The following is a 46650-nucleotide window of genomic DNA, read 5'->3' as shown; positions in this document are numbered from 1 at the left end:
AAACGAAGCAGCAAAGATAAAGATCTTACAGAAAAAGAACAACAGCTTCTTCACGAGATGATAGAGACCTATCAAGGCTTGAAGATGATGTCACGCATCATGAAATTGATAGCCTTCATTGTCTTTATGTTTGTAATAGATTTTTCCCGTTTTGTGGACGCCATAGAGAATAGCTTCTCACACCTCAAAAAGTGGATAACAAAAAGTTAAATATCAAATTTCTCCTTTAAAAATATGATGAAACAAGAATTTACACAAACATTGTTTGCGTGGATGGGTGGTAAACACTATCTGCGTAAGAAAATTATACCGATTTTAAATAATATTGACCATGAAACCTATGTTGAACCGTTTTTAGGCTCTGGTGTTATTTTCCTAAATAAAAGACCAGCAAAATATTCCGTGATTAATGATCTGAATGGAGAGATCACGAACCTGTTTCAATGTGTTCAAAATGACTTTGATGATTTAGCCAAACGACTAGAATGGTTTGTTTGTTCAAGACAGTTGTTTTTTGAACTTGCGGCGATTGAACCAGAAAGCCTTTCCAAAGTTGAAAGAGCCGCACGTTTTTTGTTTCTCCAACGTTGTGTGATGTATGGGAAAAAAGAGTATGTCTCTTTTGGCTTTGGAAGGAAAAAGCCTATAGCATTTAATCCCGATAAGCTGCTATCAAGGATGCGACGTGTTAGACAGAAGCTTCTTGATACGACAATCTTAAATTTATCGTGGGAACGGGTTATCGAGCTATTTGATGCACCCGACAGTTTATTTTACCTAGACCCGCCTTATCTTGTGAAGAAGAAGTGTTACAGCTCTGGGAATTTTGTTGAAGATGATTTTGTGAGTATGGCAAAAGTTCTCAAAAGCATACAAGGCAAATTTGTCTTGAGTCTCAATGATTGTGATGCGGTTCGAGAGATCTTTAAGGATTTTGACTTTTTAGAATTAGAGACCCTTTGGACCTCTGGTTTTGCTAAAAAACCACCCCGAAAAGAACTCTTGATTCGTAATAATTGAAGAAAATCATAAAAAGATTTGTTAGAATCAGAAGAAAATATTTCTTCTCTAATAGGACTTTTTATATGGTTACATCTTTTGGTAAAATTTTACGGAAACTTCGCATTGATCACTCAGAACGCCTCTTAGATATGGCTAAGAAATTAGACATATCTGTAGCATTTTTATCTTCTGTCGAGATTGGCAAAAAATCTGTTCCTGTAGGACTGGAGGAAAAGATCATAGAGCTTTATGGTTTAGATAAAGAGAAGGCTTCTCTCTTAAAAAAAGAAGCCTATTCTTGTCGAAAAAGCATCATCATAAAGCCTTCTACTCCGTTGCAACGTGAAACTGTTGTTGCGTTTATGAGACTTTTAGATGGCTTACATCAAGAAGCGTTAGCAGACTTCAAAGAAACATTAGAAACATTGTGCGAAGCGTGCTTTATAGAGAAATGTTAAAAATCCTATTCCCTTAACTTTATTAAGGTATCCCTCACTTAAAAAAACATATGTAAAATCAATAAATTATTGTTGATATAAAATGCAATGGTGGGCAATACAGGACTGCAACCCAATGTCGATTTTCTAATTGAAAGCATCATGAGCAAACATCGGGCTGCTTCTGAGCTGGGATTGTTGGCTTTTTTCGTTTGTCGTATGCCAATACTTCTCGCGCACTATCAAGCGCGGTTTAGTGCTCATTCCTTCGGTTTATCATCAAAGGATTTAAGAAAAAATATAAAAAGGTCCCCCAATTATGGCTATAAAGCATCGCACAGAGCCAAATTTCTTGGGTATATGTCAGCGTATCACCTTAACCACACCGATGCGTGCTTGCGGGCAAATCGATATTTCTCATTGGAATTTAGCCCATAACTATTTGAAACAGGGCTTGTTACTCGAAGCCTTGCATCAGTTTTCAGTTCGATTCGCCACCGTGGTGACTAAAAACTCGGATCTCACTTATCGCTATCTCCCTGTTATGGTTGAACAGTTTTTCTCTACCACCCATTTTGATAACGATCGGTTACGCGTTGAAGGACATATTGAACGCATTAATGAGGCCTACCGTATTCACTGTAAGGTCAGCCCATACGGCAATGGCAGGGCCGTTATTGCGCAGGCAATCATCATGGTCAGTAAGGTCTACTTCCTTATGGTCAGTAAGGTCTGCTTCCTTGGCTCGTGTTCTGAGAAAGCCGCTCTTCCATTACTAGGCGATTTATGTAAGATTTCCTCCGTAACTGGAGATTCTTGTACTTTTTCCTTTAATGCGCATCACCCGCTTTTTGAGGAACATTTCCCCTCCCGCGCCGTATGTCCTGGTTCACTATTGATTGAGATGGTTCTGGCTTTGGCCACGCAGGGTAGGACGAAAAATATCGCATCTGTTGCGCTGAAAAAAGTAAAGTTCATTGAAGCAGTTTATCTGGGAGATACCTATCAGTTGACCATTAAACAGGATACAGAGTGTGAACCGGGTGGCGTTTTTTATATTCATACGGAAACTAAAAAACGAAGCACTTGCGGTAAGTTTTCTATCAAATATAAAAAGGGGGATGCGCCATGTTTAACATAATAATCTCTTTTATTTCGTGGAGTATTTACTCCTGGGTTATCAATGGAAACGTTTTAACTCTGGTCGAACGCTCTCTCATCTTAACTGTGATTTTATTGTTCATTATTGCTGTGAATATTATTGCTGTGAATATTAAAATTATCCGACAGGGAGACCCCGTGATGATTACGAACATTCTGGCATTTATTGTCCTGTTTGTTAATTATTTCGCTGGATGGTCTACACTTTTACTGAACTACCCCACAGTTTTTTGCTATCTGTCACTTGCTCTGGTTTCATTGATGAGCTTGCTGGTAAAGAAACCCTTTACCATTTTTTATGCTCCTGCTGGTGTTTCTGAAGAAAAACGCAAACATATCCTCTTTTATCTCATCAATAAATATATTACATGGATTTGGGTCATCATCTTTTTTGCCAATGGTCTTCTAGGGGCTTTTTTTACATGCTCCCCCCAGCTTTGGTTGATCACTATGGGTTTAATTGGGGTTGGTATTCTTTTTTCTAAATATCTTCCTAACATCATACAATATTTTTATCGCGTCAAACATCATGGAGCATAATATGTCATTGTTTAACATTCTGACCGGAACCCCTTTATGGGCCTGGATTTTGCTTATTTTTCTCATCGCGAGGGGAATAATCGCATTGAAAGATAGGGAAATGAAGGTTTACCGCCTTTTTCTCTTGCCGTTAGTCTTTCTTTTTTTGGGCGCAAGCGATGTGATTAACCAGCTGGCGTTCCCGCGCTGGGGAGCAATCTCAATGTTGGCAGGGCTGATGATCGGCTTTGGCGTTGGCTGGTTGCTCTGGCGTGCCACTCCGCGTTTAAAAATCAAAGAGGGAACGGATTTCATTATTCTGCCTGGTACGCCGTTGACGCTGACATTTATTCTTATCGCTTTTGTCATCAAATTCACATTGATTGTTTTTCTCAAGGTTGTACCTGATTTGAAATATGCATTTGATTTTAACCTTCTTTTTGGTCTTTTAAGTGGGTTTACTGGTGGTGTGTTGTGGGGCGGCACATTAAATTTATATATAGCATTTCGAAAGAATCCAAATTAATCCCTATACCATTAGCTGTGGGTGCTTCCCATTAGAACTATCTCAATAGAAGCTTATTCCTAACAACAACGCTGCATACAAATGCAGCGTTGCCTCGTAGTTTCAGATTTTTTTATCCCAGCGCGTGAAGAGGTGAGGGAAGTGATATATCTGACTATGCCCCCTTGGGGGAAGAGCGAGCCTAAAGGTTTAGAATGCTATGAGTTTGAGCTAGCTGGACTTTGAGCAGATGGTTTATCGCTCATGGGAAATCATTTTGTTTTACGATTCAAAAAGAGGATAGTGATGGTCTCATTGGCGTAGGTGGGCAAGAAAACTGTTAGCTTGGCAATGCGTCAACAATTTGTAGAACTATGTTGTGGAACCCATATGCAAAGCCGTTGCTATGATGGCATGATGCTTTTGTCAAGCATTATGATATGGGGAGGAACCAGTGTTTAAGGGTGCAACTGCGGTCACTATACGATCCAGTAGCATTACGTTTTTACGTTTGAGTATTTAGGAGCGGTAGACTCTGTACAGGCTATGCGTACAATATGTGAAGCACGCTTGCGGGAATCAGTGTGTCATTATTGTGTTGTGCACGCAACCCTCTAGCGAGTACTTCATTGGTAAGGCTGTTTTTTGAAGCTAGTTGTAATTATCTGTGTGTTTTTAAAGAGAACGTTAGCACCGATGTATCGCGTGCAGTACCATTTTCCTTTATAAAACTATTCTCATTTCTTTTGTTTCTTTAAGAAATCTGCACTTCTCAGCCTTTTTTGCATATGATCGATAACGTAGCTCAAGTTCCTTGAGACAGTGAATTTTTCTCTCTTTTTGCTAAAAATGCCCAAACCATCTTATTTATTCGAGACTTAGTTTAAGAAGGGATCTTCTAAATTTATTATTTTTTTCAATAGGATATAAATTTCTCGTTTTGGGTGCGCGGTAGACTTATAGCAGTAACAAGCTTAGGCGTATAGTTAGCAGATACCATCATTATTGAGGAGTTTATTTAAATTGTGTTTGATCGATTGAGGTATACAGAAAAACGTGATCAATAAGCTTAGGTTTATTGGTTCTAAGCGTGGAGGGGGGTGAGCTATCCAATGCAAAAGAATAAATTGTTTTTTTGCGCTGAGCGTTGGTTATTTTTCGACATAATTGCATTTTGGTCTAACTTTGTGAACACACACTATTTCTGACTAATCGAGGAAATAGAACATTCATGTGTTGAGAGGATTAGACAATGAGTTGTAAACAATTAGAGCAAGAAATAGCCACTGTAAAGTATACGTCAATGTAGGAGTCCAAAGCCTTATGACACACTTATTTCAGTGACGATTATTTAGGACAAACGCATCATGTGCTTGTGGTGCCAAAAGGCTATCAATATGAGGGAAAGATTTACAAAAGCTTGAAAGCTATTGCCAAGCATATTACCGACATCAATTGGAATGGCCATTTATTTTTTGTCCTTTTAAGGCGTGGATGAGAGGATGACAGGGGACAAGAAAGGTGCTTAAACAAGCGATAAAACCAATACGCGGCACTATATATAGACGTAAATTCACCGAAGAAGGCTTAGGAGTTTAACTCACTGGATGACAAAAAGAAGCAGGCGAAAGCTTTGTTAAAGCTTATTGTCATGAAGGTTGGCAATGAATACCAACGTTGTTGATAATGTAAAAATCATGCCGTAATATATTTAAGGAGTGAGTGCAAGAGATTAATACATTCCTATGGCAGATTGTAGAAGCATGGTTTGCGATCCTAATTATATGATTGGTAAGGCCAAATCATTCAGGGACAAAATGATAAGAGCTGTATTTTATTATGAATCTGACGCACAGTATAAAACCTATAAAGGCAAAGCGTTTTATAGCATGGGGAAGATTTTCAACATGTTGTCGGACGTTTGAGGGTGTTTTTACCCTCCGTAAAAGGTATTTTAGCAAATCTTGCTTGCACGGACAAGGGAGAACTAGAAGTGGATGCCGACATAATCCCTTGAGAAATTGGTTTTTATTGCGTCGAAATAAATGATGAAGAAATTTATGTTTTAGTTGACAGTGATAGTACTTGTATGTGCTTGACTAAGCCACATGTGACGCAATTTTAAAATTACCTATGGTGGCATGTCGTCAAATTGACGATACAGCTCTTCGATTTGTCAGAAATAGGACAATGCTAAAATATAGACATATTTTGGATGTGTTTGTGCCAATTGATAAGCTTACTGATAATGTTTGTAAGTGCCATAATAGCACACAAGAAAAAATATAAAATCGCCGCATGTGGTAATGCGAATTGATCTAGCTGACTTGCGTAAGCAAAAAGAAATAAAACAAGCACAAGAAACTTTAAAAAATAAAGAGAACTGCTTATACGACACTTTGCATGGAAGTAAATTTGCAGAGGATACAGAAATAAATAGGATAAAAGGAATTGCGACGTACAAAAGAAATATTCATAGACATATTTTATACTAAGCGTAACGGAGAAGCGCAAAGATGAGTATAATAGCAGGTGAAGATAAAATAGAGGGCATGAGTCAAAGTCCAGTTAATCCAGACATAGAAAAGTTAAAAGAAGCCTTTCCGCAATGTTTTGCTGAGGGAAAGCTCAATATAGATCAGCTTCTTAATCTATGCGGCGAATATATTGATAATGATTTTGAGAAGTTCAAATTTGAATGGAAGGGCAAAGGAGCAAGTTTAAAGCTTGCTCAAAAGCCTTCATTTGCGACATTGCGCCCGAAGCGCGAGGAGAGCGTAAACTTTGATAATACACATAATCTTTATATTAAGGGCGATAATCTTGAAGTGTTAAAACTTATCCAGCGGGCTTATTTTGGCCAAGTGAAGATGATCTATATAGACCCGCCCTATAATACGGGTAATGATTTTATCTATGGTGATGATTTTAAAGACCCATTGGCGCGATATAAGGAAGTGACGAGCCAAACGACAAAATCGAATCCTGAGACAATGGGGCGGTTTCACACTGCGTGGCTCAATATGATCTATCCGCGCTTGCGTTTGGCACAGACTTTATTGCGTGACGATGGGGTGATTTTTATCTCAATAGATGATCATGAAGTTCATAATTTGCGCAAAGTATGTGATGAAGTGTTTGGCGAAGAGAATTTTGTTGCGCAGCTGGTGTGGAGGAAACGCACTGGTGCTAATGATGCGCAAAACAATGTAAGTACAGACCATGATTACATTTTGTGTTATAGTCGCAGGCACACTGTTTTTAGTGGAGTACAAAAGAGTTTTGCAAATTATACCAACCCCGATAATGACCCGCGCGGGCCTTGGACGCAAGGTGATCTGACATGCAATAAAACAGCATCAGAGCGGCCAAATCTTAATTACCCGATTACTGATCCACAAACGGGTGTAGTTTACCAGTGTAATCCCAATCGTGTATGGGCTTATGAAAAAGGACGAATGGCAAACATCATCAAAGAAGGCAAGGTGATCTTCCCAAAAAACGGACAAGGTACGCCTACTTATAAACGTCATCAAACAGAAGTTAAATCTCAAACTAAACCATTTAGTACAATGCTTGAAACAGATATGAATTTTATAGCGACCAAACAATTACGAGAACTTTTAGGCGGCCAATTTTTTGATCATCCCAAGGGTGTGAGTCTTATAAAGCAATTGATTGAACAGACGACCAGTGACAACGACATCATTCTCGATTTTTTCGCTGGCTCTAGTACAACAGCGCATGCAGTGATGGCTTTGAATGCCGAAGATGGTGGTAATCGCAAATTCATCATGGTGCAATTGCCTGAATTATGTGATGAAAAGAGCGAAGCCTATAAAGCTGGTTATAAAACTATCTGCGATATAGGTAGCGAACGTATTCGCCGCGCTGGTACACAAATCAAGCAAAAGCATGAAGCAGAACTCACAAGCGAGCAGCCTCTAGACACCGGATTTCGCGTTCTAGAGCTCGATAGTTCCAACTTTTCCATATGGGACGATAGCCCGATTGATCCGAATGCACTTGATGTTAAAGAACAATTGCAAATGCGCTTGGATCATATTTTGCAGGGGGTGAATCCCGAGCGCTCTCATCAAGATATTATCTTCGAAATCATACTTAAATATGGTTGGCCACTGGATTTAAAAATTTATCCTTTACCAATCAATGGCAAAAAATTCTATTATATAGGCGAGAGCGAAGGCGATGTCTTGGTAATTATAGCTATAGACCCGCCCTTTGAACCCGAAGATGCGGAAGAGATGATAAAGTATTTGCCCGTAAAAATCGTAGCGCTTGATGCGGCCTTTAAAAGTGATGAGGCGCTTATTAATTGCGATTTTATCTTTAAAGACAATGAAGTAAGTTTTGATAAAATTTAAACTATAGAGAGACGATTGGGGCGGCGATATGAAACTTAAATTTAAACAACAAGAATTTCAAAATGATGCGGTTAAAAGCGTCATTGATTTATTTAAAGGCCAACCACGACGGAATTCTTCTATTTTCTTGCATTTAGAACAAGGACAATTAGCGTTAAATGAATTTGGTTGTGGTAATCAATTATTAATTAGTGATGAAAGCATATTAGCAAATCTACAAGAGGTGCAACAGAACAATAAACTCTTGGCGAGTGAGACGCTAGAGCAAAAGCAGTTTTCTATTGAGATGGAAACGGGAACAGGCAAAACTTATGTTTATAGCAAGACGATTTTTGAGTTAAATCAACGCTATGGCTTTACCAAATTTATTATTGTCGTACCAAGTGTTGCTATTCGCGAAGGGGTATATAAATCACTTCAGGTAACAAGAGAGCATTTTCAAGCAGAGTTTGATAATCTGCCCTATCGTTATTTTATTTATAATTCAAAAGATCTTTCGCAAATTCGTCAATTTGCAAGCTCTACCAATATTGAAATTATGATTATCAATATTGATGCATTTAAAAAAGCAGAAAATATTATCAACCTTCCGCAAGATAGACTGAATGGCGAAAGTGCTATGCGTTATATCCAAGATACAAAACCGATTGTGATCATAGATGAACCGCAATCGGTGGATAATACAGCAAAAGCGAAGGAGGCTATTGCGAGCCTTAACCCGCTTTGTGTTTTCCGCTATAGTGCCACGCATAAAGATGAGATTAATCTTTTATATCGTTTAACACCTGTTGATGCTTATCAAAAAGGACTGGTAAAGCAAATTTGTGTTTCTTCTAATCAGATAGAGCAAGATTTTAACCGTCCCTATATTGCCTTGAAATCCGTATCACACAAACATGGCTTTAAGGCGCGCTTAGAGTTGGATATTGCGGGAAAGAATGGCACTGTGAGCCGCAAAACAGTTACAGTGAGACAAGGCGATGATCTGTATCGCGTTACGGGCGGGCGTGAGCTTTATAGGGGGTATATTGTTTCGGGTATCAATTGCATGGCGGGGGATGAAGCCGTTGAGTTTTCTGATACTGAAATTGTCAAGTTTGGCCACGCGCTTGGTGATGTGAATATAGTAGAGCTTAAACGCGCGCAAATTTATCGCACTATAGAAACACATTTAGATAAAGAATTGCGGCTTGCGCCTTTAGGTATTAAAGTTTTATCACTTTTTTTTATTGATGAGGTGGCTAAATATCGTAGCAATGATGAAGAGCCAGCACTTTATGAGCGTATGTTTGAAGAATGTTATGAAGAGCTGTGGGCGAAAAAGAAATATGCCTCCTTGCGAACTAAGTTTGCGCAAAATGTTCGAAACGTACACGGCGGTTATTTCTCGCAAGACAAGAAAGGCGTGTATAAGGATACAAAGGGCGACAGCCAAGCTGATGATGACACTTATAACACGATTATGCGCGATAAGGAGTGGTTATTATCTTTTGCATGCCCCTTGCGTTTTATCTTTTCGCATTCGGCATTAAGAGAAGGCTGGGATAATCCGAATGTGTTTCAAGTGTGTATGTTGATTGAGCAAAAATCGAATTTTACCGCGCGGCAAAAGATTGGTCGCGGTTTGCGTTTGTGTGTAAACCAACAAGGTGAGCGGGTGGAAGATAAAGATATAAATGTGCTGCATGTCATGGTGAATGAAAGCTTTGCTGAGTTTGTGAGTACATTGCAAAAAGAATTAGAGGCGGATATTGGTTATAAATTTGGTACATTGCAGATGGAGGAGTTGGTTGGCTGTGTTTATGAAGATGTAAAATATATAGCCGCTAAAGTGGAAGTGTCACAAGCACAAAAAATTATTAAAACGCTTGTTGCAAAAGATTTGATTGACGAGGCGGGTATGGTTAAAGCAAATCAAGATTTGGTAGCGAATGAATTTGAAGTTATAGGGGCGGAGGAAATGCCACGCGAATTGCGTCAAGAAATTGTGAAAAAAATTGATGCGGGCGCACTTATTAATGTTGAGACGCTGCAAGATCTGACGTATGTGACAGCTGTGACGGAAACAAAGTTTATGTCTTCGCAAGAGGCTGCTGATGTATTGGCTGAGTTGCGTGAAAAAGCCTTGCTTACATCAGAAGGAAAAATTACAGATACATTAAAAGCGCAATGGGCAGCGGGGACATTGGATTTAAGTGAACGTTTTAGTAAAGGGCAAAAGCGGGCTGTGATGCAGGCGCTAGAGGCGATCCAAGCCATGCCGATTATTCGTAATGCTACGCGCGAGGTGCGGGTTAAGCTTAAAAAGCAAACAGTGGCTTCGCCCGAGTTTTTGTCCTTGTGGGAGAAGATCAATAAAAAGACCACTTATCGTGCAAAGCTTGATCGCACAGAGTTTATTGCCAAAGCAGTGGATGCAGTGGAAAAAATGGCGCCAGTTGCGCCCGCGCATTTGGTTTATCAGACAGCAGAAATAGAACTGGATAGTGCTGGTGTGACCTATGAAGAGAAGTTATTAAAGCAGAGTGCGCTTAATTATATCTCGTGTGCACTGCCGGATATTGTACATTATTTGACCTTAAAGCTGAAATTAACCGCAAAGACAATTATTGGTATTTTGACAAAGAGTGGGCGTGAGCATGAGTTTGTGAAAAATCCACAAGCTTTTTTAGAGCGCATAGAAGAGATACTCAATAAAACCCACGTTAATCTTACAATTGATGGCATTAAATATTTAAAGCTGGTCGGGCAAGAATATAGTGTGCAAGAGCTTTTTACCAGCGAAGAGCTTGTGGCGAATTTAGAGCGTACAGCTGTTGTGAGTGAGAAGAGTGTGTATGATCATGTGGTTTATGAAAGCAGTGTGGAGAAAGAGTTTGCACAAAGTCTTGAAAATGATCCTGAAGTCAGATTGTTTTTTAAACTGCCAAGAAGTTTTAAAATAGCCACTCCCATTGGTTCTTATACGCCTGATTGGGCGGTCTTTTTAGAGCGGGATGGCGAACAAAAGCTTTACTTTGTGCTGGAAACAAAAGGGGCAAACAGCGAGTTTGATTTGCGTCTTAAAGAAATGCTGAAAATTAAATGCGGCAAAGCGCATTTTGCTGCACTGCAAACGAGCGTTGCATTTAACGACCAGCCGGTGACAAATTGGCGTGAATATAAGCGTACTTTGCCCGAAGCGGCGCATGAGTTTCCAAGTGCTGCGATGGTTGTTGCAGAATGATTGGTGCATGAAACACTTAACGTGAGCGCGGGGAGGACAGCCAAACTTTTTATATCAAAATAATAAATTGACAAAAGCTAGCTAAAAAGTAGCTATAATGTGTACTTCATGTGAAATTTAATTGTTTTCATTTAATACAGGAGGTAAAGTTATGAAAACTAAAAATATGTATAAACCACTGAAAAAAATTCAAATTAAGCGGGTTGATGTTACTTCGCTTAAAGCACAAACAAGTGAGCAGAAAATGACTGCTCGACGCTCCCTTCTGAATTGAGGTTTAAAATATATAAAGCTGGCAGCAAAAAAAGCTGCCAGCTTTATAGCTTTTGGATATATTAATGACGATAGATTATGAAGTTAAAAAGTTGCTCTATGGCTGTGCGGCAATGAGTGGGGTTCGGCTGATTACAGGTTCGTTCCATGCTTTTTTTTTCTTGTCTATGGGCGTTAGTATAACACAGTTAGCTTTATTGCAAATTGTATTTAGCGTCGCTATTTGTATTTTTGAAGTGCCTTGTGGGATTTTAGGAGATAAAATCGGCGTTAAACAAAATGTTATCCTATCATGTTTCTTTTTTTCGCTCTTTTTCTTTTTATGTATCTACGCACCTAATCTTTCTGTCTTAATTCCGGCAGAAATTATTTATGCTTTAGGCTTTGCTTTATGTTCTGGCGCTGATAGCACATGGATTAAAGGCTTAATCGATAGCGGTGGTTACAAAGGTAGTTTGGTCTACCACCAAGTAAACGCCTATAAGCGGGAACTAACGGCATTCATGAATACGGTTGCTGGTGCGCTAGGTGTTCTTATTGTTTTGTGTATGGATAATTATCAGTCAGCATATTATTTTTGTTCTTTCGGGTTTCTCGTACTTGTATTCTTGTTTAGTCGGGTGACGGGGATAGCTATTGCATCCGTTTCGAGTAGTCAGTCAATAGACTCAGGTTCTTTGTTGCATGCAACAGAAGCTTTTGCTTATTTAGTTACCTCAAAAATCGGGTTATATTATATATTGATATGTGGTTTTATTGTTGCTGCATTGCAGCCAATATTTCATTTTTGGCAACCTTTTATTTTGGGACAAACAGGAGTATTAGACAATGCAACAGGAAAGACTAAAATTCTTATTCTTGGCCTGTGCTTTGTGTCTTATACTCTCGTAAAATACTTATTTAATCGCTTTGTAATTAAATATCTTATGCAAAAATATGCTCCTATGGCGATAACTTTGTGCTCACTCGCCCTGAGTGCTGTTGTGATGCTTGCTCTGCTTCTCATTGCAAACAGCTGGGCCCCCATTATTTTATTCACCATATTTCACAGTTTTTTTTCTGTCCCCGTAACGCAGTTTGAAGCAGAATTTTTTAAACATATTCAACAAAAGAATGCAAATACGGTTTTATCCATTGTTAGTTTTCTTGCACGTATTTTTGGTATTTTAGCGCTTGTGCTGATTGGTTGGTTGGCAAACAATGTTTGTATAGAAGCAGCTTTTTGTTTCACCTTGCTTTGTATATGTTTAATTATTCCGCTTAATTTGGCCTGGCTTTATACTGATAAAAAGTTAATAAAAGACGAGGAGGTTTGAAAGTGAAAATACAGTTGAATAGGGACTTGCCTATGACTTACATAAAGACACAAGAAAAAATAGTGTGTGGGTCATCTTATATGGATTGAGTTGAAATTAATAGCTGTCCATCGTTTTTAGTAGAGATGCTTATGATATTGATGTTTTGCTAAATAGTAGGCGCGTATTAGATTTTGCAAAAAAAACGCAAGCTTTTTTAGAGTGCGCGGAGGAAATCCTCGATAAAGCGTATGTCAATCTTACTATTGCTGGTATTAAATATTTAAAACTAGCTGGCCAAGACTATAGTGTGCAAGAATGTTTTGCAAGTAGCTAAATTTCGGCGAATTTAGAGCGTACAGTTCTGGTGAGTGAGAAGAGTGTATATGATCATGTGGTTTATAAGAGTAATATTGAGAAAGAATTTGCGCAAAATTAATGATAATGCCTCCGAAATAAAATTATTTTTTAAATTGCCAAGGAGCTTTAAAATCGTGGTGCTCATAGGCTCTTACACGCCGGATTTTTGGGTGTTTTAGAGTGAGATGGCGTGCAAAAGCTTTATTTTGTACTGGAATCAAAAGGAACGAATAGCGAGTTTGATTTGCGCCTTAAAGAAATGCTGAAGATTAAATGCGGCAAGGCGCATTTTACCGCCCTTGAGACTGGTGTGGTGTTTAACGAGGCACCGGTGATGAGTTGGCGCGATTCTAAGCGGGGGATGGTGGTAGAGAGAGTGGGGGGGCTGTGGTAGGAATGGGCGGCACGAATGACGCTGTCTTTAGTTGCGTACCGCCAAGCTAATTTTGTGCTTTGCGAAATTCACCAAGGCTTTTGGACGTACCGCGTTTACCGCGTAATAAAATCTTATGAATATCATGCAGAAGGCACGCAGAAATGGGTGATTGCGTGTCTAGCTTCCCAATGCCGTAATTAAGTACAGCCACATAATGAGATAGCTCTTCAATATCATCAGTCGCACTGATACTTTTTCTTTATTTTCAAACAATAATAGGCCAGATGGTAACGGTTATGTCCTTTCTATTTGAGAAAAGAGTAGCACCGCTTGCGTATATGCACGAGTAAAAGTCAATCAACATTGGTCTGAGGGAAAAACCGCCAATTATTTCTAATACACCTAAGGATTTCATAGCTTGCTCTAACGGTTTATATAAAGTCGCCCTTTTAAAAGGTGGATTGGGTGGAAAATTTATTGGGATATAGGCTTTATGAATCTCTCGAACTAAGCTTTCTACTATGCAGATCCTAAGGCGTGATTGCATATATGGTCGCATCTGTTGCTGCGTTGTGTAGGCAGAGATTCTAAATTAGGAAAAGAGGGCTGCTCTTTTAATTCCAAAGGAAGAATACGGCGCGTAAGTGCAGCAAAATGTATTTTGAGGAGCAGTAAAGGGGTGAGGCATTTGATATTCAGCGGGTGACGGATTAACTGGAGTATAAGTGGGCATTGCTAGGGCGGAGTTTTTAGTTAAGAATTGCGCTCCGTACGCTATAAGCTCTCTACATCCTTCATATAGGCGTTGAGATCATCGCCCAATGCAACGTAAAGGGGCTATTTTGCCTTTAACGCTTGTTTGGCTGCTTCCATTAGTGTCGCTGGCTCTATCAGCCATTACGGTTATAATTTCCTCGTCCAAAGAACAGGTCAATCGATTGCGTAATAGGGTATGTGTGCCTTTTTTGACCGTGTCTTTTTTAAAAGGCAGCTGTTACCTCGTGGCAGGGTTGGGTGTGTCTATATGATCAGCCTGCCAAAGAAATGGAAGCGTTATCGCGATAGCCACCAATAGTAGTCCAGCGATAAAGGCGGCAGCAAACTGCAATGATATAAAAGAACCAAGGACGCCGACCAAAAAGCTTCCGACCGGCATTCCAGCATAGCCGATCACCCGAAAAGCAGAATTAGCTCGCCCGAGAAGTTGCTTTGGTGTGAGGCGCTGCCTGAAGGCGGTAACACCAATAAACCATAAGCTTGCTCCAACGCCAGCGATAAAGGTGACGCCCCATACGACGACAGCACTTTTTGAAAAGGCTGGAACCAGCAGCAAGATAACCGTTCCTAACCCGTCAGTGAGAACAGCTAGGCGCACCGGTGCATAGCGTATATGTGGTGCAAATAGGGCACCTGCCATTGTACCAAGCGCGTAGGCTGCAAACATCACGCCATATTGGCTGCTATGTAGACCCAGATACCGACCGTCGGTAACGAAGAAGATGAACGAGGTTAGGAATGCTCCAAATACCACCGATAGAAAGAATGTGAGTAATGTAAGGGAGGTAAGATGCCGATTTGAAAAAATGAAACGAAAGCCGGCAATGATATAACGAAAAGTGATGTTTTCTTTATCAGGTGTTGGCGATGTCGGAACAGCACGGCGAGCGGTAAAAATCAATGTGATAAAAAGCACGATTAACAGGCCAAGAAATAGCAGTGTGCTATGCGCTAAAATGCTGCTTGTTATGACAGGGGCAAGAAAATAGGAGACCCCGAAATCTAAAAACAAGACAATTGAGTAGAAGGTCATCAATCGCTCTCCCTCCATGATAAGTGGTGGAATCGTCATTATATAAGCTTCGGCAGAAACGACGATGAATCCAGCAATGGTTGCATAGAAGAAAATTTGTTCGGCTGGAGCAATCTGTATCATGAGCAGTACGAACAGTACAATATGCAGTAGCATGAAGATGAGGAGAGCCGAGGTGGCAAGTTTTATTTTGTCGCAGCGATCAAGTAAAGCGCCTGCAAGGATGCCGAAAATTGGCCACGCTAATGAGAAGAGACCTTGCGCCCAACTTACTCCGACTACGCCATATCCAGATTGTCTTGCTAATAGCGGGATGGCAGTGCGCAAAGCACCGCTGAGTAAGGCGAGCAGACTAACGGTTAGGCAAAAATAGCGTATGTTCTTATTGGCAAAAAGCGTGAACATTCTTTTCTCCTTAAGATGCCACACAGGTTTCCGCTGGTCCATCAAGTACGGCGGTTGTATTAAGCATGTTTGCGACATAGCCGTCCAAGATATTCCTATTTTCCTGAGGTAGAAGAAAATATATAAGGTTGGAATACCATTGCCAACCACGCTGAGTCAGCTGGAGATCGTTATCACTTTCTGCGACGAGACCTGCGCCTATAAGCTGTTGTAGGTTATTGTATACAAAAGAGGGAAGTGCGGTCCAGTCAATTCTTTCTTTTTTGGCATAGCCGTTATAAGGTAGCCGCATACACAAAGCCTTGGAGGCTTGTTGCTCCGCTGATACCCAATTGTAGTATACTTTGGATTTGCCTTTAAGTTGTATGTCGGTAATGTATCCGCTTCGACTGGGATTGGCTCGTGTGACGAGTGAGCCGAGAATCGACATTGCTGACGCCCCGAAGCCAACCACATAATCGTCATGATAACCATGCAAATATTTGTGATAGCGGAAATAATTAGCTGAACTCGTTTTAGCGAGCGTTAGAGGAGTGTTATTGGCAATTTTGATATAGGAATGCCCATTACACGGCGCATAGCCGCAGCTGCGCATAACGATGTCGCTAAATAAGCGAAGCATCTGTCGATGCTGTAGGCTGGATGGCTTTAGCCCTTTTTGTGCGTAAGACTTATGCAGTTGCGACGTGATAGCCAGATTGTTGATTGCATAGAGGTTGATGGTTTCAGGATGAAGCTCGCTGGCTTGCTTCAAATCGTATAATAGTTCTTCAGTTTGCTGGCTGTGCATGCCATATAGTAGGTCGAAACCGACATGTCCAATGATCTCTTGTGACCAAGCCACGGTATTGTTGATTTGTTCACGTGTTGAGGTGAGGTTAAACAATGATCGGAAACGCTCAATGAAACTCTGTATACCGAAGCTGATCCGGTTAACGCCGATCTCACGGGCAGCATAAAGTTTATCACGTGTGACGCTCTTCGGTTCGCTTTCCAGTGTAAACTCGGTTAAGGAAGAGAGCTCAAATTCGGCATGCAATACTTTTCCGATGTGTCGGATATTATCTGTGGACAAAAGCGACGGTGTGCCGCCCCCTATATAGATGCTGCGGATGGTCCCTCTAAGCGAGCGAATGAAATTTCCTTTGGTTCTGTTCTCTGTGGTAAGCGCTGACATATAAGATTCGATTTGCTTAACGTGCTTGTAGGCCCCTTTCTGAAAGGGACAGAAGGAACAGATGGTTTCGCAAAAGGGAATATGCAAATAAAGAGAAATGGTACGCGCTTGTGGAATCTGCTTACTTTGCGCTAGTTTATTAAAGTCTAGGTAATCGTAAAATTCATTTGAAATAGTGCGAAATAACGGATATGTGAAGTTGTAAATCGGCTTGAGTTGATCGAATTTTACAAAAGGATGATCCACGAGTTGCACAGATTACCTCCCCCAATTTCTTAACTTGCACTGTACTATTGACGGGCGACTGGTGACCCAATCACCCGAGTGTATTACCAAAGATTTTCACGGAACATAATGAATCCTCCTTTTTTAATAAGTTATATGTATTATACATATAACTTATTATATGAACAGGCGAGCTTGTTTAAGAGGCAATATAAAGATAAAAATATAAAAGAACTTTCTCTTGCAGCCTTATGGTCTGATATTGTAATTGGTATCCTGTTTTACGTGGTCGGGCTATGAATGCCTAGAGCGAGAAAAAGCAAGGTGTTTTAATGGACGTGCGGGGCATCATTGTTATGTTGCTGGGACTTGGAATTTGCGTCTGGTTATGAAATATCATTAGCGCAAAAAGATGGTTTTAAAGGTAGAGATATATTTTTTAATATCCCTGTAAAACTTCGAGAAGAGATAGAATTATCTATTAGAAAACATATAAATGTCCAGTGTGATAATATTATCGAATTACATGACATCATCGCTCTTGCCCGCCATTTTGACATATTGCCTAAAATCTCATTGAGATTGTGCTATGTACTGGCAAACGGGGATAGATCGCGTTTTGATATGACTGCGGCGGAGTTACGTGCCGCATTATCTTTGCTAGAATCCAATAGGATTAGGCTTAATGTGGTGCCTTTGCATATGGGCTCTAATTTGAATTCGACTGAGTTAATAGTATCCACCTTAACTAAGGTTGGAAAGGATATTTACGCATTGAAGGATCAAAAAAGTTTTATCAGTCTAGGCGGGGGATATCCGACTTCCACAGCGTTCTGCTATGCCGTGACGATCAATGACGAATACCCTCGTAAAATTTATGAGGCATTATCACAATTGGGTTATGATTTACATAAGCTTACGGTAATTATTGAATCTAGGCGTATTATATCTGAAGATTATGGTTATTTATTTTATAAAAGAGCAGAGTGGTACGAACTTAATTACAATCTAGGCTTTGGGGATGTGTACTCAATCTGCACAGTATCACTAGGTCATAAGTCAAAGTATGTGAAAGCAACTGATACAAAAAAGATTTTATGACGGTGGAAGATCGACGATGAAGGACGTTAGTTCAAAGGAAATTGATATTATTGTGTTCTCATATCCTGATTTTTGGGGCTTTTTAGATATAAATAACACATCTCCTAGTGGGCTGGAGACTATCAAATATTGGATCACGCATGGCGCAATTAGCAAAAAATCCTATCTATTGGATTTGGTATGCTCTACTGTATTTTCAGCTCTAAATATTGTGTGCGAAGTGCAATGTCAAGCGGTGGGAATTTATATAAGTGCAGAGTCTATAGGTATCCGCTCAGAACAAGGTTGATAGCTCTATTATGCAGGGGATGGTTAAGTTTCATGTCGGAAATGCTGAGCGTATGTCTTATCCTGAAAATACATTTACGCATATTACGGCGTGGTGAGTGTTTGTAAGCATTAGTTGTAAAGGCATAGCTACTCACTATCCTAGGCTGTTTTCTTCTATGTGAATAACAATAGAGTTACAAAACTTGCTTCATATTAAAAGAAAAGTTTCTTTTCTTTTAATTAAGCATTGCTACGGCCAAAAGAAAATTAAATATCTCGCTTTTATGATGCTTGCCAATGTTTGCTTATGTATGATTATTTGAGTCAGGATTAAGTTATGTCTACTATGAGTATTTTTCACTATTTTATATAAGGGGAAGGTTAGCACCAATGTATCGTGTGCAATATCAATTTTTCACTATGTTTGATAGGATAGCTTGTTGAGCGTAAAGTTCTTTCACCTTGATGAATCTTGTAGTATTCTTTAAAAATATCAGTTGATAAATTTTTTTCGTGTCGTTTATGCAGGGGCTGATACAATAAGAATAGAACTTGATTTTTTTTAAAGTTGGTATGTTATGGCTGTAAAAAATGGTAAACAAACGAAAAGTAAAAATTTTAAACCTGTCTCTCGTTTTCTCAAAAGTTTACGTGGTGTGCACAATTGGGAACAAGTTTCACAATGGCTTGCTTTCCGTAAGGTAGAGGATATTGAATGTATTACGCCTGATCAAGCAGGGGTACCACGGGGCAAGATGATGCTTTCTAAAAAATTTACATCGGAAACATCATTGGCATTGCCTTCAGCCGTTTTTATGGCAACAATTTCAGGGGATTATCCTGAAGATGGTCATGGTTTTGAATATCCTAAAGCAGATGGTGATTTACGCCTTGAACCTGATCTTTCTACGTTAAGCATTGTTCCATGGGAAGATGCTCCCACAGCACAGGTGATTTGTGATCTTGTGTATCAAAATGGTCAGATTGTGGATTACACACCACGCAATGTTTTGCGAACGGTGGTTCATTTTTATACAAAAATGGGTTTAAGCCCTGTTGTTTCACCAGAAATTGAGTTTTATTTGGTACAAAAAAATCCCGATCCTGATTATCCGTTAGTTCCACCGGTTGGTCGTTCTGGGCGTTCAATTGGTGGTGGACAGGGGTATTCCATTGCTGGTGTTAATGAGTTTGATGATTTGATTGATGATATTTATCAATTTTCAGAGGCACAAGGATTGGAAATTGATACTCTCATTCATGAAGAAGGAGCAGGTCAGTTTGAAATTAACTTACGTCATGGTGATCCTATTGAATTAGCGGATCAAGTTTTTATGTTCAAACGAACAATTCGTGAAGCAGCTCTAAAACATAATATGTATGCAACTTTTATGGCAAAACCCATTCAAGGGCAGCCGAGTTCTGCTATGCATATTCACCAATCGGTTGTTGATAAGAAAACCGGTATGAATATTTTTACACAGGAAAATGGTGAAGAAAGTATCTGTTTTCGCCATTTTATTGGTGGATTGCAAAAACATATGCCAGGGGTACTTGTGATGCTTGCGCCTTATGTGAATTCTTATCGACGTCTTGTCCCTGATAATTCGGCTCCTGTTAATTTGCGATGGGGATATGATAATCGTACTACAGCTTTTCGAGTTCCCCGTTCTGCTCCTCAAGCGCGGCGTGTTGAGAATAGACTTCCTTCATCAGATGCGAATCCTTATTTAGCCCTTGCAGCTTCTTTAGCGTGTGGTCTTATTGGTTTGCAACAAAAAATTGAGCCGGATGAGCCAGCGACAAATAATGTAAACGCTGATAATATTGAGTTACCGCGTGGACTCATTGAGGCAGTCAATTTGTTTGAACAAGATACAGCAATACGTGCTATTTTAGGGGATGTGTTTGTCAGTACTTATGCTGCAATCAAACGACAAGAGTTTGAAACTTTTATGGAAGTAATTAGTCCGTGGGAGCGTGAATATCTTCTGCTGAATGTTTAAATTTTATGACGATGATTGATTATAATTCAATTTCTCCAGGAATTTCTTGGTATGAAGATACTTTAAAAGAACGTCCCTCTTATCCTTCTTTTTGTGAAAACAGACAGTGTGATGTGGTCATTATTGGAGGCGGATTTACGGGTCTGTCAGCTGCTTATCATTTAGTCAAGGCTGGAGTAGATGTTGTTTTATTTGAAGCATCACGTTTTGGTGATGGTGCTTCAGGGCGCAATGGTGGACAGCTGGGAACAGGGCAACGGCAATGGGTAGAAACATTAGAAAAAAAGTATGGTTTTGAGCGAAGTAAGGCTCTGTTTGATTTAGCAGAAGAAGCTAAAAGAGATATTTTATCTTTATGCGCGATGCCTAATTGTTCGTGTGATTTGATAGGAGGACAGCTTTCTGTGACACATAAAAGGCGTGAGCTTCTTTCTTATCAACGGCATATTGAGGTGATGCAGCGTTATGGCTATCATGCGCTTACTTTTATGGATAGGGCAGAAACATCTAGGCGACTTGGATCGTCTTTTTATTGTGGTGGTATTTATGATGCGGATACCGGCCATATAAATCCCTTAAAATTGATTGTTGGATTGGCAAAAAAAGCTAAAGATGCTGGTGCTAAGCTTTATGAGAAGTCACAAGTAACGACAGTAAAGCGCAAGGGAGCCCATTGGAAAGTGATAACAGAAAAAGGCAGTGTAACAGCAGAGCATGTTTTACTTGCAACAAATGGGTATAAACTTGGTCTGGAGCGTTTTATTGAAAAAAATATTGTTTCTATTCGTTCTTATATTGGAGCAACGGACCCATTACCAAAGCACAGTTCAATTCTCGCAGGCGGGGAATCGGTTGATGATTCCCGTTTTATGGTTCGCTATTTTCGCAAAAGCATTGATAATCGTCTCTTATTTGGTGGCGTAGAAAGTTATGATAATAAACATCCTTTGAATTTAGATGAACGTATAAAACGGCAAATTGCTGAAATTTATCCTCAATTACATTCTATCAATTTAAGCCATTGTTGGGGAGCAACGGTTGCCATCACAGTTGAGCGCATGCCCTATGTTCGACAACTTTTCTCAAGGATGACTTATTGTGGTGGTTATTCAGGGCATGGCGTTATGCTGGCTCCTTTCATAGGAAAATTATACGCAGAATGGTTGACTGGAAAATATGAACGTTTTTCCTATTTCCAAGACTTAAAGATTTCATCTTTTCCGGGGGGAGGAGTTTTGCGTTATCCACTTATATTTTTAGCAATGCGTTGGTTTTCTTTAATGGATCGCCTTTAATGGAAACATTGCTTGAAATGAAGAAAATTAATGGCTTATTTAGTATCTGTCTGCTTTAATAATGGAAGCTTTTATAAGTGATATGGGATTTCATAATCGAATAGAAAAATAAACAAGTTCATGGTGCGTAAAATTATTCCAGTTTCTTCCTTTGATTGTATTGTTTTTGGTGGCAATGGTGATTTGGCGTCGCGCAAGCTTTTGCCGGCTTTGTATCATTGTCAGTGTGTTGGTCAATTCAGTGAGCCAACACGTATTATTGGGGCTTCCCGCACTTCCTTAAGTCATGAAGAATATCAAAATTTTGTCCGCACTTCTTTAGAAAAACATATCCATCCAAAAGATCTCAATTCAACAGAACTCAATCGTTTTCTTGCACGTTTAACTTACGTTTCTGTTGATGTTTCCTCAAATCGAGGGTGGGAGGATTTAGCTCTCCTTCTGTCACAAGGTTCAGCGAATATTCGAGCTTTTTATTTGGCTGTTAGTTCGTCACTTTTTGCTGATATTGCGATGAAGTTGGGAAAAAATGATTTGGTGACACCACAAACACGGATTATCATTGAAAAACCAATTGGTCGCGATGTAAAAACAGCTGTTTCACTTAATGATGCATTTGCAAGCGCCTTTAATGAAGAGCAGATCTTTCGTATTGATCATTATCTTGGGAAGGAAACTGTTCAAAATTTAATGGCATTGCGGTTTGTTAATACACTTTATGAACCGCTATGGAACTCCAACTATATTGATCATGTTCAAATAACCGTTGCTGAATCTTTAGGGTTAGAGGGGCGTACAGAATATTATGAAAGCACTGGTGCTCTACGCGATATGGTGCAAAACCATATGCTACAATTACTTTGTTTAGTTGCTATGGAAATACCATTTACCAACAGTGCTAATGCTGTACGTGATGAAAAACTTAAAATTTTACATTCTTTAACACCGCTTGATGTACATAATGTAGGGCAGCATACTGTACGTGGGCAGTATCTTTCTGGTCTATCAAATGGTATATCTGTAGAGTCTTATTTCGATGATCTGGGAAGAGTGAGTAAGACTGAAACATTTGTAGCGCTTAAGGTTAAGATTGATAACTGGCGTTGGGCTAATACGCCTTTTTATTTACGAACAGGTAAGCGCATGTTCACGCGAATGTCTGAAGTTGTTGTGGTTTTTAAACCTATTCCTTATAATATTTTTAATGTGGATTTAGATGAAATTTTTTCTAATCGGCTTGTGATTCGTCTCCAACCTGATGAGGGTGTAAAACAATGGTTGATGATTAAGGATCCAAGTTACGGCGGTATGCGGTTTCGTCACATTCCATTAGATATGAGTTTTGCTTCCGCATTTTCTGAACGTAATCCTGATGCTTATGAACGTTTATTAATGGATGTTATTCGTGGAGATCAAACGCTGTTTATGCGCCGTGATGAAGTTGAGGCTGCTTGGCGTTGGATTGATCCAATCATTGAGGGGTGGGAAGAAATAAAACAGCCTTTTCACAGTTATAACGCTGGTTCGTGGGGGCCATCTGCTTCGGCGATTCTCATGGAACGTGATGGGCGTATATGGAACAATTTAGTTTAGAGCAATAAGTATGTATAGAATGAATATTGACCGTTTAGATTTTGAAACCCCTCAGACTTTAGCCTTGGCATTAGCAGATCGAGTAGCCGCAGAGCTTAGTGTATCTGTTCTTGAGCGTAAGAGAGCAGTTTTAGCGGTGTCTGGTGGTAAAACACCAGAATTGTTTTTTCATTATTTGTCAAAAGCGGATATTGATTGGAAAAATATCATTATTACTTTGGTCGATGAACGTTTCGTTCCTACACACGATGAACGTTCAAATGAGCATATGGTACGGTGTCATTTGTTACAAAATTTTGCCGAAAAAGCGCGTTTTGTAGGGCTTTATCATAAAGCGATTACTGCTGAACTTTCAGCTTTTTCAGCGGCGAGTCGTATTAATACTTTGCCTAAACCCTTTGATGTTGTTGTTTTAGGAATGGGGGGTGATGGACATACGGCTTCTTTTTTTCCTGATGCTGATCGTTTAAAGCAAGCGCTTGATCTGCGAACACAAGCACTTGTTTTGCCCCTTCATGCTAAGAGTGCTGTTGAGCCAAGACTCTCACTAACTTTGCCAGTTATTATGCAGTCTCGTTGTATTATTCTCCATATCGAAGGTTTTCAGAAACGCGATTGTTTTGAAAAAGCTTGTCAAGATGGATCTGAAATAGAAATGCCTGTTCGGGCAGTTTTGCGTAATTCCCCTCATCTTGTGCAGGTTTATTGGTCGCCTGCAGATAATGAAATAAGTGAATTAGAATATGAGAGACAAGGTGAATAAAAACGTACTCTCTCTCAATGAATGAGGGGAAGCAACAATGAAAGAGGGAGGGGAATATGGCACTTTCCAAGACAATTGCCACAGTTACACGAAGGATTTATGAACGTTCTCGATCAACACGAGAAACTTACTTAGATCGTATTGCGAAAGCACAAGTTCATCGCCCCAAACGAAGTTTTTTAGGATGTGCCAATCAGGCTCATGGTTTTGCTGCTTGTGGTGCAATAGATAAAGAGCGTTTGAAGGGAAATATCGTTGGGAATATTGGCATTATCACGGCATATAACGATTTACTTTCAGCTCATCAACCTTTTGAAAAATTTCCTCACTTAATTAAAGAGTCGGCCCGTATGGTTGGTGGTGTTGCACAGGTTGCAGGTGGTGTTCCCGCGATGTGCGATGGTGTTACGCAGGGAAATGCGGGGATGGAGCTTTCCCTTTTTTCGCGTGAAGTAATTGCAATGGCGACAGCTATAAGCTTATCACACGATGTCTTTGATGCAGCATTATATCTTGGGGTGTGTGATAAAATTGTACCAGGTTTATTGATTGGTGCACTAACATTTGGTCATTTACCAGGAATTTTTATACCAGCTGGTCCTATGACAAGTGGTCAAGGTAATGATGAAAAAGCGAAGATACGTCAACTTTACGCGGAAAATAAAATAGATCGCCAAACACTTCTAGCATCAGAAGCACGTTCTTATCATGGACCAGGAACATGTACATTTTATGGAACCGCTAACTCTAATCAGGTGATACTGGAGATGATGGGGCTTCATATGCCGGGAGCTTCTTTTGTTAATGCGAATACACCGTTGCGTGATGCTTTAACAAAAGAAGCTACGAAACGTGTACTTGAAATGACAGATCTTGGTGATCATTATAGTCCACTTGGTATGATCATTGATGAGCGTTCTTTCGTGAATGCCATTGTAGGATTAAATGCAACAGGAGGTTCTACCAATCATACGATTCATTTGATTGCTATGGCTGCTGTTTGCGGTATTAAATTGACATGGCATGATATTGCAGAAATTTCTTGCCATGTGCCTCTTTTAGCGCGCATTTATCCTAATGGTTTAGCGGATATCAATCATTTTTATGCTGCTGGGGGGATGGGATTTATTATTCGCGAGCTTATCGATGCAGGTTTAGTACATGAAGATGTTTCAACGGTTTTTGGTAAAGATCTCAATGCTTATGCAATTGAAGCAAAGCTTTCTGCTGATGGTCATGTGGTGCGTGAAGCGGCTCTCAAGGAAAGTGGTGATCATAAGGTGTTAGCAGGGTGGAGAAAGCCATTTCAGCCTGACGGTGGTCTTCGTGTTTTATCGGGAGATTTGGGAACAGCTATTATAAAAGTTTCCTCTGTTAAACCAGAGTATTGGCAGATTAAAGCACCAGTCTTTGTTTTTAATGATCAAGAAGAACTACAAAAATCTTTTAAATCTGGAGTGTTGTATGATAAAGATTTTATCGCTGTCATTCGCTATCAAGGACCAAAAGCCAATGGTATGCCAGAGCTTCATAAATTAACGACCATTTTAGGCGTTTTACAAGATCGCGGTCAAAAGGTAGCATTGATAACCGATGGGCGTATGTCAGGGGCGTCAGGAAAAATTCCTGCTGCCATTCATGTGACACCGGAAGCAGTGGATAATGGTCCCATTGCACGTTTGCAAGATGGTGATATTGTTTTTCTTGATGCTCATGAGGGTAAATTAACTCTTTTGGAGGATTTAGCAAAATTTAACGTACGAAAAATCATACCTCCTGATCTTTCAAAAAACGAACACGGTTTTGGACGCGAACTTTTTCATGTTTTTCGTCAATCCGTTAATCGTGCAGATCAAGGAGCATCTGTTTTTATGACATGAAAAATGCAAAAATAAACAAGCTTAATCATGTACAATAAAACCATATACAAGGAATTGTTATAATTCTTAGAATTTTGGCATAGGCAGATTGTGTGATCGCGCGGCGGCTTTGAGTGTATTAACCATAAGCATGGCAATTGTCATTGGTCCAACGCCTCCTGGAACAGGGGTGATCGCGGCAGCTTTTTCTTTTACGTTTTCAAAATCGACATCACCAACAAGACGTGTTTTCCCTACACCTTTTTCTGGTGCAGCAACGCGGTTAATACCGACATCAATAACAATTGCACCATTTTTGATCCAGTCTTTTTTAATCATTTGTGGGCGGCCTACAGCTGCGACTAAAATATCAGCGCTTCGACAAACATCATCAAGGTCACGGGTACGACTATGGGCAATTGTCACAGTGGCATTGGCTGCTGTTAAAAGGGCAGCCATAGGTTTTCCAACAATATTAGAGCGTCCAACAACGACAGCATCAAGTCCAGATAAATCTTGCCCACAGTGTTGTTCGATCATCATCATGGCACCAGCTGGTGTGCAGGGAATAATCGCATCTTCAAGTGCATTTGCCGCGAGTTTTCCTACATTAATATAATGAAAACCATCAACATCTTTTTGGAAAGCAACGGCTTGTGTTATGCGATTTGTATTCATATGAGCAGGGAGAGGCAGCTGTACCAAAATACCATGAATTTTTGGATCAGAATTTAATGTTGCAATAAGTTGAAGGAGTTCTTGTTCTTGTGTTTCTTTGGAAATGACATGTTTGATTGAAAGAAACCCACATTCTTCGGCTTTTTTATTTTTTGAGGTGACATATACTTGACTTGCGGGATCATCTCCAACAATAATAACAGCGATACTAGGTTGTATATTATAGTGATGGCGGAGCTTTGTTGTTTCGGCCTTAACTTTCGCAATAATCTCTTCAGCAAGTTTTTTTCCATCGATAATATTATTCATTCAGAGATCCTTTCGGTAAGGCTGTTTGTTTTTTTGTAAAGCATTTTCTAATAATACGATAGAGTTTTATAGCAATATTCATATGAGAACAGTAAGAATGGTTTTATAATGTTGTGGATTTATAGTTTTGAAGATTTTTAAATAATTGCTTTATAAAGAAGCAGCAACATTGCTGTTTGAATAAATTTTGGATAAAGAACAAAAATAATTAAGATACAAAGTGGATATAGTGAATTATAGGGTTATAAAAACTTTTTTTGATCATTTAAGTTTGTTTTTAATCTGTTATAGGGGGATAAATATAGAGGGATATTGTGCGCATCAGAATAATAAAATTTTTGAGCGGAATTTTTATTACAATTATCTTTTTATTTGGAGTGGGGATTCTCGTTTTACCTTATCTTATCTCTACAGATGCGATTCGCATTCGTTTAGCGCAGGATTTGAGTGCATGGACCGGTTACAATGTGCAATTGCGTGATCCACCGCGGTTACATCTTTTTCCTTATCCTAAAGCATTTCTTTCTGGTGTTACTTTAACATCTAAAATGGATGATGTTGGGCCATTAATGGAAGCTGAATCAATAGAAGTTGATCTTTCTGTCGTCGATCTTCTTTGGGGACATGTTTCTTTTTCAGAGACGCGGATTATGCGTCCTCAATTTGTTATGGAAAAGCCTGTTAAAACAATAGCAGATTTTTTTGATCGGTTTTCTCGCTCACAAGGTGCATTAGGGTTGGCAATACGCAATACGCGTGAAATATTAAAACATAATCCTGAACATCCAGAAATAGAGCACCTTTTAAAACAACCTTTTGGGCGGATTGTCATTAAAAATGGTGTTCTTGTGTATCACGATAGTTTTTCAGGATTAGCAGAAAAAATAACAGGATTAAATGCGACTTTAGATTGGCCGGAATCGACTCGGGAAGTACGGTTACGTGCAGATGCGCGTTGGCGCGGAGAATTTACAAAGTTATCAATTGATGCTTCTCAAGCATTGCTGCTTCTTGCAGGAGGAAAAAGTCATATTAGGGCAAGTCTCAATTCTGTACGTGGGGGAATAACTTTTACAGGAAAGGCTCGGTTATCTGAATATTATATTTTTGACGGAAAAGTATCGATGCGTTCTCCGGGATGGAATCAGACATTGTCTTGGGTTGGTGGAAATCAGTTTTGGGGATATAAATTAAAAATACCCATTGTATGGGAATCTCATTTTTTAGCGCAGCCAATGCATATTCAAATGAACAATGTTACATTTACGATGGGGAAAGCCAATGCGCGAGGAGCTTTAAAATTCGATTTTCAAGATTATGTACCAAATGTTATGGGTTCGTTAGCCTTTGATAACCTAGATCTTAGCCTCTTGGGTTCAATGTTTTTTTCAGGTAAAAAGAAAAATTCCTTCTTTGATATGACAATTTTTCATCGTATTGGCGTGGATATACGACTTTCTGCGCCACAAGCTAAAATAGGAAATATTTCACTCACAAATTTAGCTGCTGCAATACAAATAAGAAATGGGCATGGTATTTTTGATCTTGGACATGCGAATATTTTTGGTGGATCCGTGCAAAGTAATATTGAAGTTACGCCAGCTGGACAGAAAGTGCGTATAGGAGGAAATATTTCAGGTGCTTCTATTGATATGCAGGAGACTTTAGAAACCTTGGGATTTATTCCATTTATACAAAGCAAAACGAATTTTACTGCAACGGTACGAACACTTGCTGATTCTTGGCGAGAAATTTTTACAAAAATGCAGGGTGAATTAACACTGAAGATGTCTTCTGGTCGGCTCTTAGGGTATGATTTGAACGAATTACAAACAAGACTTTTAAATAAACAACAATTTCTTTTAATGACTAATGATACTTTTTCAACAACATTTGATCACTGGGATATTCAGACAAGCTTTTCAGAAGGTATGATGAAGGTGACAGAGTCATTAATGCGTACAGCAGACTCGAGCTTATCCATTCAAGGAACCGTTGCAACTGCTATTACGCAAGGGAAGCAGAATGAATTGATATTACAGGCACAACTACGCAAAAATTATAGATCAGAAACTTTATGTAAAGATGTCCAATGTCTCGCTAATAGCCTTGCATGGCCTTTTACATTTTCTCTAAGCTCTAAAGGACAAAATCATGGTAACTTTTGGGTTACAAAAGACATTGACGCAGATTGAGAATTGTTTTTTATCTATATAACATTCTATCTTATAATGGTAATCCATCTTTTTGTAACTTAAAATTGTCTTTTAAATTTAAATCAGAGGTCTCACTATCGGAAGATTTTCTCATTTTAAATCCGTTCGTGATGAAGCAGTAAAAATCGTTCTCTCTGTCATAAGTGTGGTTGATACAGATAAATGATTAAAGAGAGAAATAAAAATCCTTCTTATGGAATCTTTCAAATACAAGAAATTCATAATATTGATGCAAGTTCTTAGAAAAGTTTCTAAAAAACATTAAATTTTTAAGAGGGATGTCGGCCAGTGCTTACTGAATCCCAGAAGAAATACCATAGCCATCTTTGGTAATTGTATGCTTCCCATCTGCTCCAACAGAACCAATTCCCACTGTAATCAAAATAAAGGCTAAGAGGGTTGTAATCGTAATAATTGTAGCTTTTTTAGCAGACATATTTTTCCTCCACGGATGCATCAATGACTGAATGCAAAGATGAATGGTGCATTATTTAAACTTTTATGAAAGTAGAATCACTTAAGGATCTATAAGTTCCTATTATTATCTCATAAAGCTAAAAAAACTCTATAATTCTTTAATATATTATAGTTCTATAGATATAATTTTTTCTTTTTGCTATATATTTTTCTTTATTTTCTCGATGACGATAGTGAGCATTGGCAAAATTTTTATGCGCATAAATTATAAACTTAAAAGATTATTTATACGACAGACATTGGCTCTGAATGAAGAAATAAAGATAGAGGGGGCACAAGCTTCTTATCTTGTGCATGTTTTGCGTATGAAAGAAGGAGCAGAAATTTTACTTTTTAATGGACAGGATGGTGAGTGGCTTGCTAAACTTATCATTGTTAAGAAAAAATTTGTTGTGGTTCAGCTTATCCATCAAGAAAGATTACAAACGACGCATTCCAGTCTTATCTATTGTTTTGCTCCACTCAAAAACGCGCGGTTGGATTATATGGTGCAGAAAGCTGTTGAAATGGGGGTATCGGTTTTGCAGCCTGTTATAACGCATCATACGCAGGTTACGCGTATCAATATGGCGCGTATGGAAGCCAATGTTATTGAAGCTTCTGAACAGTGTGGTATTTTATCTCTCCCTGAATGCGTATCTGCTCTATCATTAGCAGAACTTTTAGCACGATGGGATGAGACACAGCCTTTATTCTTTTGTGATGAAGAGCATAAATCGCATAATCCATTACCTTCTTTTAAAAAGCGTGACGTTACAACACCTGGTATTCTTATTGGACCGGAAGGTGGCTTTAGTGAAGAAGAGCGGAGCTTTTTAAAAAAACATCCTTTTGTGGTTCCAATATCATTAGGTCCGCGTATTTTACGCGCTGACACTGCCGCTGTTGCTGCTTTGGCTCTTCTTAATGCTACCGTGGGGGATTGGGCAATGGATTGAGAAATCTGTAAAATCATTCTAAACAATTCATTTAAGATGATGATACCAATGATAGGATACGATAAGTTATGGCGCTTGATATAACTGATGAAAGTGAAATTTATAACTTAGATTCCTTGGTTAGCTATTTCCAAGGGGGGTATAAAGCAGAAGATGATTGGCGTATTGGTACAGAACATGAAAAATTTCCGTTTTATAAAGATGGTTTTCACCCTGTTCCTTATGAAGGAGAGAGGGGAATCCGAGTGCTTTTAGAGAGGATGCAAAGTGCCTTAGGATGGAAACCTATTTTAGATGATGAGAATATTATTGGGCTCGTAGGATCAGTTAATCAGGGAGCCATTTCTTTGGAACCTGGAGGACAATTTGAATTATCTGGTGCACCATTAAAATCAGTAGGACATACATATCACGAGTTGATGGAGCATTTAACTCTTCTCAAAAAAATTGCAGAACCATTGGGTATAGGTTTTCTAGGTCTTGGAGCTAGTCCAAAGTGGACTTTAGCTGAAACGCCACGAATGCCTAAATCACGTTACCAGATTATGACTGATTATATGCCTAAAGTGGGATATAATGGTCTTAATATGATGTATCGCACATCAACAGTTCAGGTTAATCTTGATTTTTCATCTGAAAGTGATATGCGGCGAAAAATGCAAGTATCCATGAAGTTACAGTCCATTGCAACAGCATTATTTGCAAGTTCACCTTTTACAGAAGGACGCCCAAATGGCTTTTTGTCGTGGCGTTCTGAAATTTGGCGTAATACGGATAATCAGAGGACAGGCGTTCTTCCCTTTATATTTTCTGAGCGTTTTGGTTTTGCTGATTATGTTGAATGGGCTCTTGATGTTCCAATGTATTTTGTTGTGCGTGATGGTCGTTATTATGATTGTACACATATAACGTTTCGTCAGTTTATGAATGGAGCATTAAAAGGACACGTTGCAAATTCAATTCCAAACATGGGAGATTGGATTAATCACTTATCGACGTTATTTCCTGAAGTCCGCTTAAAAAGATTTTTAGAAATGAGAGGAGCTGATTGCGGTTCTTGGAAGCGCATTTGTGCGTTGTCGGCTTTTTGGGTCGGGCTTCTTTATGATAGGGAAGCACTTAATGAGGCAGAAGCTTTGACAAAAGATTGGTGTTTTGAAGAAGTTTTAGATGTGCGCCAACGCGTTCCTAAAGAAGGGTTAAGAACTCCTTTTCGTCAAACTATTCTTTTAGAGTTAGCACGACAAGCTCTTGCTATTGCCCGCAAAGGCTTAAAAAATCGCAAACAGTATGATACCAATGGTTTTGATGAAACAAGTTTTCTTAATCCTTTAGAAGAGGTTGTTGCAATGGGACAAACAGATGCTGAAAAATTTTTGTCTCATTACTATTCTATTTGGAATGAATCTGTAGAACCGTTATTTTTAGAATGTGCCTATTAAATTTGAAGAAAAGAGACTTCCTACTTTTTAAAAAATGCATATCATCGTGGTGGCTCATTCACTCATTTGCTCTAGAGAGCTTATCCTGCCTTGCTTTTAACATTTCTCATAAAGGGTACAATACAAAAATCTCTTAGGCAGTGTGATTTTTATACTCAATTATATCACGATATTTCCGTAATCTTAATGCTGTACCTTTGTGCTAAAGATAGCTCATAAAAGATATACTTAAGCTTATTATAAAACATTTTTATTCACGTGGCTCATCCCACTTATGAATAGGTTTGAAAATAATATTTTTCACTTTTAAAAGGGATAAAAAAATATAATTTGCGTTTAAAGGAGGAAATATACCAAAAATCATTTTTAATGGGTAATTTCTTGAAATTATGTTGCTAATATGAATATTTCTTTATGTCTTATTATTCTCACTCCATGTATTTGATTATATTATAGCAATATGTGTTATTCTTTTGTTACAAGAGTAAAGTATGGAATAAAAATAAAAAATTTCAGTTTTTGCAGAGACGGGCAACGAAAACTTTTTTGTTAGCTAAACATATCTAGTGCGCTTTTAAATTTTTCTTCTTCCGTTTTTTAGTAGCCAGATCTCCTGAGGCTTCTTATACCTTTTGTACCATTATACGATATAGTTATACAGTCATCATGAAGGCAATAGATGTATTTTTAAAACAGATAGGAAAATTACAGGGGATCATTCACTTTAGTATATCCAAGTGATATTAATACAGCAAACAAAACGATCAATAGAGAAGATAAAACAATAAATGTTACGGTACGTTTCATGAGTGATTTAACTGCTTATCTTCGATAAATAGGCCGGTATTGAATACGGGGCTATTACGACGGTTGATATCATTTAATTTGGTTATATCAATGGTATATGTGATATTTTTGTTGGTATTGTGTTTCAAATTATATTGAATGATGTGTAGATTACGAGTGGCGTTGCATTTTCCATAAAAGGGTATTGTATGGCATAGCTACACCCGACAAAGTACTCATATACTAACAAAAACATAAAAGACAGTCAGTATTTTAAAGGTATGGAAAGGATTTTTCATAACATATCCGCTAATATATATATTATTTATATGATGCAATACATATTTATTATCAATAAAATTTTTATATTTTAAATATATTGTGTATTATATATTATTTATATAATTATTAATTTCTTATTTTTTATTGTATATTTTAAATCTATATTATGGTATTCATTAAATGAATGCGTTATTTTCTTATATACAACATTAATAATATTTGTAAACGCTATCATTATGTGTATTTTTAGCTTTATAACGTATCAGTTTTTTACTAAATGTTTTTAATGATTTTTGTGGATTTTGTTGATAAGGGTTTCTAATTTGAACAACTTTAATAGGCACTGCGCTCTTTGTAACCAACGCGTTCATTTGCATTGTGATTATGAAAACCTGTTTTTTCACGTATGCTCTATAGCTATTATATTTTTTATAGTCGTGGCATCATTTTTCATTTTCATAACATAAATAATAAAGATGATAATGCGCTTTATTGCCTGTTATAAAGACATCTAAAGAGAGACTGATAATTATAGAGGTCAGAAAACTCCCTTTTAATAGACTTTTGTCGTTTTTCTGTCAGTAAATTGAACCGACAAAATAGATCATTTTAGTGAGTGATTAAATATATCTTATGATAAGCATGTGATCCTTTAAAGCCATTTCAAAAGATAGGTTCTAGTCATAAAAAATGCTATTAAGACCATTATGGTTATTAGTTTTGAGGTTCTTGAAGATTTTGAGGATTTTAGACACCTTCAAAATCTATAAGTAAAATGAATACATATAGCTCTTTTTCAACAGAGCTTTTGAAAACAATAAAGCTATCATTTTAGATTATGATATAATCTTTTAAAAGCAATCCAAATAACAGTGTCTAAAAGTGCAAAGCCTTGTCTTTAGAATAACACATATAAACTATCCTTTTAAGATTGTAGGTAATAAACTTAATAAGATGGTTAAAGTTATAGACTGCCGTTTTAAAGCAATACACAAGAGATCTTTATGAGGTGTGTTAACCTCATAAGTCTATTCGGTTTCTCACACTTCTAATTTTGGTAGTTTTTTAACAATTTTCATTGTTTCTAAACTTATAGTATGATCCTTTGAAACAACTCTAATGGATAAGCAGGGTTACCAATGGTTCCAATAGCATAGCGATTGGCATCATTAACGATGCCACTCTTTTTATCTATCTTTACACATTGACGCTCCATAACCCATTCAAGAGTGGGGTTGCCATTAACGATATACTCATAAGCTTCAAGAGGGATGTTTTTCATGATGATATTGCTGTTGTAAATAACAGTAGATTTATCCTTTTTAAAGGTCACAAGATAAGGCTCCACACTTTCATAATTTATGTGCAAGTGATCAAACTCACACTCTGTTGTCCACAATATCCTGAAATCTTCAGCGCTTTTTACACAGGGGATACGAGGCAATTCTTTGCATAAATTATGAGCATAGCGAGTACGGTAATCTTTTGAATGCAATAATCCGTAAGCTTAATAGAATAGATCATCTTTAGTTATGGTCTCACTAGGATAAGCAGCTTAAAATGCGTTAATCCTTTATCAGTGATGGCATCACGCCTCTGTAAACCAGATGTTTTTCTTTCCTTTATTGAATTTGTAAACAAATGGGATTGTTTCTCATCATGATCAGTTATAGAAGATTCAACATTTTTATAAAAATACTGTGGAAAGCATTGGCCTGTATCTATTGCATCTAGATTAGGTAAATTCTTAGCTATCAACACAGAAAAACAGCTTCGTGCTCCTATGCTTGTAATTTCTATGACTCTATTTTCTACTGCTTGCCCCATAGGGAATACATGTGGTATCTGATCAACTCCGTCATTTAAGATACGATTATAATAAAGTCATAGTCGTGTAAAAGGACGATACGAACTTTGCGTGAGACATATCTCTTCAAATTCAAAAACCCTTCCTCTGATTAGTTCTTGCTTAACATTATAACTACAACTTATCTTTTTTACATCTAAAGTGATAAAATTATCTACGGTACGTGCACGTGTTGTTCGATCAGCATATAGATAGGTATCATTAAAACATTTTACTGCACTATTATAAAAAGCCATCATATTATTTATATTTTCTGCCCAAGCTCCGCCCTCCAATGTTGTGATAGCTCTTGAATTAAGACGTTTCATAAGAAGTATTTCTACTCCTTTCTTATACATTTTTTATTTACACGCCAGCCCTGCTTGTGACGTGCAAGCAAGTGATTTTGATTGATTCAAGATAAACAGGTTTGAAATAAGAGAATCTTACGTTATTCGGGACTCTCATTTAATATGCAAAACAGTAAATTATTTTTATAAATCAATATTTTGTCATTCAATAGGTATTGTGGCGTTCAAAGTCTTTTTTATGACTATAAAAAGAATTTCGAAAAATAAAAAAGCTTTCATTGAGAGCAAAGAAAGAATGTATGAAAGGTCTTTTCAATAAAATAATTATATTTGAAATGCTGGTCAAAGCTGTTGAGAGTACAGTCCATAAAATTAGCAAAAGTAGCTTGTTGGTGTATTTTCTAGAAAAGTCATGAATGTTCGATTGTTAATTCATCCTTTCTTGGAAAGCTCGCTTCAGTTCAAATAGAAAAAGAGAGAGGTAAGGATATTGATAGGATAAGATATGCTGGAATTATTCAGTATTAAGACGCAATGAATGTTGTTTATATTTCTCTTTTTTTACTATTTTATGAGAGCGTAAATTTAAAGAATAGGAAAATAATTTTATTTATTTTATTTAAACAGTTATTAGTAGATAAAAAGTTCTCTTTTAATCGATAAATTAAAAAAATAATGATTTTGTAAAATCCTGGTAAGCTTTATGTTAATTTTAAATATCATGCATTGATTTTGAATTATGCAGATTATTGACGTCAATCATAACAATAGTAAGTGAGCATAGACAATGACATTTAATTTTTTCGTCAATTTATTTCTATTTGTTATTTTTTTATTGTTGGTTTCTCAAAGTAAGAGAATGCAATGGAGTCTTTCACTACGTGTTATGCTAGGGCTTATCCTTGGCTTGATTTTTGGAAGTGTTTTGCAGTTTGTTTATGGAGAGGGTGAAAGCACTTTATTGAAATCCGTTGAATGGTTTAACATTGTTGGTGAGGGCTATATCTTATTGTTGCAAATGATTGTTATGCCACTGGTTTTTATCTCTATTGTTTCAGCAGTTGCTCATTTACATTCTGTTTATGCTGTTGGAAAGATGAGTATAATAACAATTTCAATATTGCTTTTTACAACGGCTCTTTCAGCATTGGTTGGTGTGCTTGTGGTTAATTTTTTTGGATTAACAACTGATGGTTTGGTGCATGAAGGGCAAAATGTTTCTGCTCTTCTTGAAGGTCATATTTCTAAACTTGGAGATATGAATATACCAAAGATGATTTTGTCTATGATTCCTAAAAATCCATTTGCTGAGTTGAGTGGAGCCAAACGTACGTCAATTATCAGTGTTGTTATTTTTGCGTCATTTTTAGGTGCAGCGGTTCTTCTTTTAAAGAAAGATGAGCCAGAAAAAGGAGAAAAAGCGCTTTTATTTATTCAAGTGGGACAAGCTTGGATTATGCGGTTAGTCCGTATTGTGATTGCTTTGACGCCTTATGGTATTTTTGCACTTATGACGAAAGTAGGAGGAACATCGCGTATTGCAGATATTTTAAATTTACTGGTTTTTATCATTGCATCTTATGTCGGTATTATTTTAATTTTTGGAATTCATGGTGTATTGCTTGGTATTTCTGGGGTTAATCCCTTTCGTTTTTTCAAAAAGGTTTTACCGGTTTTAACATTTGCTTTTAGCAGTCGTTCAAGTGCTGCAAGTATTCCTTTAAATATTGAAGCGCAAACACAGTGGATAGGTGTACCACAATCCATTGCGAGTTTTGCAGCTTCTTTTGGGGCAACAATTGGACAAAATGGTTGTGCTGGTCTTTATCCAGCGATGCTTGCGACCATGATTGCACCGTCTATGGGTATTAATCCTCTTGATCCTACTTGGATTGCTACGCTTATTGGGGTCGTGACGTTGAGTTCTATTGGTGTTGCTGGTGTGGGGGGAGGCGCTATTTTCGCTGCATTGATTGTGTTACCAATTATGGGGCTTCCTGTTACTTTGGTTGCTGTACTTATCTCTATCGAACCGCTAATTGATATGGGACGTACTGCTCTAAACGTGAGCGATTCAATGATAGCTGGAACGGTTACCAGTCAAATATTACGGACAACAGATAAAAGTATTTTTAAAAAATAATTTTAGATTATATTTTTTTGGGCTGTAAAACATCTGTAAGAGATATTTGCGCTGAACCAGGTTGTAGGGGTTTTTGTTGATGGGGATGAGGAGCCCAACCAGAGAGCCAGATGAAAGAAAAATGTGCACGAATACGTCCATCAGGATCACTAAATCGTTGTGCATAGATTTCAGCTGCGCGGAGAAAAAAACGTTTAGATACAGGGCGTCGTGAACGATTGATGAGTGCATTTTGCATTCCCATAGCTTTAAGATCGTGCATAAGGTCAAACATTGTATTATAACGTATTGTGATATCTTCAACGTCTGCTACAGGCAGAGCAAAGCCAACACGCTGTAAAAGAGCGCCTGCATCACGAATGTCGGCAAAAGGATAGATCCTAGGGCTTGCTCCACCATAAATTTCACTTTCAGCTTGCAGCAGGCTTTCGCGCAATTCTCTTAATGTACCAGCTCCTGCCATAACAGCAAGAAATAAGCCATCTGGTTTAAGGGTGTTTTTTATCTGGCTTAGAACACCAGGGGTATCATTGGTCAATTGTAATGAAAGAAGTGAAACAATAAGGTCACAGTAACTTTGAGGTAAATCAAGAAATTCTCGATGACGTAAATGAAATTTTTTATCATGGCTTTGGTAAAGCGTATCGGTCTCAATACGTTCTATAGAACAAACTTTTCCAGATTTCATTAAAGCTTGCGCAGCAAGGTCTGTATGGCTGTGTAAATCGAGAGCTAATGTAAAGAGGCGATCAACAGTGCTAAGACGTTTATAGAGATCTTCTGCCATGTGAGAGAGTAAAAAGTCGTATCCTTTTTTTGCTTTTTGAAAGGCACGTTTTCGGAATTGTTCAATGCGGTTATGATCAAAAATTAAAGGATGCGACATATTGTGGAACACTTTCGCTCTATGGAAGAATATATTTTGAAAAGGTTCATTATTTGTGCAAGCTCTGTCAAGTTTATAATATAAAAGAAAAATAAATTTATAGAAGGTAAGAGTTTTTAAAGGAATTAAAATTATAAATTGAGGAAATACAAAGGAACTTTTGTTCTGAGGGAAACTTGTAAAAGCCTAAATTTATAATGTTGTATTTTCGAGAAGCGGCGTTAAGTAGTGGGGATATACTAAGTAAGTTCATTGAACGCTTGAAAACTGTGCTTTATCCACCAATTTGTCCTGGATGTAAGCAAAATGTTTCTACTTATGGCACGATTTGCTCCGAATGTTGGAAAGACCTTCAATTTATCACAAAACCTTATTGTCCTGTTATGGGGACTCCCTTTGTTTGTGATATGGGGGATGGTTTTCTTAGTGGTGAAGCACTCCGTAATACTCATCCTTTTTCACGTGTTCGCTCAGTCATTGTTCATAAAGGGCTTGCACGAACTTTAGTAACGCGCTTAAAATATGGTGATCATATAGAATTGGCATCATTTATGGCCAATTGGATGATGTTTGCTGGACGCGAGGTTATTGATGATTGTGATGTTATTATTCCCATTCCATTGCATTTTCGTCGTTTTTGGGAGAGGCGTTATAATCAATCTGCTGAGCTTGCACGTTATATTGCGGCATCACAAAAAAAGCTTTTAAAACCGAGTTGGCTTGTTCGTTGCCGGCATACCCGTCCGCAGGTTAGTCTTTCTTCAAGAGAGAGAAAACTTAACGTAAAAAATGCTTTTAAGGTTTCGCATAAGGTTAAAAAATATCTCAAAGGATGTTCTGTTTTGCTGATTGATGATGTATTTACAACGGGTGCAACAGTTACAGCAGCAGCTGCTGCATTAAAATATGCAGGTGCACGGCAGGTTGATGTGCTAACATTTTCGCGTGTTCTCAAAGAAGATTCTATTTTTCCCTCCTCGTAAGAGGAATTTAAAGTGAATATTATTAAAAAATATTGGAGGATAATACTATGAAAGAGATAATAATTTATACACGCCCTAACTGCCCTTATTGCACAAAAGCACGTGATTTGCTTAATAAAAAAGGCGTAAAGTATACAGATATTGATGCTTCCACATCCCTTCGCCAAGAAATGGTACAGCGTGCAAATGGACGTAATACATTTCCACAAATTTTTATAGGTGATTATCACGTTGGCGGTTGTGATGATCTTTATGCTTTAGAGGCTGAGGGAAAGCTCAATTCTTTATTACAAGGCGTATAATATTTGTAAATTACATATCCTTAAGACCGTTTTGCGAGAAGGAGATAGTTAACGCTCATGTCTTTTGAGCGATTCCAGCTGTCATTTAATGGGTTATAAGTAATACCTATCTCATCAATGACAGTCAGAGCGTTTTTTGATAAGAAATTTTTAAGTTCTAGAGGTTTTAGGAATTTTTTATAATCATGTGTTCCTTTAGGAAGCCAACGTAGAATATATTCAGCACCTACAATAGCAAGCCCCCATGATTTCCACGTGCGGTTGAGTGTTGAGACAAACATTAACCCTTGTGGTTTCAACATTTTTGCTGTAGCTGCTATGAAGAGATTAACATCAGCGACATGTTCAACAACTTCCATATTAAGGATAATATCAAACTTTTCTCCTTCATTGGCAAGAGCTTCTGCTGTCATCGTGCGGTAATCAATGGAAAGATCATTTTGAGCTGCATGGGTTTTTGCGACTTCAATATTTGTTTGTGCAGCATCAACGCCTACGACCATAGCGCCAAGACGTGCCATTGGTTCAGATAACAAGCCTCCTCCACAGCCAATATCAAGAATTTTCAAATTGTCAAAGGGCGTAAATGAACAAGGGTCACGATTAAACTCTAAACAAATTTTTTCTCTGATGTAAGCAAGGCGCGTTGGGTTAAATTGGTGAAGAGGTCGAAATTTTCCTTGTGGATTCCACCATTCTGTAGCAATACGTGAAAAATGATCAATTTCACTTTGATCAATAGTTGTTTGTGTTTCATCTATCATGTTGCCTGCCTTTTATTTTTAATGATCAAGTCCAGTAGATTTTATACAAAGTCAAGAGAAATTAATATAATCATAATGAAACTTGCACAAATGATAGATATTCGCTATGTCGAGAAAATGGTTAGTTGATACAGCATCTAATTCTCATTACCGTTTGAGATAAGAGATGTAAAGGTAAGAGTGTTATTAATGGCGCGCATTGTCATGAAATTCGGTGGAACATCTGTAGCAAATATTGAATGTATTCATAATGTTGCACGGCATGTCAAAAGAGAGATTGATGCAGGCAATGAGGTTGCAGTTGTCGTATCTGCGATGGCTGGTAAAACCAATGAGCTTGTTCAGTGGACGTGTGATGCTTCCTCCAAGCATAGAGATGCTCGTGAATATGATGTTGTGGTTGCTTCTGGTGAACAGGTTACTTCAGGTTTGTTGGCTTTGACACTTCAAGAAATGGGTGTGAATGCACGTTCATGGCTTGGTTGGCAAATTCCCATTCATACAGACAATGCGCATGGACGTGCACGTATTACTGATATTGATGGATCTTTTTTAATCGAGTGTTTTCAGGAAGGTCAGGTTGCTGTTATTGCTGGTTTTCAAGGGTTAGCTCCAGATAACCGGATTTCTACCTTAGGGCGTGGGGGATCAGATACAAGTGCTGTTGCTATAGCCGCGGCTGTACAAGCTGATCGCTGTGATATTTATACGGATGTAGATGGTGTTTATACAACGGATCCACGTATAGAACCGAAAGCGCGTCGTTTACCAAAAGTAGCTTTTGAAGAAATGCTGGAAATGGCTTCTCTTGGTGCAAAGGTTTTACAGGTTCGTTCTGTTGAATTGGCAATGGTTCATAAGGTTCGTACCTTTGTGCGTTCAAGTTTTGAGGATCCTGATGCGTTAGGCATGGAGGATCCAAAGAGTTCTTCTGGAACACTTATTTGCGATGAGGATGAAATCGTGGAACAACAAAATGTTACTGGTATTGCTTTTGCTAAGGATGAAGCGCAAATTTCCCTTCGTCGGCTTGCCGATCGTCCAGGGATTTCGGCAGCAATTTTTGGTCCCTTGGCTGAAGAGCGCATTAATGTTGATATGATTGTGCAAAATATTTCTGAAGATGGCTCAAAAACGGATATGACTTTTACTGTACCATCATCAGATGTAGAAAAAGCTGTTGCACTTCTTGAGAAGAATCGCAAAGAAATTGGATTTGATGTTCTCCAATTTGAAAGTGATCTTGCCAAGGTATCTGTGATTGGTATTGGAATGCGTAGCCATGCAGGTGTTGCCGCTACAGCATTTAAGGCTTTGGCTGAAAAGGGTATTAACATTCAAGCAATTACGACCTCAGAAATTAAAATTTCTATTTTGATTGATAGTGCTTACACTGAACTTGCGGTTAGAACATTACATGCTGTTTATGCACTTGATAAGGGATAAGCATTTTTTAGTTTCAATAACATAAAGCTTTAATATATATTAATAATTTTTGTTAAGGATAATTTATATTTTTAACTTAAATAGAATATTTAATACAGCAAAACTCTCTTATTTTAAACTTGTTCATGATGAATTTAAAAATGGTTGCTTATACATTACAAGAGAAAGATGTTTGGATAAAACTGTTTAAGAATGGATATAAAATATGCCGTCTACAAACGTTTTAGAGCCCATAGAGAGGAATGGAGAAGTCTTTACGATATAAGGCCTTAATAGAATAAGGAGCAATGCACTGCGTTTATTCAAAGGATGCATGTTGCATGAGGGACAGCCTCGTGAATACAGATTTAATGTTATAAATCTTAGAGAAATTTGAGCTTATTGGATTAGTGACGGCATTACTAAAAATAGAATTGAAGATGTATTTTCTAGAGATATTTAGCTTGTCTCAAATGGTTGTTTATGGCTTTATATATATCTTGTAAATTTAATTTTTTCTGTATTATGAGGCAATAAAAAATATATCTCTATAGACAATATTTATGTTGCGCTATAAGTTATAAAATTACTATATCTTATGCGTTTGTGGTTTATAGAGCTCTTCAGAAGCACTTTTCATAAAATCATGTAACGATAGATCAAAATTAAATGATAATGTTATAGCGTGTTGCTTTCATTACTTAAATTTTTTCTTATGTCTATTTGTCTTTTTTTGAATTATGATTAAGATTTTTAGAGTTTTCGATACCTCCGTATATTCTTTAGGTTAACTTTCTTCTCTTAACTACTCTATTACAAGTATTTTCTTTGTCATACTGCCAATTACGCATGAAATACATTCTTTCATTTATGCCGTATATCGTGCTAGTTTCTTATCATGTTTACATATTTTTTCCCACAATTTGTTTTTTTTTAGTTTATGCTTGTCTGGTATCTTGTATCACTTAATTATTTCATGTTGAATGTATAAATATATTCCATTTTTTATATTTAATATTAATAATTACTCCTTACGTACATAATTTTAAGTCTCAATTTTGTCTACATATCTCAGTTTTGCATTATTCTGCAGGTAGAGTGACTCCTTCAACTGTTTTTTTTGTGCATCTTTGCACGCTTTATCACTGGGAATAGTTACGATTCTATATTTTGTGTATCTAGGCAGAATAATTATTTCTTCTATCAATCTTCCACTATATTATTTCAAATATCTGAACTATTAAATTAATATTAGCTGCGATAATAGCAGCATCTTGAGTACTAAAAAATTTAATTTGTAAGTATTTTATACCATTTCATTATATACTCACCCACTAGGTATAATATAATACGCTTGAATAACCAGTACATAGAGGTGTTTTAAAATTTCTTTGCCATCATTGGCTGTATTAAACTGTCTACAATTAATTTTTTATTGAACAATTCAGAATTATTATCAATAAAAAAGTATTTTTATTAGTATATACTATAGTTTTTAGATAGTTTACGATTTTTTTATTTGTAAATATCTTTTTTGATATGTACATGCCTTTTATTTTACAACTTTTGGTATCTGTATCTGTGTGGTATTATGTTCACAAGCAGCAACAAATACTCCACTGCAGATTACAGTTGATAGAATAAGATTTTTAAATATGAGGTCGCTTACTAAATTTTCTCTATAATTTTTTATACAATGTATGTTAATTTTAATTGATTAATATACAAAAATTTTAATGACAATATTATTGTACTTTTATTTTATTTAATGTGGTGTTGTATAATTCGAAAGTCTCGGAAATATTGTTTTTAAATTATCTGTAAAGAGTATTTTATGGTATAAAAAAGTAAATATCAAATAAGAGCGGGGAAAGGGGAGAGCAACGATATATACGCTCTATTTTCCCACCAATCATATGTTTTAGAATAGTCTAAATGACTAGGGTTTTCTTTTTTCCCGCGAGTTAATTACGTAAACTAGAGTGCTCCTTATAGAAGCATGCTTCAAGTTGAATTCTTTATGGAGTGAGACAAGCGATATGTCTACGATAAAAAACGAGGATATTTTCACCAAAAAATAATGTCCTTTTAAGAAGATAAAAATTAAAGTTGTTTAGAATATCGGCAATAAAATCAGTGACAAGGAAGGTGGTTTATTGGGAAAAAATAAGCCATGGAGTTACTTAGCTGATTATTGAACTTCGCTTATCTTATCTTTTTCTTATAATTAAAAATAGAATATTGATTTATAATAATTAATTTTTCTTTATAGTGAATGATAGTTTGGATGAAAGGAAACTTCGCTAAAACCATGAAGCCTTTTATATTGAAACAATTAAAATCATTCCTGTGCACATCACAAGTAGAGCTGGTGTATGAGTAAAAGATTATTGAAGAAAGGAATAAAAACATTTCTTATGAATCTTTTTAAGTATCAAAGGTTGTTGCAACATTAGAGGCTCCTAAATAGTGTGATTATGTTAGTTTTCTCCTTCATAAGTGTAAAGATGAGGCGAAACAACGGATTTTACATTAAATATCGTCCGAATCCAACAAATGAGTAAAATCACTTTTTAAAAAGTTTTGCATAAAAATGTATTTTCAGTTAGTTTGTTGGGAGCTACGGGAAATTCCTTTATTGCGCTTAATATAAATAAATCCATATCCCAGACCGATAAGAGCAGATAAACCAGAGCCACAAAGGACCCCAATTTTTGCAGCATCAAGCAGAACAATATCTTTAAAAGCGAGCATTGAAACAAAGATAGACATTGTAAAGCCAATTCCTGCTAAAAAACCAATGAGTAAAACGCCTGTCCATGTCATATGAGGGGGTAGGCGGCATAGCCCTGATTTTACGGCTATATAACTGGCTGTGATAATACCAAGAGGCTTACCAACGAAAAGACCAATGACAACACCCAAAACAATCAAGAATGATTTGTCAGAAGAAAGATCAAAGTTTGCAAAACTTACTCCTGCATTTGCGAAGGCAAAGATTGGCATGATACCGTATGCAACCCATGGATGCAACGCTTTTTGAACGCGTGTTACTGGAGCAATCATGGCCCGTTGTCCTTTGCGCATTTTTTTCAATGCGGTTGAAATATGATGCAGATCTGTTTTTGTATTTTTTTCTTGAAGAATTTGCATAGCGTTACTGAGCATGGTGAGTGGCGCTACAAGAGTACGGGTAGGAAGAACGGGAGTCATCATCCCTAAGATTACACCAGCAAGTGATGGGTGAACACCTGTTACCATTAAACCCCACCAAATGATTGCACCAGGTAAAATGTAAAGCCATGCTGATGCAAGCCCGATCCACTGAAAAAATAGCACTAAAGTAATACCTGCTCCTGCAATCATTAAACCGCTAGGATCAATGTTTGTTGAGTAGAAAAAAGCAATAATAAGAACAGCGATAATATCATCAATAATCGCTAATGATAGAAGAATAATATGAAGATTAGAAGGAATTTTTTTTCCAAGAAGAGCAAGAATACCTAGAGCAAAGGCAATATCTGTTGCTGTTGGCACAGCCCAACCGCGTATATGCCCCTCGTTAAAGTTGAAGATAAAGTAAATAATTGCGGGAACACAAACGCCTCCTATTGCGGCAACAATTGGTAAGATTGCCTGTTTAAAATCGGCAAGAGCACCTTCATGAATTTCGCGTCGAATTTCCATTCCTGCGACGAGAAAGAAAATAGTCATAAGAGCATCATTAACCCAGAAATGTAAATCCCATGAAAGAGTGAAATGACCCAAATTAAAGCCAAGAGGTGTATGCCAAAAAGATTCATAGAAAGCAGCATATTTAGAATTGGCAAAAATAAGTGCAGCAGCAGCAGCTAATAAAAGAACAATACCACTAAGAGCTTCAATATGGAGAAAACGCTCGATCGCAGAAAGCGCTTGATTGGTGACACGAGAAGCGCGATTAGGCAGGCGATTTGAAGATAAATCAGACATGAACAACTCCAAGCATCGACAATTTTAGGATTCTATATTCTCTGTGTAAATGACTTTATATGATACCTTCTGTATCATATAAAAGCAAAAAGAGGAATAAAGTTCTTAATTTATAGACAAGATCATCATATTTAAAGCACAAAATGTTTAAGGTGATGCTTCATTTTTAATAGTGAGATGTACTTTGTTTAAAGCCTTGGATAGATCATTTTGTAGAGCTGATTCGAGATCAACCATTGTGAGCCCTTTATTATCTTTTGCTTTAATTTTAACAATCAATGTTTGTGGATTTTTAGCAAATTCCCCTAAGGATTTTGAAATTTTTTCTGCTTCGTCATGATTTTTTAGCAGCATTTTTGGGGTCTGCGTCATCATTAGATAGAAATCGTCATAGAGTTCCTTTTTAAGATCATGTTGGCTGTCATTAAGATTTTGCGCAAGATAAGAAAAAAGCTTATCAATGAAACCTGCATCCCTATATTGCACATCAATTTCATTGATGCCAAAGTCTTGAGAAGCAGCAATCATTACATTTTGCTGACCAGAAAAAAGCTTTTCATCAACATCAATAACCTTAGCCGATATGTTACCAGATCCAACGTCTTTCATATTGAAAGACATTGCATCAAGAAGGAGCATACGTTTTTTTTCATCGTAAGAAATATCAACTTTTCCTGAAATGTCAAAGCGCTCAAAGTTCAGATTTTTGAAGAACTCTAAGTCTTTTTCATTCATTTTTTTAGGTAGAACGGAAAGGTTATTGAGAGAAAGAAAAAGCTTTTTGGGGATAGGTTGTTTCCACAAGGTTGGTTTAAATTGGAGTGATTCGAGAGTTGCTTTCAACTGC

At 37.5% G+C, this 46650-nt stretch carries 36 protein-coding genes and 2 pseudogenes (1 of these 38 cut by a window edge); 28 read left to right on the top strand and 10 right to left on the bottom strand.

Annotated features, from left to right (window positions below):
- The 14 genes and pseudogenes from ACFIJP_RS01365 to ACFIJP_RS01300 all read left to right on the top strand — a co-directional run.
- A partial coding sequence (locus tag ACFIJP_RS01365) for a hypothetical protein (RefSeq protein WP_375625182.1) occupies window positions 1-210 on the top strand: 210 nt, incomplete at its 5' end.
- A 24-nt stretch (window positions 211-234) separates the two neighbouring features.
- Window positions 235-1020 carry a DNA adenine methylase gene (locus ACFIJP_RS01360; protein WP_375625181.1) on the top strand — a complete coding sequence of 262 codons (786 nt, stop codon included), beginning with the start codon at window positions 235-237 and terminating at the stop codon, window positions 1018-1020.
- A 65-nt stretch (window positions 1021-1085) separates the two neighbouring features.
- Window positions 1086-1460, top strand: a complete 375-nt coding sequence (locus ACFIJP_RS01355) for a helix-turn-helix domain-containing protein (RefSeq protein WP_375625180.1) — start codon at window positions 1086-1088, stop codon at window positions 1458-1460.
- Window positions 1461-1758: 298 nt separating this feature from the next.
- Window positions 1759-2580: a beta-hydroxyacyl-ACP dehydratase gene (locus tag ACFIJP_RS01350; RefSeq protein WP_375625179.1), complete on the top strand. Its 822-nt coding sequence runs from the start codon at window positions 1759-1761 to the stop codon at window positions 2578-2580.
- Entirely contained in the window at window positions 2568-3140 is a 573-nt protein-coding gene (locus ACFIJP_RS01345; protein WP_375625178.1) for a hypothetical protein, read from the top strand. Before ACFIJP_RS01350 ends, ACFIJP_RS01345 begins: the two co-directional genes overlap by 13 nt.
- Before the next feature lies 1 nt (window position 3141).
- A complete protein-coding gene (locus ACFIJP_RS01340) occupies window positions 3142-3645 on the top strand; it encodes a hypothetical protein (RefSeq protein ID WP_375625177.1) in 504 nt (167 codons plus the stop codon).
- 303 nt (window positions 3646-3948) lie between these two features.
- Complete coding sequence (locus ACFIJP_RS01335) at window positions 3949-4086, top strand: hypothetical protein (protein ID WP_375625176.1); 138 nt, start codon at window positions 3949-3951, stop codon at window positions 4084-4086.
- Window positions 4087-4978: 892 nt separating this feature from the next.
- A pseudogene (locus ACFIJP_RS01330) lies at window positions 4979-5122 on the top strand (DUF2924 domain-containing protein); the annotation flags it as partial.
- A 1018-nt stretch (window positions 5123-6140) separates the two neighbouring features.
- On the top strand, window positions 6141-8009 hold the full coding sequence (locus tag ACFIJP_RS01325; RefSeq protein ID WP_375625175.1) for a site-specific DNA-methyltransferase: 1869 nt from the start codon (window positions 6141-6143) through the stop codon (window positions 8007-8009).
- Between the two features lie 28 nt (window positions 8010-8037).
- The gene (locus ACFIJP_RS01320) at window positions 8038-11235 is read left to right on the top strand and encodes a DEAD/DEAH box helicase family protein (RefSeq protein WP_375625174.1); all 3198 of its coding nucleotides are present in this window, start codon (window positions 8038-8040) and stop codon (window positions 11233-11235) included.
- Between the two features lie 151 nt (window positions 11236-11386).
- Complete coding sequence (locus ACFIJP_RS01315) at window positions 11387-11509, top strand: hypothetical protein (RefSeq protein ID WP_375625173.1); 123 nt, start codon at window positions 11387-11389, stop codon at window positions 11507-11509.
- Window positions 11510-11573: 64 nt separating this feature from the next.
- Window positions 11574-12824, top strand: coding sequence for an MFS transporter (locus ACFIJP_RS01310; protein ID WP_375625172.1), 1251 nt, complete (start codon window positions 11574-11576; stop codon window positions 12822-12824).
- Window positions 12825-13189: 365 nt separating this feature from the next.
- Complete coding sequence (locus ACFIJP_RS01305) at window positions 13190-13342, top strand: hypothetical protein (RefSeq protein WP_375625171.1); 153 nt, start codon at window positions 13190-13192, stop codon at window positions 13340-13342.
- Between the two features lie 11 nt (window positions 13343-13353).
- Entirely contained in the window at window positions 13354-13557 is a 204-nt protein-coding gene (locus ACFIJP_RS01300; protein ID WP_375625170.1) for a hypothetical protein, read from the top strand.
- 46 nt (window positions 13558-13603) lie between these two features.
- Here ACFIJP_RS01300 and ACFIJP_RS01295 read toward each other — a convergent pair whose 3' ends face one another.
- The 3 genes from ACFIJP_RS01295 to ACFIJP_RS01285 all read right to left on the bottom strand — a co-directional run bounded on the left by ACFIJP_RS01295 (window position 13604) and on the right by ACFIJP_RS01285 (window position 17186).
- Complete coding sequence (locus tag ACFIJP_RS01295; protein ID WP_375625169.1) at window positions 13604-13750, bottom strand: hypothetical protein; 147 nt, start codon at window positions 13748-13750, stop codon at window positions 13604-13606.
- 783 nt (window positions 13751-14533) lie between these two features.
- Complete coding sequence (locus tag ACFIJP_RS01290) at window positions 14534-15754, bottom strand: MFS transporter (RefSeq protein ID WP_273787871.1); 1221 nt, start codon at window positions 15752-15754, stop codon at window positions 14534-14536.
- Window positions 15755-15764: 10 nt separating this feature from the next.
- The gene (locus tag ACFIJP_RS01285; RefSeq protein ID WP_375625168.1) at window positions 15765-17186 is read right to left on the bottom strand and encodes a coproporphyrinogen-III oxidase family protein; all 1422 of its coding nucleotides are present in this window, start codon (window positions 17184-17186) and stop codon (window positions 15765-15767) included.
- A gap of 339 nt (window positions 17187-17525) precedes the next feature.
- Here ACFIJP_RS01285 and ACFIJP_RS01280 point away from each other — a divergent pair, with 339 nt between their 5' ends.
- The 7 genes from ACFIJP_RS01280 to edd all read left to right on the top strand — a co-directional run bounded on the left by ACFIJP_RS01280 (window position 17526) and on the right by edd (window position 26064).
- Window positions 17526-18257, top strand: a complete 732-nt coding sequence (locus ACFIJP_RS01280; RefSeq protein ID WP_375625167.1) for a hypothetical protein — start codon at window positions 17526-17528, stop codon at window positions 18255-18257.
- A 16-nt stretch (window positions 18258-18273) separates the two neighbouring features.
- Window positions 18274-18546, top strand: coding sequence for a hypothetical protein (locus ACFIJP_RS01275; RefSeq protein WP_375625166.1), 273 nt, complete (start codon window positions 18274-18276; stop codon window positions 18544-18546).
- A 559-nt stretch (window positions 18547-19105) separates the two neighbouring features.
- Window positions 19106-20533, top strand: coding sequence for a glutamine synthetase family protein (locus ACFIJP_RS01270; protein WP_375625165.1), 1428 nt, complete (start codon window positions 19106-19108; stop codon window positions 20531-20533).
- Between the two features lie 11 nt (window positions 20534-20544).
- The gene (locus ACFIJP_RS01265; RefSeq protein WP_375625193.1) at window positions 20545-21828 is read left to right on the top strand and encodes an NAD(P)/FAD-dependent oxidoreductase; all 1284 of its coding nucleotides are present in this window, start codon (window positions 20545-20547) and stop codon (window positions 21826-21828) included.
- Between the two features lie 120 nt (window positions 21829-21948).
- Window positions 21949-23421 (top strand): glucose-6-phosphate dehydrogenase, encoded by a 1473-nt coding sequence (gene zwf / locus ACFIJP_RS01260; protein ID WP_375625164.1) that lies wholly within the window; start codon window positions 21949-21951, stop codon window positions 23419-23421.
- A gap of 10 nt (window positions 23422-23431) precedes the next feature.
- Entirely contained in the window at window positions 23432-24184 is a 753-nt protein-coding gene (gene pgl / locus ACFIJP_RS01255) for a 6-phosphogluconolactonase (protein WP_375625163.1), read from the top strand.
- A gap of 56 nt (window positions 24185-24240) precedes the next feature.
- Window positions 24241-26064, top strand: coding sequence for a phosphogluconate dehydratase (gene edd, locus ACFIJP_RS01250; protein WP_375625162.1), 1824 nt, complete (start codon window positions 24241-24243; stop codon window positions 26062-26064).
- Window positions 26065-26130: 66 nt separating this feature from the next.
- Here the strand turns inward: edd and folD are convergent, their stop codons facing one another.
- Entirely contained in the window at window positions 26131-27030 is a 900-nt protein-coding gene (gene folD, locus ACFIJP_RS01245) for a bifunctional methylenetetrahydrofolate dehydrogenase/methenyltetrahydrofolate cyclohydrolase FolD (protein ID WP_375625161.1), read from the bottom strand.
- Window positions 27031-27344: 314 nt separating this feature from the next.
- Here folD and ACFIJP_RS01240 point away from each other — a divergent pair, with 314 nt between their 5' ends.
- On the top strand, window positions 27345-29225 hold the full coding sequence (locus tag ACFIJP_RS01240; RefSeq protein WP_375625160.1) for an AsmA family protein: 1881 nt from the start codon (window positions 27345-27347) through the stop codon (window positions 29223-29225).
- Window positions 29226-29538: 313 nt separating this feature from the next.
- Here ACFIJP_RS01240 and ACFIJP_RS01235 read toward each other — a convergent pair whose 3' ends face one another.
- Window positions 29539-29682 (bottom strand): hypothetical protein, encoded by a 144-nt coding sequence (locus ACFIJP_RS01235; protein WP_012754785.1) that lies wholly within the window; start codon window positions 29680-29682, stop codon window positions 29539-29541.
- A 235-nt stretch (window positions 29683-29917) separates the two neighbouring features.
- Here ACFIJP_RS01235 and ACFIJP_RS01230 point away from each other — a divergent pair, with 235 nt between their 5' ends.
- Window positions 29918-30661 carry a 16S rRNA (uracil(1498)-N(3))-methyltransferase gene (locus ACFIJP_RS01230; RefSeq protein WP_375625159.1) on the top strand — a complete coding sequence of 248 codons (744 nt, stop codon included), beginning with the start codon at window positions 29918-29920 and terminating at the stop codon, window positions 30659-30661.
- A gap of 68 nt (window positions 30662-30729) precedes the next feature.
- Window positions 30730-32103: a glutamate--cysteine ligase gene (locus tag ACFIJP_RS01225; protein ID WP_375625158.1), complete on the top strand. Its 1374-nt coding sequence runs from the start codon at window positions 30730-30732 to the stop codon at window positions 32101-32103.
- A gap of 2108 nt (window positions 32104-34211) precedes the next feature.
- Here ACFIJP_RS01225 and ACFIJP_RS01220 read toward each other — a convergent pair.
- Window positions 34212-35295: pseudogene (locus ACFIJP_RS01220) on the bottom strand (type ISP restriction/modification enzyme); the annotation flags it as partial.
- Between the two features lie 820 nt (window positions 35296-36115).
- On the opposite strand from ACFIJP_RS01220, the gene ACFIJP_RS01215 reads away from it, so the two are divergent.
- Entirely contained in the window at window positions 36116-37471 is a 1356-nt protein-coding gene (locus ACFIJP_RS01215) for an L-cystine transporter (protein ID WP_375625157.1), read from the top strand.
- Window positions 37472-37478: 7 nt separating this feature from the next.
- Here the strand turns inward: ACFIJP_RS01215 and ACFIJP_RS01210 are convergent, their stop codons facing one another.
- Window positions 37479-38357: a methyltransferase gene (locus ACFIJP_RS01210; RefSeq protein ID WP_375625156.1), complete on the bottom strand. Its 879-nt coding sequence runs from the start codon at window positions 38355-38357 to the stop codon at window positions 37479-37481.
- Between the two features lie 197 nt (window positions 38358-38554).
- Between ACFIJP_RS01210 and ACFIJP_RS01205 the strand changes: the two genes are divergently transcribed.
- Window positions 38555-39340, top strand: a complete 786-nt coding sequence (locus ACFIJP_RS01205) for a ComF family protein (RefSeq protein ID WP_375625155.1) — start codon at window positions 38555-38557, stop codon at window positions 39338-39340.
- Window positions 39341-39387: 47 nt separating this feature from the next.
- Entirely contained in the window at window positions 39388-39642 is a 255-nt protein-coding gene (gene grxC, locus ACFIJP_RS01200; RefSeq protein WP_273787883.1) for a glutaredoxin 3, read from the top strand.
- Window positions 39643-39662: 20 nt separating this feature from the next.
- On the opposite strand, the gene ubiG is transcribed toward grxC, so the two are convergent.
- Entirely contained in the window at window positions 39663-40406 is a 744-nt protein-coding gene (gene ubiG, locus ACFIJP_RS01195; protein WP_375625154.1) for a bifunctional 2-polyprenyl-6-hydroxyphenol methylase/3-demethylubiquinol 3-O-methyltransferase UbiG, read from the bottom strand.
- Window positions 40407-40595: 189 nt separating this feature from the next.
- On the opposite strand from ubiG, the gene ACFIJP_RS01190 reads away from it, so the two are divergent.
- Window positions 40596-41852, top strand: coding sequence for an aspartate kinase (locus ACFIJP_RS01190; protein ID WP_375625153.1), 1257 nt, complete (start codon window positions 40596-40598; stop codon window positions 41850-41852).
- A 2580-nt stretch (window positions 41853-44432) separates the two neighbouring features.
- Here the strand turns inward: ACFIJP_RS01190 and nhaA are convergent.
- Together nhaA and ACFIJP_RS01180 are read right to left on the bottom strand one after the other, a co-directional pair.
- Window positions 44433-45803: a Na+/H+ antiporter NhaA gene (nhaA, locus tag ACFIJP_RS01185; RefSeq protein ID WP_375625152.1), complete on the bottom strand. Its 1371-nt coding sequence runs from the start codon at window positions 45801-45803 to the stop codon at window positions 44433-44435.
- A gap of 147 nt (window positions 45804-45950) precedes the next feature.
- On the bottom strand, window positions 45951-46650 hold the final stretch of the coding sequence (locus ACFIJP_RS01180) for a hypothetical protein (protein WP_375625151.1). The gene runs 1007 nt beyond the window's last position; 700 of the gene's 1707 nt are visible here — the last part of the coding sequence; the start codon falls outside the window, past its right edge; it ends in the stop codon at window positions 45951-45953.

The sequence above is a fragment of the Bartonella sp. MU37NMGALS genome, assembly GCF_042194015.1.
Lineage (GTDB): Bacteria > Pseudomonadota > Alphaproteobacteria > Rhizobiales > Rhizobiaceae > Bartonella > Bartonella grahamii.
This window is presented reverse-complemented; position numbering and strand designations above follow the sequence as displayed.

What these genes read in the sequence shown, in the direction of transcription:
- ACFIJP_RS01360 (WP_375625181.1), top strand. Translation starts at nt 235, where the DNA reads ATGATGAAACAAGAATTTACACAAACATTGTTTGCGTGGATGGGTGGT.
- ACFIJP_RS01355 (WP_375625180.1), top strand. Translation starts at nt 1,086, where the DNA reads ATGGTTACATCTTTTGGTAAAATTTTACGGAAACTTCGCATTGATCAC.
- ACFIJP_RS01350 (WP_375625179.1), top strand. Translation starts at nt 1,759, where the DNA reads ATGGCTATAAAGCATCGCACAGAGCCAAATTTCTTGGGTATATGTCAG.
- ACFIJP_RS01345 (WP_375625178.1), top strand. Translation starts at nt 2,568, where the DNA reads ATGTTTAACATAATAATCTCTTTTATTTCGTGGAGTATTTACTCCTGG.
- ACFIJP_RS01340 (WP_375625177.1), top strand. Translation starts at nt 3,142, where the DNA reads ATGTCATTGTTTAACATTCTGACCGGAACCCCTTTATGGGCCTGGATT.
- ACFIJP_RS01325 (WP_375625175.1), top strand. Translation starts at nt 6,141, where the DNA reads ATGAGTATAATAGCAGGTGAAGATAAAATAGAGGGCATGAGTCAAAGT.
- ACFIJP_RS01320 (WP_375625174.1), top strand. Translation starts at nt 8,038, where the DNA reads ATGAAACTTAAATTTAAACAACAAGAATTTCAAAATGATGCGGTTAAA.
- ACFIJP_RS01315 (WP_375625173.1), top strand. Translation starts at nt 11,387, where the DNA reads ATGAAAACTAAAAATATGTATAAACCACTGAAAAAAATTCAAATTAAG.
- ACFIJP_RS01310 (WP_375625172.1), top strand. Translation starts at nt 11,574, where the DNA reads ATGACGATAGATTATGAAGTTAAAAAGTTGCTCTATGGCTGTGCGGCA.
- ACFIJP_RS01305 (WP_375625171.1), top strand. Translation starts at nt 13,190, where the DNA reads ATGATCATGTGGTTTATAAGAGTAATATTGAGAAAGAATTTGCGCAAA.
- ACFIJP_RS01290 (WP_273787871.1), bottom strand. Translation starts at nt 15,754, where the DNA reads ATGTTCACGCTTTTTGCCAATAAGAACATACGCTATTTTTGCCTAACC.
- ACFIJP_RS01275 (WP_375625166.1), top strand. Translation starts at nt 18,274, where the DNA reads ATGAAGGACGTTAGTTCAAAGGAAATTGATATTATTGTGTTCTCATAT.
- ACFIJP_RS01270 (WP_375625165.1), top strand. Translation starts at nt 19,106, where the DNA reads ATGGCTGTAAAAAATGGTAAACAAACGAAAAGTAAAAATTTTAAACCT.
- ACFIJP_RS01265 (WP_375625193.1), top strand. Translation starts at nt 20,545, where the DNA reads ATGATTGATTATAATTCAATTTCTCCAGGAATTTCTTGGTATGAAGAT.
- zwf (WP_375625164.1), top strand. Translation starts at nt 21,949, where the DNA reads ATGGTGCGTAAAATTATTCCAGTTTCTTCCTTTGATTGTATTGTTTTT.
- pgl (WP_375625163.1), top strand. Translation starts at nt 23,432, where the DNA reads ATGTATAGAATGAATATTGACCGTTTAGATTTTGAAACCCCTCAGACT.
- edd (WP_375625162.1), top strand. Translation starts at nt 24,241, where the DNA reads ATGGCACTTTCCAAGACAATTGCCACAGTTACACGAAGGATTTATGAA.
- folD (WP_375625161.1), bottom strand. Translation starts at nt 27,030, where the DNA reads ATGAATAATATTATCGATGGAAAAAAACTTGCTGAAGAGATTATTGCG.
- ACFIJP_RS01235 (WP_012754785.1), bottom strand. Translation starts at nt 29,682, where the DNA reads ATGTCTGCTAAAAAAGCTACAATTATTACGATTACAACCCTCTTAGCC.
- ACFIJP_RS01230 (WP_375625159.1), top strand. Translation starts at nt 29,918, where the DNA reads ATGCGCATAAATTATAAACTTAAAAGATTATTTATACGACAGACATTG.
- ACFIJP_RS01225 (WP_375625158.1), top strand. Translation starts at nt 30,730, where the DNA reads ATGGCGCTTGATATAACTGATGAAAGTGAAATTTATAACTTAGATTCC.
- ACFIJP_RS01215 (WP_375625157.1), top strand. Translation starts at nt 36,116, where the DNA reads ATGACATTTAATTTTTTCGTCAATTTATTTCTATTTGTTATTTTTTTA.
- ACFIJP_RS01210 (WP_375625156.1), bottom strand. Translation starts at nt 38,357, where the DNA reads ATGTCGCATCCTTTAATTTTTGATCATAACCGCATTGAACAATTCCGA.
- ACFIJP_RS01205 (WP_375625155.1), top strand. Translation starts at nt 38,555, where the DNA reads ATGTTGTATTTTCGAGAAGCGGCGTTAAGTAGTGGGGATATACTAAGT.
- grxC (WP_273787883.1), top strand. Translation starts at nt 39,388, where the DNA reads ATGAAAGAGATAATAATTTATACACGCCCTAACTGCCCTTATTGCACA.
- ubiG (WP_375625154.1), bottom strand. Translation starts at nt 40,406, where the DNA reads ATGATAGATGAAACACAAACAACTATTGATCAAAGTGAAATTGATCAT.
- ACFIJP_RS01190 (WP_375625153.1), top strand. Translation starts at nt 40,596, where the DNA reads ATGGCGCGCATTGTCATGAAATTCGGTGGAACATCTGTAGCAAATATT.
- nhaA (WP_375625152.1), bottom strand. Translation starts at nt 45,803, where the DNA reads ATGTCTGATTTATCTTCAAATCGCCTGCCTAATCGCGCTTCTCGTGTC.